Source organism: Melioribacter sp. (assembly GCF_049325435.1).
Classification (GTDB): domain Bacteria; phylum Bacteroidota; class Ignavibacteria; order Ignavibacteriales; family Melioribacteraceae; genus Melioribacter; species Melioribacter roseus.
Genome location: NZ_JBMOLD010000001.1, coordinates 230,687 through 288,357, shown reverse-complemented (window position 1 = coordinate 288,357; position 57,671 = coordinate 230,687). Strand labels below are relative to the sequence as shown.

At 42.2% G+C, this 57,671-nt stretch carries 36 protein-coding genes and 2 pseudogenes (2 of these 38 running past the window's edge); 33 read left to right on the top strand and 5 right to left on the bottom strand.

Annotated features, from left to right (window positions below; all coding sequences use genetic code 11):
- The 22 genes and pseudogenes from ACOYVE_RS01200 to ACOYVE_RS01095 all read left to right on the top strand — a co-directional run.
- Positions 1-2,048 carry the 3' portion of a T9SS type A sorting domain-containing protein gene (locus ACOYVE_RS01200; RefSeq protein WP_051015876.1) on the top strand. The gene continues 1,765 nt to the left of window position 1, outside the view, so the window shows 2,048 of its 3,813 coding nt (coding positions 1,766-3,813); its start codon lies beyond the left edge, outside the window; its stop codon occupies positions 2,046-2,048.
- A 145-nt stretch (positions 2,049-2,193) separates the two neighbouring features.
- A complete protein-coding gene (galB, locus tag ACOYVE_RS01195) occupies positions 2,194-4,935 on the top strand; it encodes a beta-galactosidase GalB (protein WP_014856743.1) in 2,742 nt (913 codons plus the stop codon).
- A gap of 126 nt (positions 4,936-5,061) precedes the next feature.
- Positions 5,062-6,507 (top strand): DUF362 domain-containing protein, encoded by a 1,446-nt coding sequence (locus ACOYVE_RS01190; protein WP_014856744.1) that lies wholly within the window; start codon positions 5,062-5,064, stop codon positions 6,505-6,507.
- 37 nt (positions 6,508-6,544) lie between these two features.
- On the top strand, positions 6,545-7,720 hold the full coding sequence (locus tag ACOYVE_RS01185; protein WP_422880567.1) for an SMP-30/gluconolactonase/LRE family protein: 1,176 nt from the start codon (positions 6,545-6,547) through the stop codon (positions 7,718-7,720).
- 46 nt (positions 7,721-7,766) lie between these two features.
- Entirely contained in the window at positions 7,767-10,538 is a 2,772-nt protein-coding gene (locus ACOYVE_RS01180; protein ID WP_422880566.1) for a glycoside hydrolase family 3 C-terminal domain-containing protein, read from the top strand.
- A gap of 65 nt (positions 10,539-10,603) precedes the next feature.
- Positions 10,604-12,604: a GDSL-type esterase/lipase family protein gene (locus tag ACOYVE_RS01175; RefSeq protein ID WP_422880565.1), complete on the top strand. Its 2,001-nt coding sequence runs from the start codon at positions 10,604-10,606 to the stop codon at positions 12,602-12,604.
- A 22-nt stretch (positions 12,605-12,626) separates the two neighbouring features.
- Positions 12,627-14,558 carry a glycoside hydrolase family 127 protein gene (locus ACOYVE_RS01170; protein WP_014856748.1) on the top strand — a complete coding sequence of 644 codons (1,932 nt, stop codon included), beginning with the start codon at positions 12,627-12,629 and terminating at the stop codon, positions 14,556-14,558.
- A gap of 40 nt (positions 14,559-14,598) precedes the next feature.
- On the top strand, positions 14,599-16,719 hold the full coding sequence (locus ACOYVE_RS01165; protein ID WP_014856749.1) for a glycoside hydrolase 43 family protein: 2,121 nt from the start codon (positions 14,599-14,601) through the stop codon (positions 16,717-16,719).
- Between the two features lie 23 nt (positions 16,720-16,742).
- Positions 16,743-19,013 carry a family 43 glycosylhydrolase gene (locus ACOYVE_RS01160; protein WP_014856750.1) on the top strand — a complete coding sequence of 757 codons (2,271 nt, stop codon included), beginning with the start codon at positions 16,743-16,745 and terminating at the stop codon, positions 19,011-19,013.
- A 13-nt stretch (positions 19,014-19,026) separates the two neighbouring features.
- Positions 19,027-20,547 (top strand): T9SS type A sorting domain-containing protein, encoded by a 1,521-nt coding sequence (locus ACOYVE_RS01155; protein WP_014856751.1) that lies wholly within the window; start codon positions 19,027-19,029, stop codon positions 20,545-20,547.
- A 140-nt stretch (positions 20,548-20,687) separates the two neighbouring features.
- The gene (locus tag ACOYVE_RS01150; RefSeq protein ID WP_014856752.1) at positions 20,688-22,589 is read left to right on the top strand and encodes a FlgD immunoglobulin-like domain containing protein; all 1,902 of its coding nucleotides are present in this window, start codon (positions 20,688-20,690) and stop codon (positions 22,587-22,589) included.
- 51 nt (positions 22,590-22,640) lie between these two features.
- Positions 22,641-23,102, top strand: a pseudogene (locus ACOYVE_RS01145) (carbohydrate binding domain-containing protein); the annotation flags it as partial.
- Between the two features lie 705 nt (positions 23,103-23,807).
- A pseudogene (locus ACOYVE_RS01140) lies at positions 23,808-24,680 on the top strand (endo-1,4-beta-xylanase); the annotation flags it as partial.
- Complete coding sequence (locus tag ACOYVE_RS01135; protein ID WP_422880616.1) at positions 24,666-24,986, top strand: T9SS type A sorting domain-containing protein; 321 nt, start codon at positions 24,666-24,668, stop codon at positions 24,984-24,986. The pseudogene ACOYVE_RS01140 and the gene ACOYVE_RS01135, both read left to right, overlap by 15 nt.
- 90 nt (positions 24,987-25,076) lie before the next feature.
- On the top strand, positions 25,077-27,932 hold the full coding sequence (locus ACOYVE_RS01130) for a glycosyl hydrolase 115 family protein (protein WP_422880564.1): 2,856 nt from the start codon (positions 25,077-25,079) through the stop codon (positions 27,930-27,932).
- A gap of 71 nt (positions 27,933-28,003) precedes the next feature.
- Positions 28,004-29,680: a glycoside hydrolase family 43 protein gene (locus tag ACOYVE_RS01125; RefSeq protein WP_014856755.1), complete on the top strand. Its 1,677-nt coding sequence runs from the start codon at positions 28,004-28,006 to the stop codon at positions 29,678-29,680.
- Positions 29,681-29,732: 52 nt separating this feature from the next.
- A complete protein-coding gene (locus ACOYVE_RS01120) occupies positions 29,733-30,401 on the top strand; it encodes a cobalamin B12-binding domain-containing protein (RefSeq protein WP_422880563.1) in 669 nt (222 codons plus the stop codon).
- Between the two features lies 1 nt (position 30,402).
- Positions 30,403-31,284 carry a homocysteine S-methyltransferase family protein gene (locus ACOYVE_RS01115; RefSeq protein ID WP_422880562.1) on the top strand — a complete coding sequence of 294 codons (882 nt, stop codon included), beginning with the start codon at positions 30,403-30,405 and terminating at the stop codon, positions 31,282-31,284.
- Between the two features lie 6 nt (positions 31,285-31,290).
- Complete coding sequence (locus ACOYVE_RS01110; protein ID WP_422880561.1) at positions 31,291-32,025, top strand: vitamin B12 dependent-methionine synthase activation domain-containing protein; 735 nt, start codon at positions 31,291-31,293, stop codon at positions 32,023-32,025.
- Positions 32,022-33,056, top strand: a complete 1,035-nt coding sequence (locus tag ACOYVE_RS01105) for a uroporphyrinogen decarboxylase family protein (protein WP_014856759.1) — start codon at positions 32,022-32,024, stop codon at positions 33,054-33,056. Before ACOYVE_RS01110 ends, ACOYVE_RS01105 begins: the two co-directional genes overlap by 4 nt.
- Before the next feature lie 81 nt (positions 33,057-33,137).
- Positions 33,138-34,445, top strand: a complete 1,308-nt coding sequence (locus ACOYVE_RS01100) for a polysaccharide deacetylase family protein (RefSeq protein ID WP_014856760.1) — start codon at positions 33,138-33,140, stop codon at positions 34,443-34,445.
- Between the two features lie 25 nt (positions 34,446-34,470).
- Positions 34,471-35,490 carry a uroporphyrinogen decarboxylase family protein gene (locus ACOYVE_RS01095; protein ID WP_422880560.1) on the top strand — a complete coding sequence of 340 codons (1,020 nt, stop codon included), beginning with the start codon at positions 34,471-34,473 and terminating at the stop codon, positions 35,488-35,490.
- Positions 35,491-35,518: 28 nt separating this feature from the next.
- Here ACOYVE_RS01095 and ACOYVE_RS01090 read toward each other — a convergent pair whose 3' ends face one another.
- The 3 genes from ACOYVE_RS01090 to ACOYVE_RS01080 are packed head-to-tail and all read right to left on the bottom strand — an operon-like array spanning position 35,519 to position 40,354.
- Complete coding sequence (locus ACOYVE_RS01090) at positions 35,519-36,508, bottom strand: glycoside hydrolase family 130 protein (RefSeq protein WP_014856762.1); 990 nt, start codon at positions 36,506-36,508, stop codon at positions 35,519-35,521.
- A gap of 13 nt (positions 36,509-36,521) precedes the next feature.
- Positions 36,522-38,915, bottom strand: a complete 2,394-nt coding sequence (locus ACOYVE_RS01085; protein WP_422880559.1) for a GH36-type glycosyl hydrolase domain-containing protein — start codon at positions 38,913-38,915, stop codon at positions 36,522-36,524.
- A 23-nt stretch (positions 38,916-38,938) separates the two neighbouring features.
- A complete protein-coding gene (locus tag ACOYVE_RS01080) occupies positions 38,939-40,354 on the bottom strand; it encodes an MFS transporter (protein ID WP_422880558.1) in 1,416 nt (471 codons plus the stop codon).
- A gap of 276 nt (positions 40,355-40,630) precedes the next feature.
- On the opposite strand from ACOYVE_RS01080, the gene ACOYVE_RS01075 reads away from it, so the two are divergent.
- Entirely contained in the window at positions 40,631-41,935 is a 1,305-nt protein-coding gene (locus ACOYVE_RS01075) for an alpha-L-fucosidase (protein ID WP_041356063.1), read from the top strand.
- 2 nt (positions 41,936-41,937) lie between these two features.
- On the opposite strand, the gene ACOYVE_RS01070 is transcribed toward ACOYVE_RS01075, so the two are convergent.
- The gene (locus ACOYVE_RS01070) at positions 41,938-45,237 is read right to left on the bottom strand and encodes a sensor histidine kinase (protein ID WP_014856766.1); all 3,300 of its coding nucleotides are present in this window, start codon (positions 45,235-45,237) and stop codon (positions 41,938-41,940) included.
- Positions 45,238-45,400: 163 nt separating this feature from the next.
- On the opposite strand from ACOYVE_RS01070, the gene ACOYVE_RS01065 reads away from it, so the two are divergent.
- Positions 45,401-45,949 carry a glutathione peroxidase gene (locus tag ACOYVE_RS01065; protein ID WP_014856767.1) on the top strand — a complete coding sequence of 183 codons (549 nt, stop codon included), beginning with the start codon at positions 45,401-45,403 and terminating at the stop codon, positions 45,947-45,949.
- On the opposite strand, the gene ACOYVE_RS01060 is transcribed toward ACOYVE_RS01065, so the two are convergent.
- Entirely contained in the window at positions 45,942-46,376 is a 435-nt protein-coding gene (locus tag ACOYVE_RS01060) for a TerB family tellurite resistance protein (protein WP_014856768.1), read from the bottom strand. The genes ACOYVE_RS01065 and ACOYVE_RS01060 overlap by 8 nt on opposite strands.
- Before the next feature lie 292 nt (positions 46,377-46,668).
- Between ACOYVE_RS01060 and ACOYVE_RS01055 the strand changes: the two genes are divergently transcribed.
- The 9 genes from ACOYVE_RS01055 to ACOYVE_RS01015 form a co-directional block, all read left to right on the top strand.
- Complete coding sequence (locus ACOYVE_RS01055) at positions 46,669-50,244, top strand: vitamin B12-dependent ribonucleotide reductase (protein WP_014856769.1); 3,576 nt, start codon at positions 46,669-46,671, stop codon at positions 50,242-50,244.
- A gap of 152 nt (positions 50,245-50,396) precedes the next feature.
- Positions 50,397-51,083, top strand: a complete 687-nt coding sequence (locus ACOYVE_RS01050; protein ID WP_014856770.1) for a YggS family pyridoxal phosphate-dependent enzyme — start codon at positions 50,397-50,399, stop codon at positions 51,081-51,083.
- Position 51,084: 1 nt separating this feature from the next.
- Positions 51,085-51,639: a DivIVA domain-containing protein gene (locus ACOYVE_RS01045; RefSeq protein ID WP_422880557.1), complete on the top strand. Its 555-nt coding sequence runs from the start codon at positions 51,085-51,087 to the stop codon at positions 51,637-51,639.
- Complete coding sequence (locus ACOYVE_RS01040) at positions 51,636-52,457, top strand: purine-nucleoside phosphorylase (RefSeq protein ID WP_014856772.1); 822 nt, start codon at positions 51,636-51,638, stop codon at positions 52,455-52,457. The genes ACOYVE_RS01045 and ACOYVE_RS01040 overlap by 4 nt, the downstream gene beginning before the upstream one ends.
- Positions 52,454-53,068 (top strand): hypothetical protein, encoded by a 615-nt coding sequence (locus ACOYVE_RS01035; protein WP_014856773.1) that lies wholly within the window; start codon positions 52,454-52,456, stop codon positions 53,066-53,068. The genes ACOYVE_RS01040 and ACOYVE_RS01035 overlap by 4 nt, the downstream gene beginning before the upstream one ends.
- 26 nt (positions 53,069-53,094) lie before the next feature.
- Entirely contained in the window at positions 53,095-56,286 is a 3,192-nt protein-coding gene (ileS, locus tag ACOYVE_RS01030; RefSeq protein ID WP_014856774.1) for an isoleucine--tRNA ligase, read from the top strand.
- Between the two features lie 13 nt (positions 56,287-56,299).
- On the top strand, positions 56,300-56,989 hold the full coding sequence (locus tag ACOYVE_RS01025) for a TraR/DksA family transcriptional regulator (protein ID WP_014856775.1): 690 nt from the start codon (positions 56,300-56,302) through the stop codon (positions 56,987-56,989).
- Positions 56,990-57,004: 15 nt separating this feature from the next.
- Positions 57,005-57,661 (top strand): signal peptidase II, encoded by a 657-nt coding sequence (gene lspA, locus ACOYVE_RS01020; protein ID WP_014856776.1) that lies wholly within the window; start codon positions 57,005-57,007, stop codon positions 57,659-57,661.
- Positions 57,630-57,671: the 5' end (the start) of an RluA family pseudouridine synthase gene (locus ACOYVE_RS01015; RefSeq protein ID WP_422880556.1), read on the top strand. Its footprint extends 945 nt past the window's final position; 42 of the gene's 987 nt are visible here — the first part of the coding sequence; it begins with the start codon at positions 57,630-57,632; its stop codon lies beyond the right edge, outside the window. Before lspA ends, ACOYVE_RS01015 begins: the two co-directional genes overlap by 32 nt.

Below are 57,671 nucleotides of genomic sequence, written 5' to 3'. Positions count from 1 at the left end.
ACGCGCAGATTATTCCCGGCACTTACAAATTTGCATTTTCCTTAAGAAAAGTAGACGACACACATACTGAAATTAAATGGTATCTCATTGAAAAGAATAATAAGTACTGGTTCGGCGGAAGCATTGTAGATACCGCTACAACGGACAAATTCAATAGTATCTGTTTCGGTATTAATACCGGCGATTGGACAGAATTCAAAGTAATTGCAGCTAAAGTTGATTACGGAGATCCGATTGTAGTTCCCGAAGCGCCATGGGAACCATTCTATGTCGAGCTTTGGGGAGCAACAAATCGCGGTAAAGGCTGGCCAATACTCGTGGATTCCAACACAATAGTAGGCGATGCAGCAATGGGCGCCGACGGTCCGCCGCCAAGCTGGGCTACTATCAGAGGCGGTTTTGGAACTACTGTCGAGGCTTCAACTAATAAAGCTGTCATTGTCTCCGGTCAATTTGAATACGTAGGCGATGGACCCGGCGAAAGTTATGTAGGTTTACGATATGCTTTAACTTATTGGGAAGACGAAGGAGAATTAATAAATCGTTTTACACCTACGGCAGAGTGGACCGGATCTGGAGTTCATTACGGTTATGAATTTACTCCGCGTTCCGGAACCACCGATATGGCTAACGGAGCCGGCGGAGCCGGTACAATTTGGACGATAAATGGCGGCTCCGGCTGGAACAGCACTTGGAGCAACAATGGATGGCCTATCGCAGCTATAGAGCAGGCTCCGGCTCGCGCTGTAATCGAGGGCGGAGTTTATGATTTCGCTATCTCCGTTCAACCTTTGCCCGACGGTACAAATGAAATTCGCTGGTATATGTACCATAAAGATAAAAAATATTGGTTCGGCGGCACTGTAATTGACACTGCCCAGGTAACCACCAAATTCAACGGTATCTGCTTTGGTATAGGTGACGGTATAGAAACTGAAATGAGAGAGTTCAGATTAATTGCAGTTAAAGTAGATAAAGGCGATCCGATTACAGTTCCCGAAGCTCCATGGCAGGAGTTTTATGTGGGAGATTGGGGATTCATTGGCGACAGAACCGGCGGTTGGACGCTTGAACCCGTTGAATTGATTGGCAATGCTACAATGCACGGCGCTAAAAAACCGTTCGGCTGGGCTGCATTAAGAGGCGAATTCCCGATTGATGTTACTCCCAAAGTCGACAGAGCCATGATTGTTACCGGTAAAATGGAATTCGTAGGCGGAGGTTTTGAAGGATGGTCGTCACTTAGAATGGGACTATTCTATCAGGAGTCCGGAAGGTTAGTTGAAACAGAAAACGGAATGGCCTGGGATGGTTCCGAATCGGGCGCATCGGGTTACCTTGTTATTCCTCACAGCGGCGGCAACGATTTAACCGTATGGGGCGAAGGAACTGACCAAATGGGTACTGTTGGCGGTATTGTCAACGGAACGTGGCTCAACACTAACGAACCGGAAAATTATGTTCTGGCTGAAACACGTCAGAAACCTGCCGGCGCTGTTGCTACGGAAGGCATGTACAACTTTGCATTCTCAGTTGCTCCGCAAGAAAACGGAAATGTCGAATTCCGTTATTATATCTACAAAGAAGACGGAACATATAATTTCGGCGGAATTGTTGTCGACGATAAGAATCCGATTACTAAATTCAACAGCTTTAATATTGCGCTCAACAACCTGGCAACTGCTACTCAATTAAATCTGATCGATGTATTGGTTGATCTGGGAGCTCCGATTGAGATTCCGGATTCGGTTGTTTCTGTAGAAACATTATCTTCTACAATACCTACTGATTACTCGCTCGGTCAAAATTATCCGAATCCGTTCAACCCGACAACCAACATCGAATTCGCATTACCGAAAACCAGCGACGTTAAACTGGTTGTTTATGACGCATTGGGCAAAGAAGTAGCTCAATTAGTAAACGGACAAATGAGCGCCGGTTATCACAGAGTTACTTTCAACGCTTCTAACCTTGCATCCGGCGTCTACTTCTATACCATTAAAGCCGGTGAATTTTATAGCGTCAAGAAATTGATGTTGATAAAATAACAGCTCCTTAATCGGAGGTTTATAACAGCCCGCCTCGTGCGGGCTGTTTATTATTATTTTTTACATCTATCTATAATTCGATTTAGTCTATAGGAATTTACTGGGGCATAAATCTTATTTAAGAATCTATGGGATCATATATAGTATGAGAATAAGTAAATTTTTTATTTCATTAATATTATTTATTTCATTGTTATGTAATGACTTCGTCTATACCGACGGAAAAGCGACAAATGAAAAAAACGTAAGAGAAAAAATTTTACTGAACAAAGAATGGAAATTTTTTAAATATAATAATGCGGCAGATGCCGATAATTTGATTTACGATGCGAGACCTGCTGTAACTGATTATAAAGATGACAAACCTGCGGATGCTATGCCGACCGAAGCTGAAAAAGTTGATCATCGGAAAGATGTCCTTAAGCCATGGATACTGCCCACTGGCAACGAGTTTCTTAAAGATAAATCTAAACATTATAAAAGACCGGAGAGCAATCCCGGCAAAGATTTTCCGTTCGTTCAATTGAATTACGACGACAGTCTTTGGGAGCAGGTAAATTTACCCCACGATTGGGCGATTAAAGGACCGTTTTACGAGGGAGAAAATGCAGAAGTAGGCGGCGGTATGGGACGATTGCCGAGTCATGGCGTAGCATGGTACAGAAAAAAAGTTTTTATACCAGGTCATGATTCGACTAAACAAATTTACCTTGATGTGGACGGCGCAATGTCGTATGCTATGGTGTGGATTAACGGATACCTTGCAGGCGGATGGCCCTACGGTTATAATTCATTCAGAATTGATCTTACTCCGTATATAAATTTCGGTAAAGAAAATATTATAGCAATACGTCTGGATAATCCTCCCAAATCTTCGCGTTGGTACCCCGGAGGAGGTATTTACAGAAATGTGTGGCTGGTAAAAACAAATCGCGTTCATGTGGCGCAATGGGGCGCGTTTATTACCACCGATAGCGTGAGTAAATCTTCCGCAGGTGTAAATATCAAAACGAAAGTAGATAATAAATCTAATAAAAAAGTTATAGCCGATATTGTTAGTGAAATTTATCTTCTTGACAAATCGGGACATAAAATCGATAGTCTTATTGCAAAAGACTATCTATCGAGCATAGAGATTGAAGCGGGAAACAATCGAATTGTTAATCAAACAATTAAAATAAACAATCCGAAACTTTGGGGAATACCGCCTAATCAGGAGCCGAATCTTTATATTGCCGAAACAAAAATATTAATGGAAGGGAAGTTAGTTGATTATTACACTACTCGATTTGGAATAAGAGAATTAAAATTCGAGCCCGATAAAGGTATTTTTCTTAACGGCGAATTGATTGAAGTTAAAGGAGTAAATCTACATCACGATCTCGGAGCATTAGGAGCTGCGTTTAACGTAAGAGCCGCCGAACGTCAACTTGAACTGTTAAGAGATATGGGGTGTAATGCAATACGATTTGCTCACAATCCGCCTGCGCCGGAATTTCTTGAATTAACAGACAAGATGGGCTTCCTGGTAGTGGATGAAATTTTCGATGTATGGGAACGCAAGAAAACGCCGCTCGATTTTCATCTTATTTTTCACGAATGGCACGAGCAGGATTTAAGAGCTTTCATTCGACGGGACAGAAATCATCCGTCTGTCATTATCTGGAGTTTCGGTAATGAAGTCGGAGAGCAATATACTGATATGGAAGGCGCCGAATTGGCAAAACATCTTTATGATATTGTCAAAGATGAAGATTCCACAAGACCAGCTACGGCGGCAATGAATTACGCCAAACCGCATATGCCCTTTCCTCAAGTAATGGACCTTATCAGTCTGAATTATCAGGGCGAAGGCATCAGGAATGCGCCTGCGTATGCGCACTTAAAAGGGATTAAAACCGAACCGTTATACGACGACTTCCATAAAAAATTCCCCGATAAAGTAATCCTGAGCAGCGAAAACGCGGCGGCGGTGAGCAGCAGAGGCACGTATTTGTTCCCCGTTTACGAGGGAATAAGCTCGCCTATCAGAGATACGATAGGAGGCGACCCGGTAAGAAAATACGTAAGCGCTTATGAATTATATACGGCTGATTTCGGCTCGTCTGCCGATAAAGTTTTTGGATCCCTCGACAGGCATCCGTACGTAGCGGGCGGATTCGTCTGGAGCGGATGGGATTATCTCGGCGAACCCACGCCTTATTACGAAGCGCGCAGTTCTTACTTCGGAGTTATCGACCTTACCGGCTTTAAAAAAGACAGGTTCTATTTATATCAGTCATATTGGCGTCCCGATTATCCGATGGCTCATATTCTGCCTCACTGGAACTGGCCGGAGAGAGCGGGCAAAATTACGCCTGTCCATGTTTTTACATCAGGCGACGAAGCCGAGTTATTTCTAAACGGAAAGTCTTTGGGCAAAAAGAAAAAGGGTGATTACGAATATCGCTTACGCTGGGACGACGTTATTTACGAACCTGGCGAATTAAAAGTTATCGCTTATAAGAACGGCAAAATATGGGCTCGCGATAGTGTGAAAACCACGCTCGACCCGGCTCGGATCGAGTTAATCCCCGATAGAAGCGTTATCAAGTCGGACGGTTCGGATCTTTCTTTTGTTACGGTTAGAATTAAAGATGAAAACGGTTTGATTGTCCCGAACGCCTCTAATATGATTAAATTTGAAATAGAGGGACCCGGCGAAATAGTCGCTACTGACAATGGCGATCCGACTTGTATGATTCCGTTCCCGTCGAAAAACCGTAATGCTTTTAACGGACTGGCATTGGTAATCGTCCGCTCTATTGAGGGCTCTAAAGGTAAAATTATCTTAAGAGCTTCTTCCGAAGGATTACTAGGGGATAGCGTTTTGATAAATGCCGAATAAAATATTATGTTTAATTACAAATAACGGATGTTGAATTTTTAATTAAAGATTTTAGGAAGCATTAAAATGATAATTCATGTTGCTGGTACGTTAATACTTTCTAATTCATAATAAAAAGGAGGGGGAATGAAAAAGTCGGGAAATAACGAGGGCGTCAGCTCGAGCAGACGTGAATTTATTAAAAAAAGCAGCATTGCTTTTGCAGGGCTCTTTACTATACCGTATTTAAAACCGTCCGGTATCTTTGCATATGACTTAAATAAAAAATTCAATTTATCAACTGTGGCAATTACAAATACATTAAATACGCCCGCTGATAATTATGAATATGATGACGTCAACGGAGGAGTCAAACAAAAAATGGAATATTTATTTGACCAGATTGGAGGCATTTCGGATTTATTCGGTACGGATAAAAAAGTAGTTATTAAAATTAATCTTACCGGCGGTTCGGGGAGCGCTGCAAATGATAAATTGAAAGACGCTACAATCGAAGAAGCTATGTGGAGCCACTCTACGGTTGTCAGAGCCGCGGCCGAATTGATAATCGATTCGGGAGTATCTCCTAATAATATTATTATTGTGGAAAGCTTGGGCAGCTACGATTCTTTCGACAATCCGGTTTATGACGGATATACTTCTATCGCTAAAGACCTGGGCTGCCAGTTGACGGATATCAGTAAGGGGAATTTTGTTGATGTTCCGACCGGCGACGATTATTTTAATTTTCCGAGCTTCAGAATGCACGAATTGCTTGTTAATAACGACGTCTATGTTTCAATCGGGAAATTGAAGCAGCACGCCGAGGCCGGTATTACGTGCGCAATTAAGAATCAGGTCGGCTCCGTTCCGCAAGTAAATTATACTACACAACAAATTCAATATAGACGACAAGCCATTCACAGCCCTACTAACGGATCGTCGGCAAAATTTTTGCCTCGTTCGATATGCGATTTATACGCAGCTCGACCCGTTGACCTCTCAATAGGCGACGGCATTAAAAACGCTATCGGAGGTGAAGGTGTTTGGAATCCGAGTTTTGCTCCTTCTGCAAGTCACGTATTATTTGCAGGAAAAGACCCCGTCGCTACCGATACAATAGCCGCTCATTTGATGGGACTCGATCCAGAAGCGGAAAAATTAAAATTGCCGGCAAAAAACAGTTACGGCGACAGGGAATGCGATAATTATCTCGACCTTCTTTATAAAAAAGGAATCGGGACAAATCGCCTGAGCGAAATCAATATTGTCGGCGACGGAAAAGATTTAATTACAAGCGTGGATCAAAATAAAAATCCGGAAAAACCTTCCGATTTTAAATTATGCGCAAATTATCCCAACCCGTTTAATCCTTCTACGATGATTGTTTTTTATTTGCCTGCGAGTGAGTATATAAGATTAAAAGTGTACGATATAACGGGCAGAGAAGTTGAAACCATTATGGAAGGAGAAGCGCCTGCAGGCGAGCACCGTTTGCAATGGAACGCTACCGGATTGGCAAGCGGAGTTTATATTTGCCGGCTGGAGTCCGGTAATTTCAGTCAGTCCATCAAAATGCTGTATCAAAAGTAAAATTAAAAATATCAAATAAATGAAAAAGGGCAGACGCATGCGATCTAAAATTTTACCGCTTCTAATATTATTCGTTATAACGGCAAATAATGTAATGTCGCAAATAGTAATCGATACAAATGCAAAAGTTGAGGAGATTGTAACCGGAATAGAACAACCCGAAGGTCCTGTATGGAAGGAAGGCGTAGGATTGCTTTTTTCAGATATCAAAGGCAATAAAATTTGCAAATGGACCCCTGAGCAAGGTAAGGAAATATTTTTGGATCCGTCGGACAGCACCAACGGATTGACTTATGATTTGGAAGGCAGACTCATAGCCGGACAGATGGGATTGAGGCGAGTTGTGCGTTTCGAGAAAGACGGCTCTCAAACTCCATTGGCTGAAAAATACGAAGGCAAACGATTTAACAGTCCCAACGACCTGGTTGTTAAATCGGACGGCTCAATATTCTTTACAGATCCTGATTTCAATGTTCCGGGAGGACCTAAAAACAAAGAACTGACATTTAACGGGATTTACAGGATTAGTCCTTCCGGAAGTATTCAATTACTCGATAAACTTGAACTCCCTAACGGTATTTGCTTCTCGCCGGATGAAAAAAAATTATATGTTAATGATTCCAGGGTGCATAAGATTTATGTCTGGGATGTGGTTGACGATTCGATTATTGCAAATAAAAAACTCTTTTATACAATACCGGTGAACGGATACGCGGACGGTATGAAAGTTGACGAAGATGGAAATTTATATGTTACCTGTTCGTCGGCGGTCTGGATTGTGTCTCCCGAAGCCAAACTTATTGGAAAAATAGACCTGCCTTCGAATGTCTCGGCGTCTAATTGCGCATGGGGGGAATCGGATAATAAAACTTTGTTTATTACAGCCGGTCATTCGGTCTATAGAGTGCGTCCTATAATTACGTCAAATAAAAGCGACGACAGCTTTCCGACGGGATATGAGTTGTATCAGAATTATCCCAATCCTTTTAATCCGACCACAAAAATTTCCTACGTCATACCTGTCGCTTCCCACGTAACTGTGAAATTGTATGACGAAATCGGAAGGGAAGTTGTTACTCTGGAAAATTCTGAAAAACCTGCGGGAATACATACGCTTAATTTTAGCGCAGAAACGCTCTCCAGCGGCGTCTATTATTACAAACTAATTGCTGGAAATTACTCGGCTTTAAGAAAGTTGGTACTTCTTAAATAACCGGCATAGTAATGAACATTATTTTTTAATATGGGGGGATAATGCTATGAAAAGAATTGTTCCATTATTCTTGTTAACTCTCCTTTATTTTACACTCCAAAATTATAATTATGCTCAACGCGTTAATTCCGAAGATTATTATTTTCTTAACTGGGAAGAAAATAAGTCGATAACGTTAAACGGCATATTGTCTTCCGATGCGGAATTCGTAAGCTGGAACTGCGTAAATAACGCCGGAGTAATTGTTAAGAATCCTTCCGGCAATAAAACCGAAGTTGTATTTTCACGCCCGGGTTACTATTTATTCAATTATTCTATTATGAAAAGCAACGGGACGATTGACAGTCACTATGTAATAGTTAATGCGTTTACGACAGGTTCTTACAAGGAAAGACTGAACGACCTGATTTCACTGATGACCACGGAAGAAAAGATAAAACAACTGACAAATCAGGCGGATTCCATCCCAAGATTAGGGTTAAGAGCATATAATTACTGGAATGAATCGCTGCACGGAGTTTTGGCAGAAGGCGCAACTTCATTTCCACAGGCTATTGCGCTTGGGGCAACCTGGGATCCTCGGCTTGTTAATCGTGTAGCTACGGCTGTATCGGACGAAGCCCGCGCCCTCAATCGGCTCTACGGCAAAGGATTGACCTATTGGAGCCCTACAATAAATATAGCAAGAGACCCGCGTTGGGGCAGAAACGAAGAATCGTACAGCGAAGACCCTTATCTTCTTTCAAGAATGGGAGTGGCGTTTATTAAAGGAATGCAGGGCGACCATCCCTATTATTTAATGACAGTCGCCACTCCGAAACATTTTATTGCAAACAACGAAGAGGAAAGAAGGCATACGGGCTCTTCGGATGTCGATATGAGAAATCTTTACGAGTATTATTTGCCCGCATTCAAGAGCGCCATAGTTGAAGCCAGAGCATATTCTATAATGGGAGCTTATAACGAATTGAATCATGTGCCGAGCAATGCCAATATGTTTTTGATGACGGATTTATTAAGGCGTCAATGGGGATTCGAAGGTTATGTAGTGTCCGACTGCGGAGCTATTCACGATATGCTCTATGGTCATAAATTTTTCAAGACCGGCGCGGAAGCGGTAGCCCGCAGCATTCTTGCCGGATGCGATTTGAACTGCGGACAGGCTTATCGCGAGTTTATTAAAGACGCGCTCGATGAAGATCTGTTGCGCGAAAAGGATATCGACAGCGCTTTGTTCAGAGTGCTCTCTGCGCGTTTCAGACTGGGTGAATTTGACCCGCCGGAACTTGTGCCTTATTCCTCAATTGGAAAAGACAAATTAGACAGCAAGGAAAACAGACGGCTTGCTCTGGATGCCGCCCGAAAATCGATTGTGCTTCTGAAAAACAACGATATACTGCCGATTGATAAAAGTAAAATCAAATCAATCGCTGTTATAGGTCCGAATGCGCGGGAGGCGCAATTAGGCATCTATAGCGGATTTCCAAACGTTTTAATAAGTCCTCTCGAAGGAATTAAAAACAAAGCCGATTCTCTCGATATCCGGGTCGGCTATGTCAAAGGTTGCGACATAGGCGGTGGATTATTAAAACCAATCGACCCCGAATACTTCGGTGTGATAGAAGAAAAGGGCATTAAAGGTTTATTGGGCGAGTATTTCGACAACATGAATTTGGAAGGGACGCCCGTAATAACCAAAGTGGATTCGCTTATTGATTTTTCGTTCGGCATGAACTCGCCTGCCGATGGAGTTCCCTCAGATAAATTCTCTGTAAGGTGGAGAGGAACTATCATTCCTCCCGATACTATTAATTATATAGGAACGAGCTGCGACGACGGCGTCAGGCTCTATATCGACAATAAATTGATTATTGACGATTGGAAAGAACACGGCGAAAAACCGATCGCCGCCGAAGTTAAATTACTCCCGGGTAAAAAGTACGATGTTGTATTCGAATATTTTGATAATTCGTTGGGGGCTACAGCCAGATTAACATGGGACCTGGGGCAAAAGGATTTCGAAAAAGCAAAAAAGATTGCCGCCGAAAACGATCTTGTTATTTTAGTCCTTGGCATTACTCCGGGAATATCGCAGGAAGAGCTCGACAGAAAAGAAATCGAGTTGCCGTCCGTTCAACGGGAACTAGTAAAGCAAACGGCGGAAGTCAACCCCAATATTGTTATTGTCCTGGTTAACGGCGGTCCTGTTGCATTGGCGGGCGCAGAGAAGTACGCTAAAGCAATTGTCGAAAATTGGTATAACGGTGAATTCGGAGGTCAGGCGCTTGCCGACGTCCTCTTCGGAGATTATAACCCCGGCGGAAAGCTACCTCAAACTTTTTACGCTTCGACAGAACAGTTGCCTCCTATGTCTGATTATGATATTATTAATAATCCCAGAACTTACATGTACCTGAACGAACAGGCGTTGTTTCCGTTCGGTCACGGCTTATCATATACGACATTTAAATATGACAGTCTGAAAATTGTGAGCAATACTCTGAATGAAACGGACACGCTTTCATTACAGTTCAGGCTTACTAACGTTGGCAATCGTAATGGCGACGAGGTTGTCCAGATCTATGCTAGCTGTAAAGACGCTAAATTTAAGGTCCCCCGTAAACAATTAAAAAGATTCCGAAGGCTAACGCTGCAAACGGGAGAAAGCAAGGTATTGGAATTTAAAATCCCTGTAGATGAGTTGGCATTTTACAGTACATACGAGAATGATTTTGTAGTCGAAAAAGGCGCCTGGGAAATTCTTATCGGCAGTTCCTCGGAAGATATCAGGTTAAGTGAAAAAATTATTATTAAATAAAAGAAGCGGTAGTAAAAATATTTTACTAAAGATGTCATAACATAAAATTCACAGGGGAATTACGGATGAAAAATATTGTGAAAATTTTAGGTATCGTGGGAAAAAATTTTCTGGCATTGATGCTTATATCGTGTATAGCAGTATACGGACATACTGAAAATCAAAAATGGGTCGGTACGTGGACAACTTCGCCGCAGTTGGTGGAACCTCAGAATAATCCGCCGGACCCACCGGGATTGACAAATAATACTGTTCGTCAAATCGTGCGGGTTTCGTTAGGAGGCGATGTGTTGAGAGTCCGCTTCTCCAATGAATTCAGCGGTTCGCCCGTTACAATAAATTCTGCCCATGTTGCTGTATCAAAAGGAAACGGCGTAATCGATAAATCGACGGATAAAGCTCTTTCGTTTAACGGCAAACCGGATGTAACAATGGCGGCGGGTTCCGCCGTCATTTCAGACCCTATAGAATTCGACTTAACGCCTTTGACCGACATTGCCATTACAATTTATTTCGGCAATACTTCCCGAGACGTAACAGGGCATCCCGGATCGAGAACGACATCGTATATTCTTGCCGGAAACAACGTTGATAAAGAAGATTTTGCGGGCGCGGTAACGACCGATCATTGGTACGTAATCAATACGATTGATGTATTGGCTCCGGATTCAGCCTTCGCAGTCGTAACGCTCGGCAATTCGATAACGGACGGCAGAGGATCGGGAACGAACAAGCAGAATCGCTGGCCCGACGAACTTGCAAAAAGATTACAAGCCAATCCGGAAACAAAACAGGTGGCTGTGCTGAATGCGGGCATAGGAGGAAATTGCGTATTAAGACAATGTCTCGGACCGTCAGCCCTCAGCAGATTCGAGAGAGACGTTCTCAATCAGAACGGCGTGAGATGGTTAATTATTCTGGAAGGGATTAACGATATCGGCGGTTCGAACAGTATTGACGTTGCCGACGATTTAATCGAAGCATATAAACAGATGATTTATCATGCTCATTCAAAAGGAATTTATGTTTACGGAGCAACGTTACTGCCGATGAAAGGTTCGTTTTATTTTTCGGAAACGCGCGAAGCCGCTCGACAAAAAGTCAACGAGTGGATAAGAACGGGGGGCTATTTTGACGCTGTAATCGATCTGGACAGAGCTTTAAGAAATCCTGAGGATACGTTGAGTCTTTTACCCGAAGCAGACACGGGCGACCACCTTCATCCCAATGAAACGGGGCATAGAATGATTGCTGAAGCTGTCGATTTGACTCTCTTTACCAAAACCGATTCTCTTATTGCTGAATATCAATCACACTCGATCTTTCTGGAATCCGAATGCGGCACAGTGGGAAGTAATTGGCAAATTATTGAAGACGACAATGCCTCCAATAGTAAATATGTAACAATCCGCAGCGGACTTGAAAGTTTGAATCAGGCTCCGACAGGAGATGAAAATATTATTACAATACCGTTTTCGATTGATACGTCGGGAGTTTATTATTTAATGGCTCGCGTTAATTGTCCCACTTATAACGACGATTCATTCTGGATAAGCGTAGACAACGAAGATTACCGTATGTACAACGGTTTGGCTTCAAACGGGTGGGAATGGAAATTATTGGATAGTTTTGAATTGGAAAGCGGCGAACATATTATCGCAGTATCGTACAGAGAAGACGGAGCTGGATTGGACAAATTAGCTGTTTCGGACTTACAGTTCTTGCCGCTGGGCGAGGGCGAAGCGGCAATCAATCTGTGCGACGCTACGGATATTAAAGAACGAAATAATTACGAAAAAAAAGTAGGATTCATACTCGAGCAAAACTACCCGAATCCGTTTAATCCGACAACCAGAATATCATTTGAGATTAGCAAAGCCGATAAAGTATCCTTGAAAATTTATGATTTATTGGGCAAAGAAATTGTTACTCTGTTTGAAGGTTTCAAACATGCCGGAGAGTATTCGGTAAATTTCGACGCCGACAAATTATCAAGCGGTATTTATATATGTAGGCTGTTAGTCGGAAATAAAATCGACGCAAAAAAAATTGTACTTATGAAATAGACTCAAATCAGAGGATCTATAAATGAAAGTTATTTCGTTTGCTTTGCTTCTAACCGCTTTAATTTTCCCGCAAGATAAAATTAAACGGAGCGGATACCGCATATCTCCGGTTGATATCAGGAGCGTTACAATCAACGACGATTTCTGGCTGCCCAAAATCAAAACAATCCAGGAAACCACAATTAAATATGCCTTCGAAAAGTGCGAAGAGGAAGGCAGAATGGACAACTTTCTTATAGCCGGCGGCAAAAAGAAAGGAGAATACAGGGGGAAAATGCCTTTTGACGACACTGACCTTTATAAAATTATTGAAGGCGCTTCGTATACTTTAGTTAGCAGTCCAAATAAAGAACTTGAAGACTACATCGACTCGGTAATAGCGATTATAAAAACGGGACAGGAAGAAGACGGCTATTTGACGACCTGGTTTACAATTGATCCTCAAAAGCCGCCCGCATGGTGGGTAAAGCCGCCTTCAAAAAGATGGGAAAGTCTCGAAAGCAGTCACGAACTTTATAACAGCGGTCATCTTTTCGAAGCCGCAGCCGCTCATTATTACGCCACCGGGAAAAGAAATTTTCTCGATATAGCAATTAAAAATGCCGATTTATTGGTTCAGAATTTCGGACCTGATAAAATCAGAAAACCGCCGGGTCATCAAATTGTGGAAACCGGTCTGATTAAACTTTACCAGATTACCGGCAAAAAAGAATATATGGAGTTGGCAAAGTTTTTCCTCGACATACGAGGCGACTCGACAACTCATAAATTATACGGAGAATACGCGCAGGATCATATACCGTTAGTGGAACAGAAAGAAGCTGTGGGCCACGCCGTACGCGCTCTTTACATGTACGCCGCAATGACCGATATTGCCGTTCTGCACGATGACGAGGATTACAGAAAAGCCGTTTTTACATTGTGGGATAACGTCGTAAATAAAAAGACATATATTACCGGCGGCTTGGGAGCGCGCCACGACGGCGAAGCCTTCGGAGATGATTACGAATTGCCTAATCTGACTGCTTACGGCGAAACATGCGCCGCTATCGGCAGCGTTTACTGGAACTATCGTTTATTCGAAATGACGGGCGATTCCAAATATGCGGATGTAATCGAACGCACCCTTTACAACGGATTGATTTCCGGAATATCGCTCGACGGAAAAAATTTCTTTTATCCCAATCCTCTGGAATCCGACGGGGAGTATAAATTTAATATGGGCGCCTGTACCCGGCAACCCTGGTTCGATTGCTCTTGCTGCCCTACAAATCTTATCCGGTTTATTCCTTCGCTGCCGGGTCTGATCTACTCGGTCGACAGAGACAGCGTATATGTTAATCTGTTTGTAGGCAGTAAAGCCGATATCGAATTAGGAAACAAAAACGTTCGGATTATTCAAAAAACTTCTTATCCGTTGGATTACAAGGTTACGTTAAATATAGAGCCCCAGGCTGCAACGCAATTTACATTAAAAATAAGAATACCGGGATGGTCGAGAAATATACCGTTGCCGGGAGATCTCTATCGTTATGCGAACAAACAAAACGGAAAAATCAGATTGCTTGTCAACGGCGAAGAGCAAAGTCTGAATATCTCCTCTGGTTACGCGGTTATTACCAAATTATGGGAAAAAGGCGACAAAGTTGATTTGATCCTTCCCAAAGAAGTCAAAAAAGTACTGGCAAATGAAAAAGTAAAAGAAAACAGAAATAAGGTCGCTATAGAATTAGGCCCATTTGTCTACTGCGCAGAAGAAGCGGATAACAAAAACTTTTCAAATGTATTCATCGCACAGAATTCAAAAATCTTTGTTAAAGAAGAGAAAATTTTGTCGGAAAATACTCCGGTAATTTATATCGAAGGAAATGACATAAAAATTAAAATGATACCTTACTTTCTCTGGTCGAACAGAGGCGTCGGGAAAATGAAAGTCTGGTTGCCGTTAAAATAATTTAATTTCTCGAATCAATATATCGCGAGAACTATCTTGTATGAGACTCTATAAAATTACTCTCTTCGCTTTGATTGTCTTCGGTATATCCAATATAAACTTACCGGGACAGACATTTATTCCGAGGCAGAGCGATTCCACTATTTGTACATGGCATGCGGACAACGGTAACGGGACATTTACTAATCCTATTTTTTATGAAGAATTCTCCGATCCGGATTTGATTCGAGTTGGCAGCGATTATTATATGACCGGCACGACAATGCATACAATGCCGGGTTTGCCGGTTCTTCATTCGAAAGACCTGGTAAATTGGAAATTATTGGGATATGCGTGCAGGAGATTGGATCTGGGACCGGAATTCCGACTTGAAGAAGGCAAGGAGATATACGGACAAGGTTTTTGGGCGCCATGCATCCGATACCATAACGGCATGTTTTTTATCTTCAGCAACGTTAACAGGCATAAGACTCAGGTCTTTAAAAGTACGGATCCGGCTGGACCATGGGAGCATTATCAAATGAATGTTTCTTTACACGATCTCTCCGTTTTATTTGACGACGACGGTAAAGTATACGTCGTCTGGGGTTATGATGAAATACGGATTGCCGAGTTAAATGCGGAATTAACGGATACTATTCCTGGCTCTGGAAAAATAATCATACCGGCAGGCAGCGGCGCCGGCGAAGGATGCCATTTCTATAAAATCGACGGTAAATATTATATAACAATTACAAATTGGGACCCGGTTTGTTATCAGGTATGCGCCAGGGCGGACAATCCATACGGACTCTATGAAATAAATGTTATGAGCGCAGAAGAAAATATGGGTATGGGAACAACCTGGCGTTTGTGGGACACTAAAAACGGACCTCCTTTTAATTTAATTAAAGCGCCGTCAAATCATGTGGGGTGTATTCCGATGCATCAGGGAGGAATTGTGGAAACGGATAGAGGCGAATGGTGGGGTTTTTCAATGATGGATTATAATTCGATTGGCAGGGTTACCGTTTTGAGTCCCGTAACTTGGAAAGACGGCTGGCCTTATATGGGATTGCCGGGAAATCTTAAATGCTCTCCAAAAAGCTGGCGTAAACCGCTTACTTCGGTTAAATCCGGAATATACGCGCCATTTGAAAAAGACGATAATTTCGACGGACCGGAATTAAAAAACGCATGGCAGTGGAATCATGCTACTGTTGACGAGAAATGGTCGTTGAATGAACGCAAAGGATTTTTACGGCTTCACTCGCTGCCGGCCGAATCGTTCTGGTATGCCAGGAATACTCTTACTCAGAGAGCCGTAGGTCCCGAATCGTACGCTGTTACGCTTGTCGATATCTCGAATCTGAAACGAGGCGATATAGCCGGTTTGGCTCTTTTGAATCTGCCTTATGCATGGATTGGAATAACTAAAAACAAAGAAGGCGATAACCGGCTTCAGTATTATAATCAACAAAAACAGAAAAAAATTAATTTAATCCCCGTGACAAATAAAATATGGCTGCGGGCATATTGTAACTTCGACGAAGATTTTGCTTATTTGAGTTACAGTACGGACGGAGAAAATTATATTACAATAGACGACAAAATAATATTGCCGTATCAGCTTAAAACTTTCCAGGGCGTCCGTTATGCGCTTTTCAATTTTAATAAAGAATGTAACGAAGGCGGATTTGCGGATTTCGACTTCTTCGAAATAATAGAACCACGATGCAAAGGTTTAACTCGGCCGATTCCTTATAACAAAACAATAAAATTGATTAGCCTCGCTGACAGTACAATTCTTGTTAATTGGAAAAACTTTTTGAGACCGGTTCCAATCGACAGTAAATTTGCAGAAGGAGAGAATGGATTGTTCCGCGTGATCGACAGAGGCGAGGGGCGTATTGCTTTGCAATCAATTGCCACGGGCGGCTATGTAACAGTGAAGAATTTTGGAGAAATGGCTGAAGTCAGAATTGAAACAGAAGGAAACGGTTCCGCTTCGACGTTTCAATGGATTGATATGCTGAAGGGAGAAATTATGTTGATGTCTTTGAAAACGCACAAATATTTGTTTGCGGATCCGTATGCGGGAAGTTTATGTTCCGCAGATTCGGAAGGAGCGCGTCCCGACCGTAAAGGCGGCTCATGTTTCATCTGGGTATTTGCCGATTAATTAAATTTTTTTGGGGGGGGGATATGAACAAAGTTATTTCCAATCTTCTGTGCTTATTCTTAATTAATTTATCGTTAACAGCGCAGACTTCGAAAACTTATATGAACCCCGTAATTCCTGGCGATCATCCCGACCCGACTTTGACTAAAATCGGGAATCATTTTTATACTTCCGGTTCGTCTTTTAATCCGACTCCCAAAATATATCATTCAACCGACCTCGTACACTGGGAAGCGATAGCTCAACCGGTCTCGGCTTCATGGTCGGAATACGGCAATAGTCCAGGCGGAGGAATTTGGGGCGGACACATGGTCTTTTACAATAACAAATATTGGCATTTTTTCGGAAGGGGAGGCGGCAGTATGTATTTTGTCAAAGCGGATAAGCCGGAAGGACCGTGGAGTATGCCGACAAGAATGAATGTTCCCGCAGGTATGAGCGGATTGGGCGTCGACAATTCGATTTTTATTGACGATAGCACCGGCAAATGGTATTTGTTAACCAAACACGGTCGACAGAACAATCATATAGTAGAACTTGGAGAAGACGGTCAACCCAACGGCAATGTGCTCGATCTGACCTGGCTCAATCCCGATTCGGAAGGAAATCCATACGGCTGGGCTGAAGGTCCGGTAATGTGGAAACATAACGGGAGCTATTATTACAGTTTTGCACAGCATCTGGCAGGGAGTCAATATGTAATGAAGAGCGACACGCTCACAGACGATAAATCAAAATGGACAATTATCGGAACAAATATTTTTACCGGAAGCATATCGAATTTCAGCGCTCCGAATCATATTTCGCCGGCTGTTGAATTGGACGACGGCACAAGCTGGGTTATAGCGCATAGTTATCATAGCGGCAGTTGGTACGCTCAGGGACGTCAGGGTTTACTCTGCCAGGTAATTTATGACGATGACGGCTTCCCGAAAATTCTGAGACCTTCGCCGGACGCGGCTATAGCGCCCGACCTTCCGAGCGGCGGCATCCCCTGGGCTGTTCCGCATTCGGATTATTTCGATTCCGAAAAACTGCATCCCGAATGGTCGTTTCTGGGATATACTCCTTCGTCCGCCTATTCTCTAACAGAACGTCCGGGTTGGTTAAAACTTACGAATATCGGAAGAGGAGGAAGAAATACAGTAATTAAAAACGACGGCGAGCATAACTATTCATTAATTACGCGTCTTGATTTCGAACCCGAATCGAACTTGAACGAAGCGGGATTATGGATTATTAACGGTCCTCAAACTCATCAGGTAAAACTTTGTTCTACGGCGGATTCGGAGGGAAATAAAATTATTTCATTCGGTTTTGAGAATATTAAATACGAGGTTGAAAATAATATCGGAGCGGTATTATGGTTAAAGCTCGTGCGTGATGAGCATAAGATGTACGGATATTACAGCGCGGACGGAATCAGATGGTTTCAGGTAGGTAATGAAATTGACGCCGCCGATATAGATAAAGAACAGACACAGTTTAATAATTTTACGGGAAATTATCAGGGACTTTACACAATCGGAAAACCCGCTTACTTCGATCTCTACATTTACCGCGACGGATATACAAATATTAACGCGGCTTCGCCTGCCGATCAGTTCGGCACAAGAATAATGATCAACAGATACCCTCCGAATCTCTTGAGTCAGATTAATAACGACGATTGGGCAATGTACGCCGGCGTGGAATTGGGCGCGGAAGAATATCCGGTTATTGCCGACTCAATTGTTGTTTCGGCTTCGTCAAATACTTCGGGAGGGAAAATCGAAATCAGAATCGACTCGCTTTCCGGCGAAATTATTTCCGAACTTGAAATTGAAAATACGGGAAGCTGGTCCGACTTCAAGGAATTCAAAGCGCCTGTTGTTGGCAAGGCAGATGGTATGCACGACGTTTATCTTTTATTTAAAGGCGACTCGTCGGAAGAATTGTTCAGAATACAAACCTTGCGTTTTATTCCTCGAGAAAATCCGACGAATATTGAAGAAACAACGGAAAATATTTTACCGGGGAATTTTGAATTGTATCAGAATTATCCCAATCCGTTTAATTCGTCAACGGTATTAAAATATACTATCCCGTTCGACGGAAAGATATCGTTGAAAATTTACGACCAGCTCGGGAGGGAAGTAGTCAATTTATTTGATGGATATCAAACAGCGGGAACGCATACCGTCAGGTGGGACGGAAAAAGCAATCATGGCGCCGAACTTTCTTCGGGAGTTTATATTTGTAAAATATCCGGCGGACGAACCGGCAAATCAATAAAATTACTTCTATTAAAATAAATGGGGGAATATAATGAAAACAAATAACTTGGTAATTTTTTTAATGGCTTTCTTCTTTTTGTTTATAAACGCGTATTCACAGGAGATGCCCCGGGTTTACGAAGTTGAAAATACGGGTACGGATTGCGCTAAACCGCCGTTGCCGGAATTCAGTCAACTGCCGGTAATCAACGAACTGCCGGACCCATTCGAATGGTCTGACGGCAGAGGCAGGATTACGAGCAAACTCGAATGGAGATGCCGGCGCGCTGAAATAGGCGAAGAAATTCAATATTACGAACTCGGGTCTAAGCCTCCCAAACCGGAGAATATGACGGTTACATATACCGACACTCTCATGACAATTGTTATTGTCGAGAATGGCGATACGCTGGTTATAAACGCGCCTATTAGTCTACCTGAAGGGGAAGGACCGTTTCCCGCGGTTATAGGAGTGGGATTTACGCCGACAGGCAGTTTGCCGGAGGATCTTTTTACAAGCAGGGGAATTGCCACAATTCATTTTATGGAATGGCAGCTTACCAACGGTTGGTCGGGCAGCCGTGGAGACGGACAGTTTTATAAACTTTATCCTGATAAAAAGAGGGGTAAATTTATTGCCTGGGCATGGGGCGTTAGCAGAATTATCGACGCGCTTGAAATGTCGCCCGAATCAAAAATCGATTTAAAACATCTTGCTATAACCGGTTGTTCTTATGCGGGCAAAATAGCTTTGTTTTCCGGGGCGCTCGATGAACGGATTGCATTGACTATAGCGCAGGAGCCGGGCGGCGGAGGCGACGCTGCATGGCGCGTGACCGAAAAATTGCCCGGCAGCAGGGAACGACTGCGAAACGCGCAAGGTTATGCATGGTATCATCAGGATTTAGGACGCTTTAATTCAGCCGTTACTAAATTGCCGTACGATCATCATGAATTGATGGCAATGATTGCACCACGCGCCTTGTTGGTGCTGGGCAACCCGGATTACGAATGGTTAGCGGAAGAATCCGGTCACGTGGCATGTAAAGCCGCTCATGAAGTTTGGAAAGCTCTCGGCGTGCCCGACCGTTTCGGATTTTCGAAAGTGGCTGGTCATCAGCACTGCCAATTGCCCGGTGTACAACGTCCCGAAGTTACTGCATTCATCGAAAAATTCTTACTCGATATCGATACCGTAAATACTAATATCGAAATAAGTCCTTACGACCCGGATTTGTCGAGCTGGATTACGTGGACAACCCCGGAACTTTCCGACACGCTTGCTTCAGTAGGCCAAAATATTATTGAAAAAGAATATGAATTGATGCATAATTATCCGAATCCGTTCAATCCGGTTACTAAAATAGTTTATAGAATTCCCGAGAACGCTTTTATAAGTCTGAAAGTATATAATTCGCTTGGGCAGGAAATAAGAACTTTATTCGAAGGGTATCGAATCAAAGGTAAGTATGAAGTCCTATTCGATGCCGCCGATTTGACTACCGGCGTTTATTTGTGCAGATTATCGAGTCTAAATTTTGATAAAACTACTAAACTTTTACTTCTCAAATAAAAAATAAGTATGATTTTGTTTTAAATTTTTATCCAAAATGCGTAACTTACTTTTGAGTATTGAAACGATTCAATATAGATTAAAACATTTAAAGAAATTGCAAGCAACTTTATATTAATCATTTTCTAAAAGGTTATTTTATGGCTCGATATTGCTACTCTTCTTATAAGTTATTCCTACTCATCTTTTTCGTCTCTTTATTCTTTTCTGATTCTGTCGCTCAGACTATTTCGGTAAGCGGCAAAATAACAGCATCGCGTTTCCCAGTAAAAAAAGCCAAAATTACTTTTGTAAATAGTTCCGATACTACCGTTCAATTTTCTAGCTTTACCGATGATAACGGCAATTACAGAATCGACATAGTAACTTCGGTCGAAAGCGATTTTACAATTCCTTCGAGCTTTAGCTTGGGGCAAAGTTATCCCAATCCGTTCTCTTCCAGCGCCGCAATACCGTACGGTTTGCACAAAGAATCCGACGTGAAAGTGACTATTTATGACGTGCTGGGCAGAGTAGTTCGCAAATTCAATGTCGGACGTCAAAATGTAGGTTCTCATAATATTCTATGGGACGGCAGAAACGGCGTCGGTCAGAAAGTGGCAAACGGAATTTATTTCTATAAATTGGAAGCCGGCGGAGAGTCGCAAGTTAAAAAGATGATTTTTAATCAAAACGGAAGCGGTCTTGTTCCCTTGCCGTCCGGTTTTACATTTGAAAAGCTCAATAAAAACTCTGCCGTATTAGAAAGCGACGAGTACTCCGTTCGAATTGGCAACGGCTACGATACAATGCCGTATGTTATCGAAGAAGAATACGGGACGGTAAATTTGAAAAACGATACGACGATTAATTTCGCAGTTTCGTATCTGCCCACGGCGTCGGTCAATACGGAGAATAAACGTCAGATAATAAGAGGATACGGAGCCGCCAATATTGTTCAATGGCGGGCGGATATGACCGACTCGGAAATCGAGACCGCATTCGGCACGGGCGACGGACAGCTTGGTTTTTCGATTTTAAGAATACGTATTCAACCTCAAAGCAGTTTGTGGAGTACAAATGTTCCCACTGCAAAGAAAGCTCATGAAATGGGCGTTACTATAGTCGCTTCGCCGTGGAGCCCTCCTGCGTCTATGAAGACTAATAATAATCTTGTGGGAGGCGAGTTAAGAGAAGACGCTTACGACGATTATGCGGCGCATTTGAACTCGTTTGTCGAATACATGGCTTCGCAGGGCGTTCCTGTTTATGCCGTCTCCGTGCAGAATGAGCCTGACATAACGGTTACCTACGAGTCGTGCGATTGGAATGCCGACCAGATGATTAAATTTTTGAGAGAAAACGCTCCGGATGTAGGAACTAAAGTAATGGCTCCGGAATCATATCAATTCAGACGCGAATTATCCGACCCAATTTTGAATGATTCGCTCGCGTGCGCCAATCTGGATATACTTGCGGGACATATTTACGGCGGCGGACTTGCGCCTTATCCTCTTGCAGAAGAAAAAGGAAAAGAAATCTGGATGACCGAACATTTAACCGGCAGCGATAATCAGGTATCTCCAAACAGTTGGACTGAGGCTTTTCCGGTTGCAGAAGAAATTAACGACGTCATGAAAAGCGGTATGAGCGCTTATATCTGGTGGTATATTGTGCGTTTTTATGGACCAATAAGCGACGGCGAGTTTAATAGCGGCAAAAAAGGAGAGATAACCAAAAAAGGCTATGTAATGTCGCAGTTTTCCAGGTTTATTCGTCCCGGTTTCTACAGAGTGGAAAGCGAAACGGCGCCTTTTTTAAGCAACTTTGACGTTACGGCTTATCAAGACCCTCAAACCAAGAAACTCGTTATCGTCGCTATTAATTCTTCGGATTCCCAGAAGGAATATGTCATTAGAATTAACGAAAATGTATCGTCATTTACAACTTATACCACATCTGCAAACAAGAATTGCGAAATGGGAAATAACGCGACCGTATCGGACGGTAAATTGTTCTTTTCAATGGAGCCGAAAAGTATTACCACGTTTATTTCTAATTAATACTCTTTAGAAAGATGTAAAATATCTATTTAATCTAAAAGGAGGCTACACATGGGAGGGAAACTAAAAAATATTATCAACGGGTTGATAATTCTCTTGTTACTGATTCCGTCAATATCTCAAGCGCAGCTTGTTACAAACGGCAGTTTCGAGAACACGCCTTTGGGACCCGTTACGGAAAATATCGAAGGATGGATCATCGAAGTCGGTTCTTCCGTTACTACGCCGCCGGATTTCGAAATTGTGGATAATCCGGTGCAACACGGAAATCACGCATTTAAAGTTGTCATTAATTCTCTCGGCGCTAACGACTGGGATATTCAATTGGTGGCGGACAGTATTCCCGTAAAACCGGGCGATACCTATGTCTATTCGATTTGGGCAAAAGCGGAAAAGGCGGGGGCTCAAGCTAATTTTACCGTCGGCAATTACTCGTATAATGAGTACGGAGCAATTCGTCCTGCCAATTTGACTACGGAATGGCGGGAATTCACTATGGAATTTACAATTACCGATACACAAAAGGTAATACGCGCTCCTATTCATTTCAATAAAAGCGTTAATGTAGGAAATACCATTTATGTCGACAATCTTACGATAATAAATAAAAATGATTTACCGTCTCCGTTGAAACCGATAGTGTTGGAAGCAGAGGATGGTCAGTTGGGAAGCGACCTGGAAGTTCTGCAGGATGGCGACATTACTTACGTAACTCCGAAAACCAATTTTATCAACAGTACTAATCCGGGCAGCGCTTCTAAAGTAATTACTTTCGAAGTTACATTTGCCGACACGGGAAACTACGATTTATTCGCCAAAATAAGAGTCGGTCCGAATCAATACAACGACGACAGCTTCTTTTACGGAAACGGTTTCGGTGTTAAAGATACGGCTAATGACGAGGATTGGATAATAGCAAACCAAATGCAGGCGGCTGGCTTTAACGAGCCTGATAATATAGTAAGCGATCCGGGAGGTTTAGGAGACGGAGTATGGAAGTGGGTTAATTTGTCAAAAAATAATTTCGGAGAAGATCCTGTAGTCTTTACGGTCGAAGGCGATACTTTAACAAAAATATTCCAGATTGCTGCTCGTGAAGACGGACTCGATATCGATAAAATTGCATTCGGAAAATCATATCTCTATTACACGGTTGATAATCTTGAAAATAAAACGGCAGGAGTGGATAAATTACCGGGTGAAATCTGGATGGGTCCTCCGATTGCATCGAAACAACCGAAGTTTTTAGGCTCTGCTTACAGTACTGCTCAGGCTCCGAATTTTGCGGCTTACTGGAATGCCGTTACTCCGGAAAATGCCGGCAAGTGGGGCAGCGTGGAATCGGCTCGCGATCAAATGAACTGGGGCGGTCTCGACGCGGCGTATAATCTGGCTAAAGAAAACGGATTCAAATTTATCTATCACGTTCTTGTCTGGGGACAGCAGCAACCCGGATGGATTAATAATCTTCAACCTGACGAGCAACTCGAAGAAATACGGGAATGGTTCCAGGCTGTAGCCGACAGATATCCCGACATCGATTATTTGCAGGTTGTCAACGAACCGCTGCCGAATCACGCGCCCGCTCAATACAGGAACGCATTGGGAGGCGAAGGTTCTACCGGATGGGACTGGGTAATTAACGCATTTAAAATGGCTCGGGAAATTTTCCCTTCCAAAACAAAACTGATGATTAACGATTATAATATTATTAACAGTTCCGCTAATACAAGCGCATATCTCAAATTAATCAGGCTGTTGCAGGCTGAAAATTTGATCGACGTTATCGGCGTTCAAGGGCATGCATTCTCATTGAATACCGCGGTTTCCGTTATAAAAAAGAATCTCGACTCGCTCGCTTCTACGGGTTTGAAAATTCAGGTAACGGAACTTGATATTGACGGTATGACCGACGAAAGGCAATTACAGGATTATCAAAGAATATTCCCCGTATTGTGGGAACACCCCGCGGTCGAAGGAATTACTCTTTGGGGATGGAGACCAGGGCTCTGGAGAAACGAACAGAAAGCATACCTGGTTGACGCTAACGGCACGGAAAGACCCGCATTAGTCTGGTTGCGAAATTATCTCGATTCCGTTGTTGTATCGGTAGAACGAATCGACGATTTGCCGAAAGATTTCTATCTGTCGAATAACTATCCAAATCCGTTTAATCCATCTACGAGAATTAATTACTCGCTTTCGAAGTCCGTCAATGTATCGCTCAAAGTTTATGACGTGCTTGGACGCGAAGTAAGAACGCTTGTGCAGGGAGCGCAAAATCCCGGTTCTTACACTGTTATATTCGACGCTTCGGATCTCTCAAGCGGAATTTACTTCTACCGTCTCGAAGCGGGCAATTTTTCCGAAACAAAACAAATGTTGTTGATGAAATAATATCATTGTACGGGTTGGCTCGCTATCGCGGCGAGCTAACCCTGTTCTTTTTTTAATAATTTATTACACCGGATTTATAATAGGCTTATCATGAAAAAATTAATCGCTTTGATTATAAGCATACTAACGCTTCAAAACGGAATTTTATACGGCGGCAATTATATTACCACACAAAAAGAAGAAAGCGCTTTTACTATAGCGGAAAAAGGCAAAGCCGCTCCAATATTCTATGCCAACGACGACTACCCCGGCGTGATAAGAGTTATCAAACAACTGAGCCTCGATATTGAGTCTGTTGCCAATATTAAACCGGAAGTCTATGACCGTAACTATCCCGCAACCGATTTTGCAATTATTATCGGGACGTATAACAAAAGCAGTTTGATTAAGAAATTGATAGAGCAAAATAAAATTGATATAAAAAATCTTGAAGGCAGATGGGAGCAATTTTTCATTATCACTGCCGAAGATATTATGCCGGGCGTCAAGAAAGCGCTTTTAATTGTGGGGAGCGACAAGAGAGGGACGATATTCGGGATATACGATTTATCGGAAAAAATGGGAGTCTCGCCCTGGTACTGGTGGGCTGATGTGCCGGTCAAGAAAAAAGAAGCGGTCTATGTCAAACCCGTTAATTTTACGATGGGAGAGCCGGCGGTTCAATACCGCGGAATTTTTATAAATGACGAAGCTCCGGCTTTAACGGGTTGGGCTTATGAAAAATTCGGAGGCTTTAATCATCGGTTCTATCAACATGTATTTGAGCTGATTCTCCGATTGAAAGGGAATTTTTTGTGGCCCGCAATGTGGGGCAAATCATTTTTCGACGACGACTCTTTAAATCATAAACTTGCGGACGAATACGGCATTGTAATAAGCACGTCGCACCACGAGCCGATGATGAGAGCTCACGTCGAATGGGCAAGATACGGTAAAGGACCCTGGAACTATACAAAAAACGACAGCGTATTGAGAGGATTCTGGCGTGAAGGTATTAAAAGGATGAACGGATACGAAAGCATTGTAACTATCGGAATGCGAGGCGACGGCGACGAACCGATGAGCCGGGACGCCAATATTGCTTTACTGGAACGAATTGTGGATGACCAAAGAAAAATAATCGAAGAGGTAACCGGTAAAAAAGCCGAAGAAACGCCTCAAGTCTGGGCGCTCTATAAAGAAGTTCAGGAATATTACGATAAAGGTATGCGAGTACCCGACGACGTTACATTGTTGCTTTGCGACGATAACTGGGGAAATATCAGAAAATTGCCTGACTTGAATGAAAAACCCCGTAAAGGCGGATACGGAATCTACTATCATTACGACTACGTCGGGGGCCCGAGAAATTATAAGTGGATCAATACTAATCAGATTGAACGCGTTTGGGAGCAGATGCATCTGGCATATGAATACGGCGCCAGGAAAATATGGATTGTAAACGTAGGCGATATCAAACCGATGGAATTTCCGATCGACTTTTTCCTCGATTATGCCTGGAATCCGGAATTTATACCGCTGGAGAAACTCGGCGAATATTCTTACGAATGGGCAAAAGAGCAATTCGGCGAAAAATATGCGCGCGATATCGCCGAGATTCTGGATAAATATACTAAATACAATTCGCGCAGAAAACCCGAACTGCTTTCGCCCGAAACTTACAGCCTGGTTAATTTCCGCGAATTCGAAAGAGTTACGGAAGAGTATAAAAGTCTTTATGAAAAAGCAAAAATGATCGATCGGAAGCTTCCCGCCGAATATCACGACGCTTATTATCAACTCGTTCTTCATCCAGTAGAAGCTTCTTCCAATTTGTACGAGCTATATTTCGTTACGGCAAAGAATCGTATGTATGCAAAACAGAAGAGAGTATTGACAAACCAAACGGCTCAAAAAGTAAAAGAACTTTTCGAAAGGGATTCGCTTATAACCGAATATTATCATACTAAAATTGCTGGCGGAAAATGGAACCATATGATGTCGCAGACTCACATCGGATATACTTATTGGCAGCAGCCGGACAAAAATTACATGCCCAAAATTGAAATAATCGGGAACCCGAATAAATCTGAAATGGGCGTCGCTGTGGAAGGCACGGAAGATTTTTATCCGGATTCCAAATCGCTCGCTCTGCCGGCTTTCGAATCGGTTTATGATCAGAAATATTTTATCGAAATTTTTAACCGGGGAGAAAAGCCGTTCGATTATAAAATTGTCGCGGACGATATTTTTATTATCGAAAATAAAACAGGGACAGTCGAAACAGAAAAGAGAATATGGATTTCAATTGATTGGCAAAAGGCAAAAATAGGAAGTGAGAATTACGTCGTTAAAATAACCGGTCCTAACGATGAAGTTTGTTCGATAAACGCGGTTGTGAAAAATCCGGGACAATTAGATTGCGATAACTATTTTGTGGAAACCAATAATTACGTTTCCATTGAAGCGAAAGATTACTCGCGTAAAATTGAATCGGGAAATATTAAATGGGTTACTATCCCGAATCTCGGACGAACATCGTCGGCCGTTACGTTCTTTCCCGTAACGGCTAATCTGGAACTTTCTGAAGAAAGCCCAAGGCTTGAATATGACATTTATTTGTTCGATAAAGGTAATATTAACGTAAATGTCTACTTATCGCCGACGCTCGATTTTAACGACCATCATGCGGAGGATAGTATCGGACTCCGATTCGCAGTTTCTTTGGACGACGAAACGCCCGTAGTTGTCAATATGCACAAAGGAATTAATCTTAAGCTGTGGGAAAAATGGGTGGCTGATAACATTAACGTACAAAAAACATCTCACGTTGTTGAAAGCCCGGGTAGACATGTATTGAAAATATGGGCAATTGATCCCGGAGTGGTAATTCAAAAAATTGTTATTGAAAGCGGTGAAACGGGTTATTCTTATTTGGGTCCCCCAGAAAGTGTATGTGGGGATTAGGTGTTAGGGATGTATAGTATTAATTGCTGTGTAATCTTGATTATTGAATAACTAAATACAATAGTGTGAAAATGAAAAAATATTTCTTATTACTATTTTTAACGTTTTGCGTATATAACGCGCAGGAAAAATATTCTAATCCGATTTTGATGGGTTTCTATCCCGATCCGAGTATATGCAAAGTGGAAGATAATTATTATCTGGTAAATTCTTCGTTTGCTTACTTTCCCGGCATCCCGGTTTTTCAGAGTAAAGACCTGGTAAATTGGAAATTGATCGGGCATGTGCTCGACAGGAAAGAGCAGATGAATACTAATGGTCTCGGCGTCTCCAGAGGCGTATTCGCTCCGTCAATTAGATATCACAACGGACTGTTTTATGTAACCTGTACGCTCGTAGATGCGGGAGGAAATTTTATAGTGACGGCAAAAGACCCGGCAGGCCCGTGGTCAAATCCCGTTTGGATTCCCGAAATCAACGGCATTGACCCTTCTCCGTTTTTTGACGACGACGGTAAGGCTTACATTGTTTACAACAGTGTAGCTCCGGATAATAAACCTTTATACGACGGACACAGAACAATTAGAATATACGAATTAGACCTCGACAGTCTGAAAGTAAGAGGCGATGAACATATACTCGTTAACGGCGGAACGGATTTATCGAAAAGACCGATCTGGATAGAAGGACCTCATATTTTTAAAAAAGACGGGTATTACTTTTTAATAGCCGCTGAAGGCGGAACGGGCGATAATCATTCGGAGGTGGTATTTAGAAGCAAGAATCTGCTGGGACCTTATGAGCCGTACGCAAAAAATCCGATACTTACCCAAAGGCACCTCGACCCTAATCGCAAAAATCCGATTACTTCAACCGGACATGCGGATTTTGTAGTAACTGACGGAGGCGATTGGTGGGCTGTGTTTCTGGGATGCCGGCCTTATGACAATGGTTATTATAATACCGGCAGAGAAACTTTTCTAGCTCCCGTTAAATGGATTGACGGATGGCCTGTAATTAATCCGGATTATGAAGAAGTGCAATATTTCTATCCATATCCCGCAAAGCCCGCAAAAGAGTTTGCCGAACGAAAATATAGCGGCAATTTTATTATCGTCGACGAATTCGACGAAGATGAATTATCCGGCGACTGGATTTACCTCAGAACTCCGGAAGAAAAATGGCACAGTCTGAAAGAAAAAGAAGGATTTTTGAGAATAAACTTGAGACCTGAAACTTGTTCGGGTAACGGCAATCCTTCTTTTATAGGTCACAGGCAGCAGCATATAAAGTGTTCTGCCGAAACAAAGTTAAATTTTAGTCCCGAATCCGAATTTGAAAAAGCAGGATTGGTAATTTTTCAAAACGAAAAACATTTTTATTATCTGTGCAAATCAAAAAATAAACTTAACGACAGAGTACAATTATTTAAATCGACAAGCGGAAATGAACTCGAATTGATCGAAGAAGCAATTGTGCCCGCCGAATTGCGGAGCGAAGATATCCGCTTAAAGATTGTATCGGAAGGCAAAGAATATTCTTTCCATTACGCATGGAACGAAGGCGAATGGAATACGTTCCTCAATAAATTGGATGCTTCGTTTTTGAGCACAAAAGTAGCGGGCGGTTTTGTAGGGGCTGTATTCGGACTTTATGCCACTTCCTCCGGGAAGATATCTTCCAATAAAGCATTTTATGATTATTTTATCTACCGGGGAAACGACGACATCTTCAATAAGAATGAATAATTATACGTTTTTCCTTATTTTAATTTATAATATAAATAACGACGGTAACGATATGGATGACTTAATCAAAAAAATCAGTTATTGCATTGAAAGAGGCAAAGTCAACAAATCCGCTCCTTACCCGCCGGATTTGAAAGACCAGGAGGGCGCCGACGAATTGGCTTTGAAAGCTTTAGAAACGGGCGTTAAACCGTTCGAAATTCTAGATGCATGCAACGTAGGCATGAAGAATATCGGCGAAAAATTCAGCAGGAACGAAGTATTTGTGCCTGAACTTCTTATGGCTGCCAAAGCAATGCAGGCTGTTATGAACCATCTCAAACCATATTTCCAAACAGGCGAAGTAAAAAAGAAAGGTAAATTTGTAATCGGCACTGTTGCAGGCGATTTGCACGACATCGGAAAAAATTTGGTGAGCATGGTTGTGGAAGGAAACGGCTGGGAAGTAATCGATCTTGGCGTGGATGTAAAAACTAATAAATTTTTGGAAGTAATAAGCAACAACAGAAATTGCACCGTAGGCCTTAGCGCATTGCTTACCACGACTATGGCAAATATGTCCAATACAGTTGCGGAAATCAAAAATAACTTTCCCGATATAAAAGTAATTGTTGGCGGAGCTCCTGTAACTCGGGAAGCCGCAATTAAAATGGGAGCCGACGCCTACGGCGACAACCCTCAGCAAGCCGTTGAAATACTCGAACAATTTTTGGCAGGGTAATATGCGCAATTTTATCGAAGAGGTAAAAAGCGGCAAAGTTCTTATATCCGACGGAGCATGGGGAACTTTTCTTTATGAAAAAGGACTCTCTTCCGACGAGTGCCCCGAACTGTGGAATTTAACGCATCGCGATAAAGTATTGGAAATTGCTAAAAGTTATATCGACGCCGGTTCGGATATGATTCTTACGAACAGCTTCGGCGCCAGTCCTTATAAATTAAAAAGGTACGGCTTGGACGACAGGACGTATGAAATCAATAAAACTGCGGCAGAAATTTCAAGGGAAGCGGCGGGAGATTATCATTTCGTACTCGGTTCGATAGGCCCTACCGGCGCAATTTTAATGATGGGAGATATTTCAGAAGAAGAACTTTTTAACGGTTTTGCGATTCAGGCTAAAGCCCTGGCAGACGGAGGCGCGGACGCCATTTGCGTAGAAACCATGTCGGATATTGCGGAAGCTGTCTCTGCCGTTAAAGCCGCCAAATCTGCGTGCGATTTGCCCGTCGTTTGCACTTTCACTTTCGAAAAGACAGTCAACAACGACTACAGGACTATGATGGGCGTAACTCCCGCTCAGATGGCAGTCGAATTAAAAAATGCGGGCGCTTCGGTAATCGGGAGCAATTGCGGCAACGGATTCGATCAAATGATCGAAATTGTAAAAGAAATTAGATCCGTCGAAAAAGAATTGCCGGTGCTCGTGCATGCAAATGCGGGCAAACCCGTATTTCAGGAAGGCAAGACTGTTTATCTGGAAACGCCCGATTCGATGGCTCATAAATTGAATCTACTTATCGAAAGCGGCGCCAATATTATCGGCGGCTGCTGCGGCACAACTCCTCGTCACATTGAAACTTTTGTCAATACAATTAAAAAATGACGGCGAATGTTTAAGATTAAAAATAACGGGAGTAATAGCCTGGAACTTATTTTGACTCCGGAGCAAATTACAATTCAAAAAGAAGAAGTTGAAGCGGTCATCGGTTATAAAAACACAGAGAGCCATTTTTCAGAAATCATAAATGAAATACTTAACGCATTGCCTGAAAAAATTGAACCGTGCGCGGGTTATGTGCTTATTGATAAGATTGATTACCCAGATAAGAAAAGTATCCGATTGCAGGATGTTGTGTTGAATACCGGACCAATTGTTACAAGTCAATTGAAAAATGCCGAATCGATGTTTCTTTTTCTTGCCACAATCGGCGGTAAGATGGAAAAGTGGATTGACGAATTGCGCAAGGAAGGCGAGCTGGCATACAGTTATATTGCAGATATAATTGCTTCCGCCGCCGCCGAAAAGACCGCCGATTTTATCCATGATTATATCGCCGAAGAAATGAAAAAGTATTATAAGGGAGTTTCCAACAGATACAGCCCGGGGTATTGCGACTGGAATGTAAGCGAACAGCACAAAATATTTTCTTTTTTCCCAAAAGACTTTTGCGGCGTAACTCTCAAAGAATCCGCTTTAATGACGCCCATCAAGTCGATAAGCGGAATTATAGCCGCAGGTGAAAAGATAAAATGGAAAGACTATTTATGCGATACATGCAATGCGAGAGACTGTACTTACAGAATTAAAAATAAACAAAATAAGAATCAGCAGAGGAAATCATGACGGACAATCAATGGGAAATTTTGAAAAAAGTTATCGGCGGCGAAAAAGCGGAGCCTTTGCCGGTGGGGTTTATTATCGACAGTCCCTGGCTTCCGAATTGGTACGGCATTAAAATAGTCGAATATTTTGCAAGCGAAGAGCTCTGGTTCGCGGCTAACTTAAAAGCAATCAATCAATTTCCGGAGGTAATGTTTTTGCCCGGTTTCTGGTCGGAATACGGAATGTGTACGGAACCGTCCGCCTTCGGCGCGCGCTCTTCGTTCCCTCCGAATGAGTTTCCGCACGCCCATAAACTTATCAACTCCGCCGATGAAATCGAATCCTTGCATCAACCGAATCCGGAAACAGACGGTCTGCTACCTTTGATGTTAAACAGGCTCAAATTGTTACAGAGCAGAATTGAAGAAAACGGTCATAAAATAAGATTCGCCGTAGCGCGCGGACCTCTGAATATCGCCAGTTATTTAATGGGAACGACGGAATTTCTTACGACAATGATGATGACGCCTGGCAAGGCGCATGTTCTCATCAGGAAAATTACAGACTTTCTAAAAGACTGGCTCGATCTGCAGAGAAAAACATTTCCTTCGATAGACGGCATATTTTTGCTCGACGATATAATCGGTTTTATGGGCGAGCCTGAATTTAAAGAATTCGGACTTCCTTATTTCAAAGAACTGTTCAATACCGACGTGTCGGTAAAATTCTTGCATAACGACGCGCCGTGTAAAGTCTCGGCTCCTTTTCTGAATGAAATGGGCGTTAATATGTTTAATATGGGAATCGATGTATCTCTAACCGAACTGAAGGAATTGACTGAAAATAAAATTACGCTCGTCGGCAATTTGCCGCCCCGAGACGTACTCGCCGCCGCTTCGCCCGGCGAAGTTGCAGAGGCGACGAAAAAAATGCTCGACGACCTGATAGATAAGTCAAGATTAATTGTCTCCTGCGGAGGAGGTATGCCTCCGGGCGTAAAAACAGAGAATATCGTAGCGTTTGTCGACACGGTGAAAAATTATAAAATATAATCCAGAAAGCTCCGAGAAACGTTCCGGAAAAGTGGGGTTAATTATACGATTTCCGTAATTCATTATTTGGGAATATACGCCATGGCAAAAAAAACAATTTTGTTCTTTTGCTTCATTATATACTTAAATAAAATTCTTCCTCAATCGAAAACGGACGATTATAAAGTTGCCGATTGGTTCGAATTTAAGAAAGCCGCAATCACATATACTTTCGACGACAATTGTTCCAATCAATTGTTGAAAATAGTTCCGATGTTCGACGAATATGGTTTTAAGTTAACGCTGTATACGGTTACAAACTGGGGGCCGAACTGGAAAGCATTAAATAACGCCGCAGAAAACGGTCACGAAATTGCCAGCCATACCGTAAGTCATCCTTACCTCGACCAGCTATCGGAAAGCGAGCTCGAAAACGAACTGGAAAATTCGGCAGAGGCTATACATTCAAATATTAAAACCGGAACGCCGCTGACCATAGCATATCCTTATTGCCGTCCGGGAAAATTATCTCTTGTTAAAAAGTATTATATAGCGGCAAGAGGCTGCCAGGGGTACATCGAAAAAAAGACGCCGTCGGATTTATTTAATATTAGTTCGATAATTTGCGGCTCGGAGGGTCCCGTTAAAACCGTAAAAGAATTTAATACCAAAGCTGAAGAAGCTGCGAGATCGGGCGGCTGGTGCGTTTATCTGTTGCACGGCATCGACGACGACGGAGGGTATTCTCCTTTGCCGTCGGATACTTTACGTAAAAGCCTCGACTATCTGAAAAAGAATGATGACAGATTCTGGGTCGATAATTTTATCAATGTGGTTAAATATATCGGAGAAAGAAACAGTCTTACGATAAATGAAACTTATCGGAGCAACGACACAATAATCTTTACCGCCAACGACACACTTGATGACAATGTTTACGATTTCCCCGTCACTGTTCGTCGTAAAATTCCGGTTGGATGGAAGTCATATATCCTGATACAAAATAATAAAGAAATTACTTTTAAAGTAATTCAGGAAAACGGACAAGATTATATAGTCTTCAATGTAGCGCCTGACAGCGCTGAGATCTTTTTCATTAAAAATAAGACGACCGAAATTAAAGACGAGTTTAAGGACGGCAATTTAAAATCCGGCAGATTGAATAATTATCCGAATCCATTTAATCTTTCAACCAATATTACATTTTCTTTGGACGAGCCTGGCGTTGTTAAACTCACGATTTACGATGTCCTTGGCAGACAGGTAGATACCGTTTCGAAAATCTATTCGGCGGCGGGGGAACATTTATTGACTTATTCAGCGAACAAATTAAGCGGCGGCGTTTACTTTTACGCATTGGATACAAGCAGGGGCAGAATCGGGGTTAACAAGATGTCGCTATTGAAATAGATTTATCCAATAAATCGGAGATGCAATGTCCCGGAAGTTATTGTTGAAAGCAGTCGAACAGGCATATTCGGACCGCAGACGGCTCGTTGCGCCGTTACTCGGATTCCCCGGAATTAATTTGACGAATTCCTCGATCAAAGTAGCCCAGCAAAATTACATAGAGCATTACAAAGTGTTGAACGCTTTATATAACGAATTTCATCCCGATGCAATGTTTACGTTAATGGATTTGTCTGTGGAAGCAAACGCATTGGGTTGTTATACCCTCTTTCCGCAGGAAGAATCTGCAACGGTATTACATTCGTCTTTCGATGAAAGCAGACTGGAATTTATGAACAGTATAGAGATCGAAGGGGACTCAAGAGCCTTGAGTTATTGCGCTACGGTGAAAAAAATGTCGGAAAATTTTCAGGACTCGATGACGTGCGCATATATTACCGGTCCTTATACATTGGCGGGTTTGATTTTGGGAGCCAACAAAGCTGCCGAAATGACGTTAACAAATCCGGAACTTCTGGACGATGTTTGCGGAACGGCTTACGAAAAAATTAAAACTTACGCGGAAATGTTAACCTCTTCCGGAGCGAAAGCCGTATGCGTTCTCGAGCCGAGCGCAGTTATGCTGGGCCCTGAACAATTTATCCGTTTTTCCGCAGAATATGTAAAAAGAATAACGGAAATTTATTCAGAATCGGACATCGCATTTATATATCATATCTGCGGAAATTCGATGCACCTGCTTGAGGCAATGTGCGACGCGGGAGTCAATGCATTGAGTCTCGATTCTCCGGAAACAGGCATGGACATCAAAAAAGCGTGCAAGTCGGCAGGGAATAATATAATTGTGATTGGCAATATTAATCCTGCCGGGAAAATTTTATACGGAACATACGATGAAGTATTTAATGAAACGGAAAAGCTTTTGAACGAAACGGCGGAATTTCCGAATTTCGTACTGAGCACAGGCTGCGATTTGCCTCAGGCTGTTCCCCTCGAAAATATCAGAGCTTTTATGGATGCGGGCAGGAAGTATAAATTGCCTTGAAAAAAAAGCGGAGTTTGAAACTCCGCCGTTAAAATACTTCCGAATTATTTTTTATGTAATCGATTAACTCGTCAACCTGCGTAAAAGCAATCGCCGTATATGTGTCTGCGGCGCCGTAATAAATTGCAATTCTGCCCGTCGGAGCGTCGAACAGGGCTGCGCACGGAAATACAACGTTTGGTACAAAGCCTACGGTTTCATATTCTTTTTCCGGCGTCAGTAAATAATCTCTTGTTCGATAAAGCACTTTTGAAGGATTGTCCAGATCCAATAGCGCTGCGCCAAAACTGTATACAAAGCCGTTGCAGGTTGTAGTTACTCCGTGATAGAATAACAGCCAGCCTTCTTTGGTTTCGATAGGAACGGGACCGGCTCCGATTTTAGTGCTTTGCCACCATCCGTTTCCTCCGCTTCCCATTACATAGCGGTGATTGCCCCAGTGGATTAAGTCGGGGCTTTCGCTTATGTAGATATTTCCGAACGGCGTATGTCCGCTGTCGCTCGGACGGCTCAGTATCATATATTTCCCGTTTATTTTACGGGGGAAGAGCACTCCGTTTCGATTATATGGCATAAACGGGTTCGGCATTCTGACAAATGTTTTGAAATCTTTGGTTCGGCCAAGACCGATTGACGCGCCGCGCATATCGTCGCACCAAACAATATAATATGTGTCGTCTATTTTTACTACGCGCGGATCGTAAGCGTAGCTGGTAGGATTTGGATTGCCGTTTTCGTCAACCCAAGCGATCGGGTCGGGGAAGATTTCCCAACTGATGGCGTCTTTGCTTAATCCGGCAAAGAGCGTCGCTCTGCCGTTTTTTTGATCCGCTCTGAATACGCCTGCAAAACCGTCTTCAAAAGGAACGACTGCGCTGTTGAATATTCGAGCTGCTTTAGGTATCGGATTCCAGCCGATAATCGGATTGCCGCTGTATCGCCATATAACGTCGTTTTTGTTTTTCTTTTCTTCCCACGGAATCGCAGGCAGCGCTCCTCCTATGATTGTGTGGCTCATATGTCACCTCATTTTATTCTATATAAACTGTAATTTGATTCGTTTCTTTAAGTTTTATAATCGGTATAAAATCCGATTCTATCTTTTCTCCGTTCAAAATTATCTGCTTTACTCCGCATTCCTTTTTATTATTGTTAAGAATTGTAATGTCGAGTAATTTTTTTCTGAAGATTCGTTTTACGGAAACCTTATTCCAATACGACGGAATACAGGGCGAAATCTTAATTCCGTAATAATCCGGCTGTAAACCGAGTATATATTGCGAAGCCGCAAAATATGCCCACGAGGCTGTTCCCGTTAACCACGGCAATCTGGAAGCTCCGTAACGAGGACTGTATTTGCTGTGAGTAAACTGGGAATAGACATACGGCTCAATCTCTCTTATTTCCGCCGTATCGTTATAACGCGCGGGCATAAATCTCTTATAGTAATCGTAAGCAATATTTCCTCTGCCTAAAATTGCTTCCGCAATTACAGCCCATCCCTGGGTATGATTGAAAATAGATGCATTTTCTTTCATACCTTTATTAAAAACTCTCGATTTATTGACGTTCGGATCCGTATTCTCTACGGGCGGGTCGCATATTAACAAACCGTAGTCGGTTAAAAGACGATTTTTTACTGTATCCATTATTCGTATGCCTTCTTCTTGGTTCACATGGCGGCTGATAATCGACCAAGATTGAGGATTCAAGAAAATCGAAGCTTCGTCATTTTCTTTAGAGCCGAATTTAAGTCCGTCGGCGCGGTAAGCGCGCAAGAACCATTCTCCGTCCCATCCGTATTTTTTTATGTTTTCGTCCAGGTTATTCAGATGTGAAAGAGCCCATTGCTTTTCGCTATGTTCACCCAACAGATCTGAAATTTCTATAAATGTATGAAGAGCATAGCGAAGTTGAAAAGCTACGAATACGGATTCTCCGTCGTGACCAAGCTGCAGACAATCGTTCCAGTCGGCCGCCAGTCCGCACGGTAAACCGTGTTTGCCGCTTCTCTTAAGATTAAATTCGATAGCCCGTTTGAGATGCATAAAGACCGTGTCTTCCCCTTCGTCGGAATAGGGGAGAATCTTATTGTAAAAACCAACGTCGCCCGTTTCTTTAACGTAAGCTGGAATAGTATTGAAAAGCCACAAGCAATCGTCGGAACGATACTCTCTTTCATCCGGGCGGGTTTCGCAGCCGGGTTTATGAGCAAACGGCTTGACTACGGGCATTGCGCCGCCTGTGGACGTCTGTCCTGTTATCATCAATTCGAGCCGTTCGCGCGCTTCGTCGGGTATCAGATGCAAAACACCCAGCATATCCTGAACGGTATCCCTGTAACCGAGACCGTCTCTTTCGCCGCTGTAAACCAAACTCGCGGCGCGCGACCAGGAATAAGTAATCATGCAGTTATAAGGACTCCAGGTATTGAACATGCTGTTGAAAAGTTCGTCCGGGGTTTCGGCTGTTAAGCCTTCTAAACGGTTATGCCAGTAGTCGACTAATTTTCGGAACTCCGCATAAACTTTAACGGGGTGAGATAATTCCTGCAACGCTTTGCGACCTTCCTCTTCTGCTTTGCCTATTCCCATTACGACTGTAAGTTCTTTGGTCTCTCCGGGATTAAGCGCAATATCCGTTTGCAATACGCCGCAACCGTTATCTCCTACGGCAATCGAATTCGAACAGGATCCTCGTTCCAGAGCTAACGGTTTTGAATAATTGCCGTACGTACCGAGAAAAGCTTCCCGGTCGGTATCGAATCCGGTAATTTTTGAGCCGCTCAATGCAAGGAAAGTATGGCGCGCCTGATCGCTGTATTGAAAATCATCCGGTCTCGGGGGCATAAACACATTTGTACCGTGGTCGATTATATTATCAATCACGTCCATTTTAATAATAAATTGAGAGTACTGGAGATTGTTCATATCCTGCTGAATGTTCCAGTTGTTGGCATATTCAACATATGTGAATATGCGTAACTTTCTTTTTTCAGTATCCCTGTTGGTAAGTTTAAGATGCCAGTATTCATAATTCTTATTAAGCGGGACGAAATAGAGCGTCTCGGAAACGATATCGTCGTATTCCGATCTGATTACGGTATAGGCAGTGCCGTGTCTGCATTCCGATTTGAATTTCTCGAGAGGCTTGCCAACGGGCTGCCACGAAGCCGACCAGAAATCTTTCTTGTCGATATCGTAAATGTAAAAATATCTTCCCGGTTGGTCCATCGGTATTGAATTGAAACGGAGACGAGTAAATCTTCCTTGAGCTGCGGATTTATAAAAACTGTAACCGCCGGCATTGTTTGTAATTATCGCTCCGTATTCGGTAGACCCCAAATAATTGCTCCACGACTTAGGAGTATCCGGTCGCGTTATTACGTATTCTTTTTTCCGATCGTCGAAATAACCGAATTTCATAATTTTAATTCCTTTTGAATCGATTAGGAAACGGCAAAATCATCTTTTCTATTTTTTCTTCTTTCTTCAAGTTCGGACGCTATATTGCTCATCGTATCTTCGTCGAGTTTATAGAACAACATTACAATCAACGATAGTATTCCGATAAAAGCCGGTATTAAACTTACCAGAAGTCTCAAACCTTCTTTGACTGCTTCGGATTGAGCGATGTTCGCCTGATAACCTACTAAAGTCAAAAGCCAGCCTGCGAATGCGGTTCCGAATGCCCACCCGAATTTTTGCGACATTGTCGAAGCCGAAAAGACCAGGCCCGTGGCTCGTCTTTTATTTTTCCATTCCGAATAATCGGCAGAGTCGGCATACATTGCCCAAATTAGGGGAGTAAGGGGACCGCTTGTGAGCGAATAAATTATTTGCAGAATAAAAATCCAAGAAACGTCGCTTGGTTTAAGCGCATAAAACGCGGCGTTAGAGATTATCGAAGTAATAAATAAAATTATAAAAGCTTTTTTCTTTCCGAACAGACTTGCAAACCACTTTGTACAAAGGACTCCGATGATTGCGGAAATCTGACCGATACCGTTGAACGCCGACGTCAATTCGACAAAACCGAGATTATACACCGTTCCGAATAAGTTCAATTGTTGATGTTCAACGTAGTATTTGAAATAGTGGGGAATGACGCTTATACGGGTGGCTACGAAGAGAACCATGAAGATAGTAGCCGCCAATAAAATCAGCCACGGTTTGTTGTTTATCAAATCTTTTAAGTCGTCTTTGACCGATGACTTTTGGCGGGGCGGCGGCATAACCCTTTCTTTTGTGGAAATAAAGGCAATAAAGAAAAATATTACTGCGGCGGCTCCGTATACCATCATAGTTTTTTGCCAGCCTGCAGCTTCATTGCCTCCGCCGAAATATTGGGTCAAAGGCAAAGCCGTTATTGAAACAATCGTTCCGCTGAGATATGCGAAAACATATTTGTATGACGAAACGCTTGTCCTTTCTATTGTGTCCGGAGTAATAACTCCAAGGAGCGAAGAATAAGGAATATTAATCGCTGTGTAGAGCATCATTAACAGCATGAATGTTACGTAAGCGTAAACTAATTTACCCGTATAGCTCAAATCGGGCGTTGTAAATGTTAATACTCCTACAACGGCAAGCGGCACGGAACACCATAGCAAATACGGTCTGAATTTTCCCCAGCGCGTATTTGTTCTGTCTGCTATTATTCCCATCAAAGGGTCGTTAATACCGTCCCAAATTCTCGATACCAAAATCATTGTCCCGGCAGCTGCGGCTGTTATACCGAATACGTCGGTATAGAAGTAAAGCAGATATGCCGTTATTGTTTGCCAGAATAATACGGAAGCAAGGTCGCCGAATCCGTATCCGGCTTTTTCCCAGAAAGATAATTTCTGAACCACTTTACCCATAGGAATACCCCTGTAGTTTAATGATAATTTATTGATTAGCTCTCCTTTTCGATGGGTATCCTCAACTAGAAATCATATGTCTGCGGCTAATAATACTTGTCTATCTTTAATTAGAATGATGACCAAAATAAAAAAGTTTTTTTATAAATAAAAACTTAAAAATATAGTTATTGTTATTAGCTTTTATTAAAATAATAAAGCGTATTGAAGCTTTTGCTAATTAACTTTTTGTGAATATTTTTACGTGTATACAAAATCGAATAAAGGACGGGCGAAATGAAAACGATTAAAATTGTTCTGCTGATCTTAACGATTTTACCCACGGCTGTATTTATGCAAGTTGATTATACGCCTACGCGGGAAAATATGGCAAACCGAAACTGGTTCAGGAATGCTAAGTTCGGACTTTTTGTGCACTGGGGAATATACAGCGTACTCGGAGACGGCGAGTGGGTTATGGAACAACAGAGAATCGATAAACAGACTTACGAAAAAGTAGCGTCGTTTTTTAATCCTACCGAATTCGACCCGAAAGAATGGGTGCGGTTGATCAAAGACGCCGGCATGAAATATATTACAATTACAACGCGGCATCACGACGGATTTTCGATGTTCCACACAAAACAGAGCGATTGGAATATTGTCGATAAAACTCCTTATAAAAAAGATATTATAAAAATGATTGCGGATGAATGTCATAAAGAGGGAATAAAAATATTCTTCTATTATTCGCTGGTCGATTGGTATCACGAAGATTATTATCCGAGAGGCGCAACCGGACATTACAGCGGGAGAAACAATAACGGCGACTGGAATAAATATATCGAATTCATGAAAGCGCAACTGACCGAATTGCTGACAAATTACGGCGAAATTGCCGGCGTCTGGTTCGACGGGCTGTGGGATAAAAAAGACGCCGACTGGAAAATCGGAGAAATTTACGAATTGATTCACAAGCTACAGCCTCAGTGTATGATAGGCAATAATCATCATCATGCCCCGATAGAAGGCGAAGATTTCCAGATGTTCGAAAAAGATTTGCCCGGGCAAAATAAATCCGGTTTCAGTAAAGACGTCCAGGTAAGCAAGCTTCCGCTTGAAACATGCGAGACGATTAACAACTCCTGGGGATTTAATCTACGCGACAAAAATTATAAATCGGTTAAGACAATTGTGAATTATTTGGTGAGAGCCGCCGGCAACGACGCTAATTTTCTTCTAAACGTGGGTCCCATGCCGAACGGCAAAATACAAAAAGAATTTGCAGACACTTTGCGAAGAGTAGGAAAGTGGCTCCAAAAATACGGCGAAACAATTTATGGCGTCGGAAAAGGTCCGATTGAACCTCGCTCATGGGGCGTCAGTACGCAAAAAGGAAATAAGATTTATATTCATATACTCGCTCCGGAAGATGAAATTCTTTTTGTGCCTCTTTTGAAGGGGAATATAAGGAAGATAAATTTATACGAGTCGAACAAGCCGCTCGATTACATCCGAAATGAATTGGGCATTTTAATAAAACTGGACAAAGACGATTTCAATCATACGGATACAATCGTTGTGATAGAAACAAAAGAATAAGATTAATTTTTGTTTCTGAAAACAATAGTGAAAGTTGTGCCGACGCCTTTCTCGCTTTCCACCGAGATGTCGGCATTATTCATTTCACAATATCTTTTCACGAGCGCCAGTCCAAGACCGTTGCCTTCGAACTGTCTGGTGTATCCCCGTTGTTCCTGAGAAAAAGCCGAGAAGAGATAGGGCAAGTATTCTTTTGAGATGCCTATGCCGGTATCGGAAATTTTTAGCGTTACATCCTTATTATCATTGCGGAACGCGGTTATTTCTATTTTCCCACTGAAAGTATATTTGATTGCATTGTCGGTCAGATTAACAATAATTTGCGTTACCGAATATTCATCGGCATATATAGTCAGATCCGGGTCTTTAACGTTCAATATAAAATCGAGATTTTTCTTATTGGCTTTATGTTCGAATTCGAGAGAGAGCTCTTCCAACAAATTAGATAGATTAATATTTTTATATTTGGCTTCGTAACTTCCGGTTTGAAGCTCGGACATGTTGAGTATCAGGTCGATTGTCCTTACGATTCTGTCTCCGGCTTTATCTATCGAATCGAAACTTTCTTTAAGCGTTTCGTCGTTTCCAGTATCTACAGAATCACGTATTAAATCGACGAAATTAAGAATCGTATTTATGGGCGATCGGATTTCATGCGACATTTGCGCCAGAAATTCACTCTTGAGTTTTTCCGAGCTTTCGGCTTTTTCTTTTGCAATCAGTAATTCTTTTTCAATTTCTTTTCGCTCGTTAATTTCTTGAAGCAATTTTTCGTTCAACAGGGTTTTCTCTTTTATCAGGGATTCAAGTTCGTTTTGTCTTTTTCGTACCGAGTTTATCTTGATTCTGTAGCTTGCGACAATTGCAATCAGAAGAAAGAGCGCGCCCGCAAGCCTGAACCACAAGGTCTGATAAAAAGGGGGGTGAATGATAATATTAATACTTACCCCTTCTTCATTCCAGTACCCGAAAGAGTTTGCCGCTTTTACATGAAAAGTGTATTTGCCCGGCGGTATCCTCGAAAATACGGCGTAGTTCCTGTTCCCGATATAATTCCAATCTTTATCCAGACCTTCCATTTTATAAGCGTATGAATTCTTATCGGGCGCAGAAAATTTCATTGCGGCAAATTCAATTGTAAAGACATTCTGTTTGTACGAAAGATTTATTTCCCGCAAAAATGAAATATGTTTCGGTAAAATTATGTCGCCGTCGATTTCGTCTCCTATTTTTACGGGCGAGTTGAACAGCTCGAAATCCGTCAATACGACTTTCGGTGGAATCGTATCGATAACTATTTCTTCAGGATTAAACATAACCATTCCCTTGTTGCCGCCGAAAATAAAATCTCCCGTCGATTTAATCTTCGCGGCAGATCTAACGTAATATTCGTTACTTGGCAGCCCGTTGCTTCTGTCGAAGTTGATAAACGTATTTTTGTACGGATTGAATTTGGAAATTCCTTTGTTAGTGCTTATCCATAGATTGCCTTCGGAGTCTTCCAGAACGCTCTGAATATTATTATCCGGCAAGCCGTCCTTCTTTGTATAACTCTTAAAAGAAATATTCCCGTTAGCGTCCGTAATAATCAAGTTAATACCCTGTACGGTTGCCGCCCAGAGTCTGCCCCGGCTGTCTTCGAACAAACTCAGGACTTTATTATCGCTGATGCTGGTTGAATCATCGGGATTATGTTTGAAATGTCTGAAAGTTTTATTTTTATAGTCGAACAAGTCGAGCCCGCTTTCGTCCGTCCCGACCCATATTCTTCCTTGACTGTCCTGGAAAGCCGTCCAAAGATTATCGCTTGCAATGCTGTTTGTAACTTTAGGATCATGTCTGAAGATAGTCAACCTGTTTTTTCCTTTATCATAAATATTTAAGCCGCCGCTGTATGTGGCAAAAAGAATTTCGCCGGTATTTATCTGAGAAATTGAGAATGCAAGATAGCTGCTTAAAAACGGAGTGGTATAATTAATAAAATTGTTTTTACCGGGATTATATTTCGATACTCCCAAGTCGGTTGATATCCAGATATCGCCTTCTCTGTCCTGATAAATCGTCCTGATTCTGTTATCCATCAAAGAATTGGCGTCGTTGGCATTGTGTACGAATTTAACGTAGCTTTTATGCGACGGATTAAGCCTGTAAACTCCATTGCCGTATGTGCCTATCCATAAATACCCTCTGTTGTCTTCGAGTATCGAGTAAATCATAACGGGATTTCCGCCGGATTTTTCATTTTCCGGCAGGGTCAAAAATCGGAAACGCGATTTTTTGAAATCGAGCTTATTGACGCCTCCGCCGTTAGTCCCAATCCATATTATACCTTCATTATCCTTACAGAGAGAATATACATTGTTGCTGTTGAGACTGTGCGGATTATTATGTTGGTAATGATAATGAGTGAATTTTTTCGACGATTTGTCGAATTTATATAATCCGTTGATGTTTGTGGCAATCCATAAATTATTGTCGTTATCTTCTGTGATAGCTCTGATTGTTTTATCGGCGCTTTGCTCTGTATATGGATTGTTATAACGTATAAAGTTATTCTCGGACTCGGAATATTTATTTAAACCTTCGCTGGTACCGATCCAGAGCCGTCCCGTCTTATCTACGAAAAGCGCATTGACAAAATTACCTTCGAGACTCCGTTCATCGTCGGGAATGTTGAAATAAAATTCCGAGCTGTTGTTTCGCGGATTATATTTTATCAGTCCGTTCCATGTTCCTAACCAGATAAATCCCGAGCTGTCTTCCGCCATCGAGGTAATATATTCCGAGCGTTCGTATTTGTGAAACGGAATGATTTGCGTGTAGTCGATAAAACGATCGGTTTCGAAATCGTATCTGCACAAACCTTCTTCTGTTCCGATCCACAGTCGCTCTTTGGAGTCGTATAACAAAGCCCGTACTCGGTTTGAAATAAGCGAGTTGCTGCTTCTGTCTTCTTTACGGTAGCGTTTAAACTTATCCAGAGAACGACTATAGCGATTGAGTCCTTCGCCCAACGATGCAATCCAAAGGTCTTTGTTCTTGTCTTCAACAATTGCATAAAAGCCCTGTCCCACTATGCTTGTCGAATCGTTCTGGTCTGTCTTATAAACCTTAAAGCCAAAACCGTCGTATCTGTTAAGTCCGTCGAATGTTCCGAACCACAAAAATCCCTCAGAATCCTGAAATATACAAAGTACGGTATTCTGCGAAAGTCCGTCTTCGGAAGTGATATGTTCGAAACGATAATCCTGCGCGGTTATTATTGTCGGAGATAATACGGTCGACAAGAACAATAAAAACAAATAAGTATATTTCTTACAGATCTGAGGTCTAATAGACATGTCCAAAGTTATAAATTGTATACGCAAAAATAGTTATATACTTATTTATTATCGAGGCAGAGCGGTTTTTTTTTAATGAACTGTAATGACGCGAAAAATGTTCATTACTCAAACGGGAGGACTCATGTTCAGTAAAATAATATTTTTATTTTTCGCATTTAGCCTGGCTTTTGCTCAAAAGGGCGGAAGCATTTATGATTTCAAAGTTAAAGACATCGACGGTAAAGAAGTACCGCTCAAAGATTACAAAGGAAAAGTGTTGATGATTGTCAATGTTGCAAGCAAATGCGGATTTACGCCTCAATACGAAGCTCTTCAAAAAATCTACGAAAAATATCAGGATAGAGGTTTTGAAATACTTGCGTTTCCGTGCAACGATTTCAAAGGGCAGGAACCGGGCACAAACGAGGAAATAAAAGAATTCTGCTCTGCCAATTATCATGTTACATTCCGGTTGTTCGATAAAATTCATGTGCTGGGCGATAACAAAGCGCCGCTTTACAATTACCTGATTAACAGCGAAGGGATTGAAAAAGGCGAGGTTAAATGGAATTTCGAAAAATTTATTGTCGATAAGAACGGGAAAGTAGCAGCCAGGTTCCGAAGCCCGGTAAAACCGGACAGCGGGGAGATAACCGACTTAATCGAAAGATTACTCAGCGAAGTCAACTAAGTCCCAAAGCCTCTTTAACTTCCATTTTGGCGGCTATCATGTCTCTGTGGCTAAGTTTCAGATTGTTGGTTATTAATCTTACGAGATGGTCTTCGTAACGGTTCAATACTTTGTCTGCAAAAACCAGACGCCATATTTGTTTTACAAGATCGTATTTTTCTTCGTTATTGAAATACTTGTTTATTACGTCGGTAAATTCGTATATGCTCACGCTTTGCAGTATTGCGTCTTCGGCAATATCGAGAAGTTCGTGAGTCTCTTCGTCATTTAAGTCGAATAAACTTTTTATCGAATTGATTAGGGTTTGTCTTTCCTCATTTGTAAATTTATTATCCGATTTGGCAATTTCCAAAAAGACTGAGGCGGTTGCAAGTTGTAATTTCTTATTAAATTTTTGATTATTTAAAATAGTGTCCAGTTTCGACATCTTATTTACTCCGATATTCATTAGATATAAAAATATTGCCCGGCAATATAAAAAAGATATTCGATAGAATTTTGATTATCTCTTTTTAGAAGAAAAAATTTTTTAGACCGGACTGTGAAAACAGCCGAAAAACGAAGGGGGAATATAAATCAATTGAGTAATTTTTACTTTTTTGATTCAGGCAATTGCTAAAAAAAATTTTTTTAGTTAAGTTGCCATTCCCACGTGAGAGACGAAAAGTTCTTAAAGATTTAATAAACAAGTTTCGTTCACCAATTGATTGGAGAACTAAATGAAGGTCAATCGTATATTTACAGTCGAGGGCAAAGACCCTTTTGAATCGATAGAGTTTGTTAAGAGAACCTCGGAAATTAAAAATCCGGACGGTTCCATTGTCTTCCGGATGGAAGAAGTGACCGTGCCCAAAGAATGGTCGCAGGTAGCTACCGATATATTAGCTCAAAAATATTTCAGAAAAGCCGGAATTCCCAAATTACTTAAGAAAGTTAAAGAAGAAGGAGTCCCCAAGTGGCTTCAGCCTTCGGCTCCCGACCCGAAATTGAGTGAATTGCCTGAAAAAGACAGGTATACATCGGAAACCGACGCGCGTCAGGTATTTCATCGTCTGGCGGGCACATGGACATACTGGGGTTGGAAAGCCAAATATTTTGATACCGAAGAGGATGCAAGGGCATTTTACGACGAACTTGCGTTTATGCTGGCAAAACAGTATGCGGCTCCGAATTCGCCCCAATGGTTCAATACGGGATTGAACTGGGCTTACGGCATCAACGGACCTGCTCAGGGACATTATTATGTCGATTTTCGGACGGGCGAGTTAAAGCAATCCGAAGACGCTTATACGCATCCCCAACCGCACGCTTGTTTCATACAATCGATTAGAGACGACCTCGTAAACGAAGGCGGTATAATGGATTTATGGGTGCGCGAAGCTCGCCTCTTCAAATACGGCTCGGGCACAGGCACAAATTTTTCCGATATCAGAGGCGCAAACGAACCTTTAAGCGGCGGAGGGAAATCCTCCGGTTTGATGTCTTTTCTTAAAATAGGCGACCGCTCGGCGGGAGCTATCAAATCGGGCGGAACTACGCGTCGCGCCGCCAAAATGGTAACGCTCGATATCGATCATCCGGACATTGAAGAATATATCAACTGGAAAGTCGTCGAAGAACAAAAAGTTGCAGCTCTGGTTGCAGGTTCGAAAATATGCAATTTCCATTTGAATAATATAATGAAAGCCTGCTACGAGGAGCATCCCGAAAACGACCGCTTCAATAAAAGAACGAATCAAAAATTAAGAAAAGCGGTTATCGAAGCCCGAAGGGCTAAAGTTCCCGAAAATTATATCGACCGGGTTATCAAATTGGCTAAAATGGGCTTCCGCTCAATCGAATTTCCGGTTTACGACACCGATTGGAATTCTGAAGCATACGCAACCGTTTCCGGACAAAATTCGAATAATTCCGTCAGAGTTTCTAACGAGTTTATGATAGCGGTTTTGAACGACGATGATTGGAATCTTTATTGGCGTACGGAGAAAAAGAACGCCGCCAGAGAAGGCAGAAATCCCGTTGCCTGCAAAACTTTGAAAGCCCGGGATTTATGGGATCAGATTGCATACGCCGCATGGTCGTGCGCCGATCCCGGTTTGCAATTCGACACTACAATCAACGAATGGCATACGTGTCCGCAGAGCGGTAGAATCCGAGCTTCGAATCCGTGCAGCGAATATATGTTCCTTGACGATACGGCTTGTAATCTGGCTTCTTTGAATCTTGTCCGTTTTTACGACGAAAAACAACACAAATTCAACATCGAAGCCTATCGACATGCCGTAAGACTCTGGACAATTGTTCTTGAAATCAGCGTGCTAATGGCTCAATATCCGAGCAAAGAAGTCGCTCAGAACAGCTATGAATTCAGAACGCTCGGACTCGGATATGCTAATCTCGGTTCTTTATTGATGCGACAGGGAATTCCGTACGACAGCAAAGAAGCCACTGCCATTACGGGCGCCTTGACAGCCATAATGCATATGCATGCTTACGCAACATCGGCGGAAATGGCGAAAGAACATGGAACATTCCCGCGTTTTTCCGAAAACAAAGAGCATATGCTGAGAGTAATAAGAAATCACCACCGCGCCGCTTATAACGTGCCGGCAAAAGAATACGAAGGACTTTCGATAATTCCGATGGGAATCGACCCGGAATATTGTCCTTCCGACTTATTGAAAGCCGCCCGTCAGGATGCGGATATGGCTTTGAATATGGGCGAGGAATACGGATTCAGAAACGCTCAGGTTACGGTAATTGCTCCCACCGGAACGATCGGTTTGGTAATGGATTGCGATACCACGGGTATCGAACCCGATTTTGCCTTGGTTAAATTTAAAAAACTTGCCGGCGGCGGCTATTTCAAAATTATAAATCAATCGATTCCTCCGGCTCTCAGAAAACTCGGGTATAACGAAGACCAGATAAAAGAAATTGTAAAATATGCAAAAGGTTCCGGCACGCTGGAAGGATGCCCTTATATCAATCATGAATCCTTGAAAGCCAAAGGCTTTACGGATGAAATTCTGAACAAAATTGAAAATATTCTTCCGACTGTCTTCGAACTCAGTTTTGCATTCAATAAATATACGCTCGGAGAAAAGTTCTTAAAAGAACAACTCGGTTTTACAGACGAACAGATTAACGACATCGAATTCGATTTATTGACGGAACTCGGATTTACGCGCGAAGAAATTTCTGCGGCCAACGATTACGTTTGCGGCACAATGACAATCGAAGGCGCGCCTTTCCTTAAATACGAGCATTATCCCGTTTTCGACTGCGCAAATAAATGCGGCAAAAGGGGAACCCGTTTTATCAAGCCGGAGGCTCACATTAGAATGATGGCTGCGGCTCAGCCGTTCATCTCCGGCGCAATTTCCAAAACTATAAATCTGCCTAATTCGGCTGAAATAGAAGATATTAAAAACGCATACATGATGTCGTGGAAACTCGGATGTAAAGCGAACGCGCTCTACCGCGACGGTTCCAAACTTTCGCAGCCTCTCAATACCATGAGCGAAGAGGAAATCGAGGAAATACTCGAAAAGAAAGAGGAAAACGATATTGTTAAGATTGCGGAAAAAATTATTCACAGATATATTGCCAAAAGAAGGAGACTCCCCGACAGAAGAACGGGTTATACGCAGAAAGTAAAAATTAACGGTCAATCGGTTTATCTTCGTACCGGAGAATACGAAAACGGACAGCTCGGAGAAATCTTTATCGACATGCATAAAGAAGGAGCCGCTTTCCGGAGTCTGTTGAATTGCTTCGCAATTTCAATTTCGCTCGGCTTGCAGCACGGAGTGCCCCTCGAAGAATTTGTCGACGCTTTTGTATTTACGCGTTTCGAACCGAGCGGTATTGTAACGGGTCACCGCAGAATTAAAATGGCTACTTCCGTTATCGATTATATCTTCAGAGAACTTGCGGTCACTTACCTCGGGAGAAACGACCTGGCTCACGTCGACGAGGAGGAAGTCTCGGGCAAACGGAAACAGTCGGCGGCTTCGTGCCGTACTGTGATTGAAACCGATTATATCGACGAAGAAGTCGTAAGCGAACGTATGGTGGAACTCGACAAAGATTCCGATAAAGACAACGGAAAATGGGCGTCCTCTTCAAGCGAAGCCAAAATTAAAATGATTTCTCGCAACGACCCCGTAGCCAAAGCGCGCGAACAGGGATACACCGGAGATATCTGTCCCGAATGCCAGAGTATGACAATGGTGCGCAACGGCACATGTTTGAAATGCACTACTTGCGGTGCGACTACCGGCTGCAGTTGATTTTTTGAATCGAGGGGGCATAAGCCCCCTTTTTTATTCTTAATAAAGGAATTACCGGGATTTTTTATATTTGTCCTGTCCTTTTTAATTTTGTCCATTTTAATTGACTTTTTATCCTAAAAGGGATAGTTTTTCAATCTTAATTTGGAATTATGGTAGCCGATAATATTAAAAATATATTCGATAAAATTGACAAGGCGTGCAGTCGTTGCGGGCGCAGTTCAAACGAAATTAAATTAATCGGCGTATCGAAAACCGTTTCGACCGAAAGGATTATCGAGGCTTATAGAGCCGGATTAAAGGTTTTCGGTGAAAATAAGGCTCAGGAACTGAAAGAAAAAGCGGAAATCCTTTCGGACTACGATGATATCGAATGGCATTTTATCGGTCATCTCCAGACGAATAAAGTTAAGTACGTTATTGATAAAGCGGAATATATACACTCGGTCGATTCGTTGAAACTTGCTGAAGAAATCGAAAAAAGAGCGAAGAAAATTTCGAAAGTGCAAAATGTGCTTCTTGAAATCAAAACTTCCGACGAGGTTTCGAAATTCGGATTGACAGATATCGACGAAATTTATCGAGTGGCGGAATTTTGCAAAAACTCCGCCAACTTAAAACTCATTGGATTGATGACTATTGCTCCTTTTGTCGACGATGAAAATGTTGTCAGAAATGCGTTTATAAATTTGAGAAATTTAAAAGAAAAGTTGATAAGCGAAGGTTTTGAAATGACGGAATTATCGATGGGGATGACGGGTGATTTTGAGATTGCAATCGAAGAAGGCGCAACAATGATACGAATTGGAACCGCAATTTTCGGCGCAAGGAGTAACTGAGATGAAGTTTACTCCGTATGGCATAAAGAATCAGGAATTCAATAAATCCGTAAGAGGATACGACCGCGACGAAGTCAAAGCATTTTTGGAACGTCTGGCCGATGAATTCGAAAGAATATCGAATGAAAACGATAGATTGCAAAAAGAACTCGAGTTGAAAGAGGAACAATTGGCAGAGTACAAAAAACTCGAGAAAAATTTGCAATCGGCGCTCCTTAGCGCCACGGAAACCACTTCGAAAGCGGTCGATTCGACTAAAAAACAAACCGCTTTAATGATAAAAGAAGCGGAAATTAAAGCGGCTCAAATTATCGAAAAAGCCAAAGAAAGCGCCGACGCCCTAAGAGAAGCCGTTATAAAATTGAGAGAAGAAAAAAAATTATTGATTGCAAAATTAAAAGCGATGGTGGATACTCAATCCAATCTGATGGAAATTATTACGGATAAAAATAAAACAACGCCGGATGTTTTAATAAAAAAACAAACAGCAAGCGAATCGACCAAAGAAGAACAATCGGAGATTAATGTGGACGATATTTTGGAGAAATTATTATGAGCAAACTGATCGATAATATCAACGAAACTTTGAGCGTCATCAGAAAATATACCGACAAGAATTACGAAGTCGGAATTATTCTGGGAACAGGACTGGGAGGATTGGTTAAAGAGATTGAGGTGGAACATACGATTGACTACGGAGAATTGCCTCATTTTCCGCTTTCCACAGTCGAATCGCACCAGGGTAAATTGATTTTAGGAAAAATAGGCGACAAAAACGTCGTCGCAATGCAGGGCAGATTTCATTACTACGAGGGATATTCCATGAAGCAAATCACATATCCCGTCCGCGTAATGAAATTTATGGGCGTTAAGTATTTAATGGTATCAAACGCATGCGGAGGCATGAATCCGCTCTTTAGAAGAGGGGATATCATGTTGATTGTCGATCATATCAATCTGCTGGGTGACAATCCGCTGATCGGTCCGAATGAAGACGAATTGGGTCCGAGATTCCCCGACATGAGCGAACCTTACAGCCGGGATTTGATTAAACTGGCTGAAGAAGCGGCATTGAAAAATAAAATACGCGTTCAAAAAGGCGTTTATGTGGCTGTGCCCGGACCGAATCTCGAGACAAGAGCCGAATACAGATTCTTGCGCACTATCGGAGCGGACGTCGTCGGCATGTCGACCGTTCCGGAAAATATTGTGGCGAACCACATGGGAATGAAAGTGCTGGGTATCAGTATAATTACCGACGAATGTTTTCCGGATGCGCTGAAGCCTGTATCTTTGGAAGAAATTCTCGAAGCCGCAAACGAAGCGGAACCGAAAATGACTTTGATAATGAAAGAAGTGATCGAAGCTTTATGACCGAAAGGAAAAATATCTATTATGCAACGCCGGGACTGTTGGCGGTAATCATTTTTGCTTCCGATTTCCTGAGCACCGAAATATTCAAGTCGGGTTATCAGGATTTTTCCGTCTGGTTCCTCCTTTCCCTTTTTGCATTTGTTTGCGGATGGCTTATTAATAAAACGCTCGGTTACAATCACGGAGGCAAAGTGATTTTTGCCGTGATAATTTCGGTTTCGTTTATAAGCGTTGTAATGATAACTATGTTCAGGGAATATTTCGGATTGAACGACCTGCTTGTGGAGAACATGATACTCTATTTATTGAGAAACGTAATGCTCGGATCGATGGCGTTGTTCGGAATGGTAACGTGCGAACTTTTAATATTGCAGCGCGATAAAGTAAACGCCTCGAAAAGCAGGGACGAAATCAGAAATTTACTGGAGTCGGCTAAAAGGGAAGCGAACATTATTATCGACGAAGCAAAAATAGGCGCCGATAAAATAATTTACGAAGCTCAGAAAACAGCCGACGAAATTATTAATAGGAAAAATCAGCTCGAAATGCAGCTGAAAGAATTAATCGCTGCGGAAAAAGAATTAATAAAAAAATACGAATCGGAAGAATAGTTACTCATAAATATAGAGATATAAAGATGTTCAAACAATTTGACGAAAAAATCAATTATCCCAAAATCGAAGAAGAAATTCTGAAGTTCTGGCAGAAGAACAAAATATTCGAAAAGAGTATCGAAACTAGAGACGCTAATTCTCATTTTACATTTTACGAAGGACCTCCTACGGTGAACGGGAAACCCGGCATACATCACGTTATGGCTCGAACTCTGAAAGATCTCGTATGCCGTTATAAAACGATGAAAGGTTTTCGCATACAACGCAAAGCCGGCTGGGATACGCACGGTCTTCCCATCGAAATTGCTCTCGAAAAAGAACTCGGATTTACTCAAAAATCGGATATCGAAAAATACGGCGTGGGTAAATTCAATAAAAAAGCAAAAGAACTCGTTTACCATCACATAGAGATGAAAGAAGGATGGCGTACGCTTACCGAAAGAATGGGCTACTGGATTAATCTCGACGATCCGTATATTACTTGTACGAACGAGTATATCGAATCTGTTTGGTGGGCGTTATCCGAATACTTCAAAAAAGGATTGATTTATAAAGGCTTTAAGATCGTTCCTCAATGTCCGCACTGCGAAACGCCATTGTCGTCGCATGAACTTGCTCTCGGCTATAAAGAAGTGCGCGATCCGAATGTGTACGTCAAGTTCAAAATGAAAGACGAAGACGCGTCGGTTCTGGTATGGACTACGACTCCCTGGACGTTAATTTCTAACGTGGCTCTTGCGGTCGGCGAGGATATCGATTATGTAAAGATAAAAACCGAAAATCACGGCGCACTCTATCTGGCAAAAGCCCGACTTTCCGTTATTAAGGAAGATTACGAAGTATTGGAAGAACTGAAAGGGAAAGACCTGCTCGGTAGGGAATATGCGCCGTTGTTCGATTATATAAAAGTTAATAAACGGGCATGGTATATCGTATCCGGCGATTTTGTAAGCACCGAAGACGGTTCGGGAGTGGTGCACATTGCTCCGGCATTCGGCGCCGACGACTACGAAGTTTCTATGAAGTACGATCTGCCTTTCATACAGCCTGTTACAAAAAACGGACGCTTTACCGAAGAGGTTACTGATTTTGCGGGCAGACTGATCAAGTCAATCAAATTCGAAACACACGAAGAAAAAGGAGTCGATCCGGATATAATTCGAAATCTTAAAGAAAGAGGATTGGTCTACAGAGCTACTACCGATTACCTGCACTCCTACCCGCATTGCTGGCGATGCGACAATCCTTTAATCTATTATGCAAGAGACAGCTGGTATATCAGAACCACTCAGGTGGCTCAAAGAATGATCGAACTCAATAAAACCATTAACTGGCATCCGCCGGAAGTCGGCGCAGGCAGGTTCGGCAACTGGCTCGAGGAAAACAAGGATTGGTCGCTCTCGAGAGACAGATATTGGGGAACTCCGCTTCCTATATGGGTAAACGAAGACGGGGATATGTTTGCAGTCGGATCGATCGCGGAATTGAAAGAAGGCTTTGTGATAAGGGACGGAAAGAAGATTGCCGTGAAAGATTTACCCGAGGAAGAAATCGATTTGCATAAACCGTTTGTGGACGAAATTAAATTCGAAAAAGACGGTAAAATTTATTCACGAACGCCGGAACTGATCGACGTGTGGTTCGACAGCGGCGCCATGCCTTTCGCGCAATTCCATTATCCGTTCGAGAATAAAGAATTATTCGAAAAAAATTACCCGGCGGATTTTATTTGCGAGGGAATCGACCAGACGCGCGGCTGGTTCTATACCTTGCATGCAATCGGCGCTATGCTTTTTGACAGCATTACTTTTAAGAATGTTATCGTAAACGAACTGGTGCTCGACAAAAACGGACTTAAAATGTCGAAGTCGAGAGGAAACACAGTCGATCCGTTCGCCTTATTCGAAAAGTACGGGGCGGATTCGACCCGCTGGTATTTGGTTACTACAAGTCCGCCTTGGAAACCGACATTGTTCGACGAAGACGGAATTGTGGAAGTGCAAAGAAAATTTTTCGGCACGCTCGTTAACACATATTCGTTTTTTGCGCTTTATGCAAACATCGACAAATTCACTTATAAAGAAGATACGATTCCTTACGAAGAACGCCCGGAAATCGACAGATGGATTATTTCCAAATTGAATGCGCTTGTGGAAGAATACGAAAAATATATGGAAGACTACGATGTAACGAAAGCCGCACGCGCCGTATCGAATTTTACAATCGATCAATTGTCCAACTGGTATGTGCGCAGAAACAGGCGCCGGTTCTGGAAATCCGAAATAAATAAGAATAAATTATCGGCTTATCAAACTCTCTACGAATGTCTGCTTACAATTTCGAAATTGACCGCTCCTTTTGCCCCTTTCATTGCCGAAGAAATTTACCTTAATCTTAATTCGGCTACAAAGCGGGAAGAATACGAGTCGGTGCACCTGGCATACTATCCGAAACCGGGCTACAGGGATAAAGAACTGGAAACCAAAATGGACGTGGCTCAGAGAGTGGTTTATCTGGCGCGTTCAATAAGAGCTAAAAATAATCTGAAAGTGCGTCAGCCGTTGCAAAAGATGATGGTCTATGTCGATAAAGACTTACGCGACGCGCTTGCAAAAATGAAAGAAGTTGTTTTGGAAGAAGTGAATATAAAGGAAATGGTAATTCTTGAAGACGACGCAGATATAGTAAATAAGAACGCTAAACCGAATTTCAAAACCATCGGTCCCAAATTCGGCAAACTCGTAAAAAAACTGGCAGAAAAGATAAAAGAACTGGATAAAGATTCGATTGCGCGTATTGAGAAAGGAGAGTTGGTTGAAATTGATGTCGATGGCGAAACCGTTTCGGTCGGCAGGGAAGACGTAGAAATTGTCAGCAGCGAAATTGAAGGCTGGCTCGTTGAATCCGAAGAAGGCGTTACCGTTGCAATCGACACCGAACTGACCGAGGAACTTATTGCCGAAGGATATGTAAGAGAATTCGTCAATAGAGTACAGAATATGAGAAAAGACCTCGATTTCGAAGTAACCGACAGAATTAATCTCTATGTAAACGGAGACGAAAAATTAATTAAATATTTGAACGATTTCAGCGATTATATAACAAATGAAGTTCTTGCGAATACGATAATGTTTAATTCTGAAGGAGGCACTGTTCAGGAATGGGAACTGGGGGATTATAAGTGCAAGATCGGTATTGAAAAAGCATTAAACTAGTAACGGAGGAAACATGGCAAAGAAACAGACACAAAAAAAGAGCGCTGCTGATTCCAAAAAATCCGCTGCAAAGAGCGCGAAATCGAAAAAATCTGCTTCGGCTGTATCGAAAAAGAAAACTACAGGCAAAAAGGCTGTAACCAAATCTTCGAAAAAAGCAGCCGTTTCTAAGAAATCGACTTCCAAAGTTGCCGAAACAAAGTCGAAAAAAGCCCCGAAAAAAACGGAGAAGAAAAAAGTGGCGTCTGAAAATAAAGTAGAAGTAATGTCCCCAACCAAAAAAATGAAGAAAATTCAGGGATATTCCAAGGCGGAACTCGAAGAATTCAAACAAATTATAATTGAAAAAAGAAATGAAATAATCGAGCAGCTGCAGGCGCTCAAAGAACAAATGATGGACCCTACAACGGGACAGTATGTTAACGAAAATTCGCCTTATTCTCTTCATATGGCCGAACAAGGCACCGATGCAATGGAAAGAGAGAAACTCTATCTGTGGGCTCAACGTGAAAATAAATTTTTGGGATACCTCGACGAAGCTTTGCAAAGAATCGAAAACGGAACATACGGCATCTGCATCGAATGCATCGACGAGCCCCAGAATCTCTGTCCCACATGCCCCTTGATTCCAAAAGAAAGACTGAAAGCCGTGCCGCATACGCAGCATTGTTTGCAGGTTAAACAAAAAATGCAGTCCAAATAATCGACGGGATGTTAAGTGAAAGCGCTTTATGTAACACTATCGGTAATAATAGTCGACCAGATAACCAAGTTGATCGTTAAGGGAATATCGATACCTTTTTTGAATATTCATCTGGAAGGCATGTCGTACGGCGAAAGCATCAACGTTATAGGCGACTTTTTTAAGATTACATTTGTTGAAAATCCGGGTTTAGCCTTCGGTATCGACGTCAACGACAGCGCAAAATTAGCGCTTTCAATATTTTCATTAATTGCCAGCATTGGCATTTTCTATTACTTATATAAATCGAAACATCAAAAACTTGTCGTAAGGGTGGCGCTTGCCTTGATACTCGGCGGCGCAATCGGGAATATGATAGACCGCACTTTCTACGGCGTTATTTACGGATATGCGCCGATTTTTTACGGCAGAGTAGTCGACTTTTTCAACGTCGATTTCTTTGACTTCACAATATTGGGAAGGACTTACGACCGATGGCCAATTTTTAATATAGCCGACGCCTCCGTTACCGTCGGCGTAATTTTGTTGGTTATCTTTCACAGCAATGTAAAAGAAGATCTCCCGGAAAAAGAAACGGCTGTTCCGGAAGACAAGGCTAAAGAATATGATGAATTATCGACAATAAATTTGTCTGTGGCTGATGTCCAGGATAGTAACGGAAAAGAAAATTAGAATTGAAATA

What these genes read in the sequence shown, in the direction of transcription:
- ileS (WP_014856774.1), top strand. Translation starts at nt 53,095, where the DNA reads ATGTTCAAACAATTTGACGAAAAAATCAATTATCCCAAAATCGAAGAA.
- ACOYVE_RS01085 (WP_422880559.1), bottom strand. Translation starts at nt 38,915, where the DNA reads ATGAAATTCGGTTATTTCGACGATCGGAAAAAAGAATACGTAATAACG.
- ACOYVE_RS01130 (WP_422880564.1), top strand. Translation starts at nt 25,077, where the DNA reads ATGAAAAAATTAATCGCTTTGATTATAAGCATACTAACGCTTCAAAAC.
- ACOYVE_RS01035 (WP_014856773.1), top strand. Translation starts at nt 52,454, where the DNA reads ATGACCGAAAGGAAAAATATCTATTATGCAACGCCGGGACTGTTGGCG.
- ACOYVE_RS01075 (WP_041356063.1), top strand. Translation starts at nt 40,631, where the DNA reads ATGAAAACGATTAAAATTGTTCTGCTGATCTTAACGATTTTACCCACG.
- ACOYVE_RS01125 (WP_014856755.1), top strand. Translation starts at nt 28,004, where the DNA reads ATGAAAAAATATTTCTTATTACTATTTTTAACGTTTTGCGTATATAAC.
- ACOYVE_RS01095 (WP_422880560.1), top strand. Translation starts at nt 34,471, where the DNA reads ATGTCCCGGAAGTTATTGTTGAAAGCAGTCGAACAGGCATATTCGGAC.
- ACOYVE_RS01180 (WP_422880566.1), top strand. Translation starts at nt 7,767, where the DNA reads ATGAAAAGAATTGTTCCATTATTCTTGTTAACTCTCCTTTATTTTACA.
- ACOYVE_RS01080 (WP_422880558.1), bottom strand. Translation starts at nt 40,354, where the DNA reads ATGGGTAAAGTGGTTCAGAAATTATCTTTCTGGGAAAAAGCCGGATAC.
- ACOYVE_RS01150 (WP_014856752.1), top strand. Translation starts at nt 20,688, where the DNA reads ATGGCTCGATATTGCTACTCTTCTTATAAGTTATTCCTACTCATCTTT.
- ACOYVE_RS01050 (WP_014856770.1), top strand. Translation starts at nt 50,397, where the DNA reads ATGGTAGCCGATAATATTAAAAATATATTCGATAAAATTGACAAGGCG.
- ACOYVE_RS01155 (WP_014856751.1), top strand. Translation starts at nt 19,027, where the DNA reads ATGAAAACAAATAACTTGGTAATTTTTTTAATGGCTTTCTTCTTTTTG.
- ACOYVE_RS01170 (WP_014856748.1), top strand. Translation starts at nt 12,627, where the DNA reads ATGAAAGTTATTTCGTTTGCTTTGCTTCTAACCGCTTTAATTTTCCCG.
- ACOYVE_RS01065 (WP_014856767.1), top strand. Translation starts at nt 45,401, where the DNA reads ATGTTCAGTAAAATAATATTTTTATTTTTCGCATTTAGCCTGGCTTTT.
- ACOYVE_RS01115 (WP_422880562.1), top strand. Translation starts at nt 30,403, where the DNA reads ATGCGCAATTTTATCGAAGAGGTAAAAAGCGGCAAAGTTCTTATATCC.
- ACOYVE_RS01025 (WP_014856775.1), top strand. Translation starts at nt 56,300, where the DNA reads ATGGCAAAGAAACAGACACAAAAAAAGAGCGCTGCTGATTCCAAAAAA.
- ACOYVE_RS01090 (WP_014856762.1), bottom strand. Translation starts at nt 36,508, where the DNA reads ATGAGCCACACAATCATAGGAGGAGCGCTGCCTGCGATTCCGTGGGAA.
- ACOYVE_RS01165 (WP_014856749.1), top strand. Translation starts at nt 14,599, where the DNA reads ATGAGACTCTATAAAATTACTCTCTTCGCTTTGATTGTCTTCGGTATA.
- ACOYVE_RS01175 (WP_422880565.1), top strand. Translation starts at nt 10,604, where the DNA reads ATGAAAAATATTGTGAAAATTTTAGGTATCGTGGGAAAAAATTTTCTG.
- ACOYVE_RS01120 (WP_422880563.1), top strand. Translation starts at nt 29,733, where the DNA reads ATGGATGACTTAATCAAAAAAATCAGTTATTGCATTGAAAGAGGCAAA.
- ACOYVE_RS01100 (WP_014856760.1), top strand. Translation starts at nt 33,138, where the DNA reads ATGGCAAAAAAAACAATTTTGTTCTTTTGCTTCATTATATACTTAAAT.
- ACOYVE_RS01185 (WP_422880567.1), top strand. Translation starts at nt 6,545, where the DNA reads ATGCGATCTAAAATTTTACCGCTTCTAATATTATTCGTTATAACGGCA.
- galB (WP_014856743.1), top strand. Translation starts at nt 2,194, where the DNA reads ATGAGAATAAGTAAATTTTTTATTTCATTAATATTATTTATTTCATTG.
- ACOYVE_RS01160 (WP_014856750.1), top strand. Translation starts at nt 16,743, where the DNA reads ATGAACAAAGTTATTTCCAATCTTCTGTGCTTATTCTTAATTAATTTA.
- ACOYVE_RS01055 (WP_014856769.1), top strand. Translation starts at nt 46,669, where the DNA reads ATGAAGGTCAATCGTATATTTACAGTCGAGGGCAAAGACCCTTTTGAA.
- ACOYVE_RS01045 (WP_422880557.1), top strand. Translation starts at nt 51,085, where the DNA reads ATGAAGTTTACTCCGTATGGCATAAAGAATCAGGAATTCAATAAATCC.
- ACOYVE_RS01040 (WP_014856772.1), top strand. Translation starts at nt 51,636, where the DNA reads ATGAGCAAACTGATCGATAATATCAACGAAACTTTGAGCGTCATCAGA.
- ACOYVE_RS01110 (WP_422880561.1), top strand. Translation starts at nt 31,291, where the DNA reads ATGTTTAAGATTAAAAATAACGGGAGTAATAGCCTGGAACTTATTTTG.
- ACOYVE_RS01190 (WP_014856744.1), top strand. Translation starts at nt 5,062, where the DNA reads ATGAAAAAGTCGGGAAATAACGAGGGCGTCAGCTCGAGCAGACGTGAA.
- ACOYVE_RS01060 (WP_014856768.1), bottom strand. Translation starts at nt 46,376, where the DNA reads ATGTCGAAACTGGACACTATTTTAAATAATCAAAAATTTAATAAGAAA.
- ACOYVE_RS01105 (WP_014856759.1), top strand. Translation starts at nt 32,022, where the DNA reads ATGACGGACAATCAATGGGAAATTTTGAAAAAAGTTATCGGCGGCGAA.